Source organism: Methylobacterium bullatum, assembly GCF_014845095.1.
In the GTDB taxonomy this organism is placed as follows: domain Bacteria; phylum Pseudomonadota; class Alphaproteobacteria; order Rhizobiales; family Beijerinckiaceae; genus Methylobacterium; species Methylobacterium bullatum.
The window spans coordinates 1-57671 of record NZ_NKUG01000051.1; the positions used below are offsets into that span (position 1 = coordinate 1).

The 57671-nt window shown below is 66.5% G+C and carries 48 protein-coding genes, 1 tRNA gene, 2 pseudogenes and 1 riboswitch; of the genes and pseudogenes, 23 read left to right on the forward strand and 28 right to left on the reverse strand.

The genetic code is table 11. The annotated features are described in order from the left end of the window. Positions 1-129, forward strand: a pseudogene (locus MBTS_RS07540) (ATP-binding cassette domain-containing protein); the annotation flags it as partial. Here the strand turns inward: MBTS_RS07540 and MBTS_RS07545 are convergent. The 13 genes and pseudogenes from MBTS_RS07545 to MBTS_RS07605 all read right to left on the reverse strand — a co-directional run. Then, a pseudogene (locus MBTS_RS07545) lies at positions 122-617 on the reverse strand (amino acid ABC transporter ATP-binding protein); the annotation flags it as partial. The pseudogenes MBTS_RS07540 and MBTS_RS07545 overlap by 8 nt on opposite strands. A 53-nt stretch (positions 618-670) precedes the next feature. Continuing rightward, positions 671-1363 carry an amino acid ABC transporter permease gene (locus tag MBTS_RS07550; protein ID WP_018044823.1) on the reverse strand — a complete coding sequence of 231 codons (693 nt, stop codon included), beginning with the start codon at positions 1361-1363 and terminating at the stop codon, positions 671-673. Between the two features lie 57 nt (positions 1364-1420). Continuing rightward, on the reverse strand, positions 1421-2143 hold the full coding sequence (locus MBTS_RS07555; protein ID WP_056148160.1) for an amino acid ABC transporter permease: 723 nt from the start codon (positions 2141-2143) through the stop codon (positions 1421-1423). 28 nt (positions 2144-2171) lie between these two features. Continuing rightward, complete coding sequence (locus tag MBTS_RS07560) at positions 2172-3050, reverse strand: amino acid ABC transporter substrate-binding protein (RefSeq protein ID WP_056148817.1); 879 nt, start codon at positions 3048-3050, stop codon at positions 2172-2174. A 402-nt stretch (positions 3051-3452) separates the two neighbouring features. Further along, a complete protein-coding gene (locus MBTS_RS07565) occupies positions 3453-5054 on the reverse strand; it encodes a porin (protein WP_056148157.1) in 1602 nt (533 codons plus the stop codon). A 467-nt stretch (positions 5055-5521) separates the two neighbouring features. Next, positions 5522-7027: an aspartate ammonia-lyase gene (locus MBTS_RS07570; RefSeq protein WP_192215342.1), complete on the reverse strand. Its 1506-nt coding sequence runs from the start codon at positions 7025-7027 to the stop codon at positions 5522-5524. A 98-nt stretch (positions 7028-7125) separates the two neighbouring features. After that, positions 7126-8013, reverse strand: a complete 888-nt coding sequence (locus tag MBTS_RS07575) for an amino acid ABC transporter substrate-binding protein (RefSeq protein ID WP_238253994.1) — start codon at positions 8011-8013, stop codon at positions 7126-7128. Between the two features lie 75 nt (positions 8014-8088). Then, complete coding sequence (locus tag MBTS_RS07580; RefSeq protein ID WP_018044829.1) at positions 8089-9363, reverse strand: dicarboxylate/amino acid:cation symporter; 1275 nt, start codon at positions 9361-9363, stop codon at positions 8089-8091. A 318-nt stretch (positions 9364-9681) separates the two neighbouring features. Then, positions 9682-10299, reverse strand: coding sequence for a bifunctional 4-hydroxy-2-oxoglutarate aldolase/2-dehydro-3-deoxy-phosphogluconate aldolase (gene eda, locus MBTS_RS07585; RefSeq protein ID WP_147829467.1), 618 nt, complete (start codon positions 10297-10299; stop codon positions 9682-9684). A gap of 171 nt (positions 10300-10470) precedes the next feature. After that, a complete protein-coding gene (edd, locus tag MBTS_RS07590; RefSeq protein ID WP_192215343.1) occupies positions 10471-12294 on the reverse strand; it encodes a phosphogluconate dehydratase in 1824 nt (607 codons plus the stop codon). 149 nt (positions 12295-12443) lie between these two features. Then, positions 12444-12530, reverse strand: a tRNA-Leu gene (locus tag MBTS_RS07595). A gap of 37 nt (positions 12531-12567) precedes the next feature. Continuing rightward, positions 12568-13785, reverse strand: coding sequence for an FAD-dependent monooxygenase (locus tag MBTS_RS07600; protein ID WP_056148145.1), 1218 nt, complete (start codon positions 13783-13785; stop codon positions 12568-12570). Positions 13786-13817: 32 nt separating this feature from the next. Beyond that, complete coding sequence (locus MBTS_RS07605; protein ID WP_018044833.1) at positions 13818-14072, reverse strand: zinc-finger domain-containing protein; 255 nt, start codon at positions 14070-14072, stop codon at positions 13818-13820. Positions 14073-14284: 212 nt separating this feature from the next. Here MBTS_RS07605 and map point away from each other — a divergent pair, with 212 nt between their 5' ends. The 6 genes from map to MBTS_RS07635 all read left to right on the forward strand — a co-directional run bounded on the left by map (position 14285) and on the right by MBTS_RS07635 (position 20123). Further along, positions 14285-15115, forward strand: coding sequence for a type I methionyl aminopeptidase (gene map, locus MBTS_RS07610; protein WP_018044834.1), 831 nt, complete (start codon positions 14285-14287; stop codon positions 15113-15115). A 26-nt stretch (positions 15116-15141) separates the two neighbouring features. Next, complete coding sequence (gene radC / locus MBTS_RS07615; protein WP_238253992.1) at positions 15142-15861, forward strand: RadC family protein; 720 nt, start codon at positions 15142-15144, stop codon at positions 15859-15861. Positions 15862-15999: 138 nt separating this feature from the next. After that, on the forward strand, positions 16000-17439 hold the full coding sequence (locus tag MBTS_RS07620) for a circularly permuted type 2 ATP-grasp protein (protein ID WP_192215345.1): 1440 nt from the start codon (positions 16000-16002) through the stop codon (positions 17437-17439). Between the two features lie 68 nt (positions 17440-17507). Continuing rightward, positions 17508-18452 (forward strand): alpha-E domain-containing protein, encoded by a 945-nt coding sequence (locus tag MBTS_RS07625; RefSeq protein WP_018044837.1) that lies wholly within the window; start codon positions 17508-17510, stop codon positions 18450-18452. 36 nt (positions 18453-18488) lie between these two features. Further along, positions 18489-19316, forward strand: a complete 828-nt coding sequence (locus MBTS_RS07630; RefSeq protein ID WP_192215346.1) for a transglutaminase family protein — start codon at positions 18489-18491, stop codon at positions 19314-19316. A gap of 57 nt (positions 19317-19373) precedes the next feature. After that, a complete protein-coding gene (locus MBTS_RS07635; protein ID WP_018044839.1) occupies positions 19374-20123 on the forward strand; it encodes a proteasome-type protease in 750 nt (249 codons plus the stop codon). 78 nt (positions 20124-20201) lie between these two features. On the opposite strand, the gene MBTS_RS07640 is transcribed toward MBTS_RS07635, so the two are convergent. The 5 genes from MBTS_RS07640 to MBTS_RS07660 all read right to left on the reverse strand — a co-directional run bounded on the left by MBTS_RS07640 (position 20202) and on the right by MBTS_RS07660 (position 24593). Then, complete coding sequence (locus tag MBTS_RS07640) at positions 20202-20831, reverse strand: thiamine phosphate synthase (RefSeq protein ID WP_192215347.1); 630 nt, start codon at positions 20829-20831, stop codon at positions 20202-20204. Further along, a complete protein-coding gene (gene thiG / locus MBTS_RS07645) occupies positions 20831-21625 on the reverse strand; it encodes a thiazole synthase (protein ID WP_018044841.1) in 795 nt (264 codons plus the stop codon). Before thiG ends, MBTS_RS07640 begins: the two co-directional genes overlap by 1 nt. Positions 21626-21641: 16 nt before the next feature. Further along, complete coding sequence (thiS, locus tag MBTS_RS07650) at positions 21642-21854, reverse strand: sulfur carrier protein ThiS (protein WP_056148134.1); 213 nt, start codon at positions 21852-21854, stop codon at positions 21642-21644. Beyond that, positions 21851-23077, reverse strand: coding sequence for a glycine oxidase ThiO (thiO, locus tag MBTS_RS07655; RefSeq protein ID WP_373321297.1), 1227 nt, complete (start codon positions 23075-23077; stop codon positions 21851-21853). The genes thiS and thiO overlap by 4 nt, the downstream gene beginning before the upstream one ends. Before the next feature lie 69 nt (positions 23078-23146). Further along, positions 23147-23277, reverse strand: a riboswitch (TPP riboswitch). Between the two features lie 65 nt (positions 23278-23342). Further along, the gene (locus MBTS_RS07660) at positions 23343-24593 is read right to left on the reverse strand and encodes an adenylate/guanylate cyclase domain-containing protein (protein WP_056148131.1); all 1251 of its coding nucleotides are present in this window, start codon (positions 24591-24593) and stop codon (positions 23343-23345) included. Positions 24594-24756: 163 nt separating this feature from the next. Between MBTS_RS07660 and MBTS_RS07665 the strand changes: the two genes are divergently transcribed. Then, positions 24757-25146: a hypothetical protein gene (locus tag MBTS_RS07665; RefSeq protein ID WP_192215349.1), complete on the forward strand. Its 390-nt coding sequence runs from the start codon at positions 24757-24759 to the stop codon at positions 25144-25146. Positions 25147-25278: 132 nt separating this feature from the next. On the opposite strand, the gene rpoD is transcribed toward MBTS_RS07665, so the two are convergent. The 3 genes from rpoD to MBTS_RS07680 form a co-directional block, all read right to left on the reverse strand. Further along, a complete protein-coding gene (gene rpoD / locus MBTS_RS07670) occupies positions 25279-27279 on the reverse strand; it encodes an RNA polymerase sigma factor RpoD (RefSeq protein WP_056148125.1) in 2001 nt (666 codons plus the stop codon). Positions 27280-27478: 199 nt separating this feature from the next. Further along, positions 27479-29410 carry a DNA primase gene (gene dnaG / locus MBTS_RS07675; protein WP_147829453.1) on the reverse strand — a complete coding sequence of 644 codons (1932 nt, stop codon included), beginning with the start codon at positions 29408-29410 and terminating at the stop codon, positions 27479-27481. 143 nt (positions 29411-29553) lie between these two features. Continuing rightward, complete coding sequence (locus tag MBTS_RS07680; protein ID WP_027174501.1) at positions 29554-30015, reverse strand: GatB/YqeY domain-containing protein; 462 nt, start codon at positions 30013-30015, stop codon at positions 29554-29556. Between the two features lie 227 nt (positions 30016-30242). On the opposite strand from MBTS_RS07680, the gene carA reads away from it, so the two are divergent. Then, entirely contained in the window at positions 30243-31481 is a 1239-nt protein-coding gene (carA, locus tag MBTS_RS07685) for a glutamine-hydrolyzing carbamoyl-phosphate synthase small subunit (RefSeq protein ID WP_056148118.1), read from the forward strand. A gap of 202 nt (positions 31482-31683) precedes the next feature. Next, on the forward strand, positions 31684-32061 hold the full coding sequence (locus tag MBTS_RS07690) for a hypothetical protein (RefSeq protein WP_056161915.1): 378 nt from the start codon (positions 31684-31686) through the stop codon (positions 32059-32061). Positions 32062-32112: 51 nt separating this feature from the next. Here MBTS_RS07690 and MBTS_RS07695 read toward each other — a convergent pair whose 3' ends face one another. Next, positions 32113-32553, reverse strand: a complete 441-nt coding sequence (locus tag MBTS_RS07695; protein WP_026176119.1) for a pseudoazurin — start codon at positions 32551-32553, stop codon at positions 32113-32115. A 317-nt stretch (positions 32554-32870) separates the two neighbouring features. Here MBTS_RS07695 and carB point away from each other — a divergent pair, with 317 nt between their 5' ends. The 6 genes from carB (at position 32871) to MBTS_RS07725 (ending at position 40687) form a co-directional block, all read left to right on the forward strand. Further along, a complete protein-coding gene (gene carB, locus MBTS_RS07700) occupies positions 32871-36356 on the forward strand; it encodes a carbamoyl-phosphate synthase large subunit (RefSeq protein WP_147829445.1) in 3486 nt (1161 codons plus the stop codon). A gap of 125 nt (positions 36357-36481) precedes the next feature. After that, the gene (gene greA, locus MBTS_RS07705) at positions 36482-36958 is read left to right on the forward strand and encodes a transcription elongation factor GreA (protein ID WP_187273304.1); all 477 of its coding nucleotides are present in this window, start codon (positions 36482-36484) and stop codon (positions 36956-36958) included. Positions 36959-36975: 17 nt separating this feature from the next. After that, on the forward strand, positions 36976-37512 hold the full coding sequence (locus MBTS_RS07710; RefSeq protein ID WP_147829443.1) for a hypothetical protein: 537 nt from the start codon (positions 36976-36978) through the stop codon (positions 37510-37512). A 34-nt stretch (positions 37513-37546) separates the two neighbouring features. Then, positions 37547-38575 carry a mitochondrial fission ELM1 family protein gene (locus MBTS_RS07715; RefSeq protein WP_018044855.1) on the forward strand — a complete coding sequence of 343 codons (1029 nt, stop codon included), beginning with the start codon at positions 37547-37549 and terminating at the stop codon, positions 38573-38575. 14 nt (positions 38576-38589) lie between these two features. Continuing rightward, entirely contained in the window at positions 38590-39564 is a 975-nt protein-coding gene (gene trxB / locus MBTS_RS07720) for a thioredoxin-disulfide reductase (RefSeq protein WP_147829439.1), read from the forward strand. Positions 39565-39796: 232 nt separating this feature from the next. Then, positions 39797-40687, forward strand: coding sequence for a LysR family transcriptional regulator (locus tag MBTS_RS07725; RefSeq protein WP_026176123.1), 891 nt, complete (start codon positions 39797-39799; stop codon positions 40685-40687). Positions 40688-40699: 12 nt separating this feature from the next. Here the strand turns inward: MBTS_RS07725 and msrP are convergent, their stop codons facing one another. The 4 genes from msrP to MBTS_RS07745 all read right to left on the reverse strand — a co-directional run bounded on the left by msrP (position 40700) and on the right by MBTS_RS07745 (position 45878). Further along, on the reverse strand, positions 40700-41656 hold the full coding sequence (msrP, locus tag MBTS_RS07730) for a protein-methionine-sulfoxide reductase catalytic subunit MsrP (RefSeq protein ID WP_192215350.1): 957 nt from the start codon (positions 41654-41656) through the stop codon (positions 40700-40702). Between the two features lie 141 nt (positions 41657-41797). Further along, on the reverse strand, positions 41798-43501 hold the full coding sequence (locus tag MBTS_RS07735) for an AMP-binding protein (protein ID WP_192215351.1): 1704 nt from the start codon (positions 43499-43501) through the stop codon (positions 41798-41800). A 104-nt stretch (positions 43502-43605) separates the two neighbouring features. After that, positions 43606-44307 carry a hypothetical protein gene (locus MBTS_RS07740; protein WP_238253990.1) on the reverse strand — a complete coding sequence of 234 codons (702 nt, stop codon included), beginning with the start codon at positions 44305-44307 and terminating at the stop codon, positions 43606-43608. Between the two features lie 74 nt (positions 44308-44381). Next, positions 44382-45878 carry a leucyl aminopeptidase gene (locus MBTS_RS07745; protein WP_018044861.1) on the reverse strand — a complete coding sequence of 499 codons (1497 nt, stop codon included), beginning with the start codon at positions 45876-45878 and terminating at the stop codon, positions 44382-44384. Between the two features lie 238 nt (positions 45879-46116). Between MBTS_RS07745 and lptF the strand changes: the two genes are divergently transcribed. The 5 genes from lptF to rsmA are packed head-to-tail and all read left to right on the forward strand — an operon-like array spanning position 46117 to position 53001. Then, positions 46117-47286 carry an LPS export ABC transporter permease LptF gene (lptF, locus tag MBTS_RS07750; RefSeq protein WP_056148089.1) on the forward strand — a complete coding sequence of 390 codons (1170 nt, stop codon included), beginning with the start codon at positions 46117-46119 and terminating at the stop codon, positions 47284-47286. 10 nt (positions 47287-47296) lie between these two features. Further along, on the forward strand, positions 47297-48385 hold the full coding sequence (lptG, locus tag MBTS_RS07755) for an LPS export ABC transporter permease LptG (RefSeq protein ID WP_018044863.1): 1089 nt from the start codon (positions 47297-47299) through the stop codon (positions 48383-48385). A 56-nt stretch (positions 48386-48441) separates the two neighbouring features. Then, on the forward strand, positions 48442-51099 hold the full coding sequence (locus MBTS_RS07760; RefSeq protein ID WP_192215353.1) for an LPS-assembly protein LptD: 2658 nt from the start codon (positions 48442-48444) through the stop codon (positions 51097-51099). A gap of 49 nt (positions 51100-51148) precedes the next feature. Then, positions 51149-52168, forward strand: coding sequence for a 4-hydroxythreonine-4-phosphate dehydrogenase PdxA (gene pdxA, locus MBTS_RS07765; protein ID WP_147829428.1), 1020 nt, complete (start codon positions 51149-51151; stop codon positions 52166-52168). Next, complete coding sequence (rsmA, locus tag MBTS_RS07770) at positions 52165-53001, forward strand: 16S rRNA (adenine(1518)-N(6)/adenine(1519)-N(6))-dimethyltransferase RsmA (RefSeq protein WP_056148080.1); 837 nt, start codon at positions 52165-52167, stop codon at positions 52999-53001. The genes pdxA and rsmA overlap by 4 nt, the downstream gene beginning before the upstream one ends. 70 nt (positions 53002-53071) lie before the next feature. On the opposite strand, the gene MBTS_RS07775 is transcribed toward rsmA, so the two are convergent. Together MBTS_RS07775 and MBTS_RS07780 are read right to left on the reverse strand one after the other, a co-directional pair. Then, positions 53072-53524 (reverse strand): response regulator, encoded by a 453-nt coding sequence (locus MBTS_RS07775; protein ID WP_056148076.1) that lies wholly within the window; start codon positions 53522-53524, stop codon positions 53072-53074. Positions 53525-53579: 55 nt separating this feature from the next. Then, positions 53580-54047, reverse strand: coding sequence for a BLUF domain-containing protein (locus MBTS_RS07780; protein ID WP_018044868.1), 468 nt, complete (start codon positions 54045-54047; stop codon positions 53580-53582). A gap of 245 nt (positions 54048-54292) precedes the next feature. Between MBTS_RS07780 and MBTS_RS07785 the strand changes: the two genes are divergently transcribed. After that, entirely contained in the window at positions 54293-55687 is a 1395-nt protein-coding gene (locus MBTS_RS07785) for a flagellar hook protein FlgE (RefSeq protein WP_147829426.1), read from the forward strand. A gap of 37 nt (positions 55688-55724) precedes the next feature. After that, on the forward strand, positions 55725-57602 hold the full coding sequence (flgK, locus tag MBTS_RS07790; RefSeq protein WP_192215354.1) for a flagellar hook-associated protein FlgK: 1878 nt from the start codon (positions 55725-55727) through the stop codon (positions 57600-57602). Positions 57603-57671 lie beyond the last annotated feature (69 nt).

The following is a 57671-nucleotide window of genomic DNA, read 5'->3' on the forward strand; positions in this document are numbered from 1 at the left end:
TCCCCACAATATCCGGGCCAGCTCTCGGGCGGTCAGCAGCAGCGCGTCGCCATCGCCCGCGCATTGTCGATGAACCCCATCGTCATGCTGTTCGACGAGCCGACCTCGGCCCTCGACCCGGAGATGGTCGGCTCGTCGAACAGCATGACGATGGGGTTCATCGACAATGCGCGGGCGATGGCGACGCGCTGCTGCTGACCGCCCGAGAGCTGGCCCGGATATTTGTGCGAATGCGCCGAGAGGCCGACCCGCCCGAGGAGCTTCAGGCCGCGGTCATGGGCATCGTCCTTGGCCCGTCCCAGCACCTTGCACTGGCCGAGCATCAGGTTGTCGATGATCGACAGGTGGGGGAACAGCTCGAAATGCTGGAACACCATGCCGACACGGGCGCGCAGCTTGGGCAGGTTGGTGCCCTTGGCCTGGACGCCGATGCCGTCGACGGTGATCGCCCCCTTCTGGATCGGCTCCAGGGCGTTGACCGTCTTGATGAGGGTGGACTTGCCCGACCCGGAAGGGCCGCACACGACGACCACCTCGCCCTTGGTGACCTGCGTCGTACAGCCGTTGAGGACCTGGACCGGGCCATACCACTTGCTGATGTTGTCGATGGCGATCATCGGCTTCGTCGAAGCCTGGGGATCGATGGCGGACATGACGGATCCTCGAGAGCTTAGCGGATGATGGCGACGCGGCGCTGAAGACGCCGGACGAGGGTCGAGGCGGTGATGCAGATCACCAGGTAGACGGCCGCGGCGAACAGATACATCTCCACGAGACGACCATCGCGCTGGGCCACCTTCGAGGCGGCGCCGAGGAAGTCGGTGAGGGAGATGACGTAGACCAGGGACGTGTCCTGGAAGAGCACGATGGTCTGGGTCAGCAACAGCGGCAGCATGTTGCGGAAGGCCTGCGGCAGGATTACCGTCCGCATGGTCTGGCCGTAGGTCAGGCCGATGGCCTGCGCCGCCGCCGTCTGCCCCTTCGGGATTGCCTGGATGCCCGCGCGCATGATCTCGGAGAAGAACGCCGCCTCGAACAGGGTGAAGGTGACGAGGGCCGAGGTGAAGGCACCCACCGAGATCGGCCGCGACGCGCCCGTCATCCATTGGCCGATATAGGGAACGAGGAAGTAGAACCAGAAGATCACCAGCACGAGCGGCAGCGACCTCATGAAGTTCACGTAGATCTTGGCCGGGAGCGCCAGGGCGGTGATCCCGGAGAGGCGCATCATCGCGATGATGGTGCCGAGGATGATGCCGCCCGAGGCGGCGAGCGCGGTGAGCGTCAGCGTGAACACCATTCCCGTCCCGAACAGGTACGGCAAGGATGAGAGGACGACCCCGAAGTCGAAATCCGTGAACATCGGTCCTCTAGTCCCGTCTGACGGTCGCGAAGGATGGGGAGAGGGAACGCGCCGTCATCAGCGCGAGCCCGGGACGGCGATGCGGGTCTCGAGCTTGCTCGACACCGTCACGACAATCAGGCTGATGCCGAGATAGATGACCGTCGCCGCCGTGAAGGATTCGAAGACCTGCGAGGAGAATTCCTGCATCGAGCGTGCCCGCGCGGTGAGTTCGAGCAGGCCGATGGTGAGCGCCACCGAAGTGTTCTTGAGGTTGTTCAGGAACTCGGAGGTCAGCGGCGGCAGGATCACCCGGTAGGCGTTGGGCAGCAGCACGTAACGATAGGTCTGCCACGTGGTGAGGCCCAGAGCCGTCCCGGCCATGCGCTGGCCGCGCGGCAAGGTCTCGATGCCGGTGCGGACCTGCTCGGCGACGCGGGAGGCCGTGAAGAAGCCGAGGCAGAGGACCGCCGTGTAGAACGACGAATTCGGCAGCTGCTTCAGCCAGGTCCCCCAGGAGCCGGGCAGGATTTCCGGCACCACGTAGAACCAGAGGAACATCTGCACGAGGAGCGGGATGTTGCGGAACAGCTCCACATAGGTGGTGCCGACCCGTTGGGCCCCCCGGCTCGGAAGGGTGCGCAGCACCCCGATGAGCGAGCCGAGGGAGAAGGCGATGATCCAGGAACAGAGCGCCGTGGCGATCGTCCAAGAGAGGCCGGAGAGAAGCATGTCGGCATAGGTGCCGGTGCCTTCCGGCGACGGTTCGAAGAAGATCCGCCAGTTCCAATTGTAATTCATCGCCTGTCGTCTGCTCCGATGCGGCGGCTTAGTAGGCGGCCGGGTCGGCGCTGTCGCTCGGCGACTCGAAGGCCTTCTTCATGGGATCGCTCATGGGAAGGCTGAGGTTGATGCCGCGCGGCGGGATCGGCTTGGTGAACCAGGTCTCGTACAGGGCCTTGCCCTCGGGGCTCTTGTAGAGCTTGGCCGTCGCCTCATCGACCACGGCCTTGAACGGCGCGTCGTCCTTGCGGAGCATGATGCCGTAGGGCTCGGGCTTCGACAGGGCCTCGCTGGAGATCGCGTAGGCACCGGGCTCCTTGGAGCTGGCGGCCAGGGAGGCGAGGAGCACGTCGTCCATCACGAAGGCGGCGGCGCGGCCGGTCTCAACCATGAGGAAGGCTTCGGCGTGATCCTTGGCGGGCAGGATCGTCAGGCCGAGGCCGCGGGCGGTGTTGGCCTCGTTGATCTGGCGGATGTTGGTGGTGCCCGAGGTGGACACGACGGTCTTGCCCTTGAGATCCTCGATCGTGTCGAGCTTGGCCGACTTCTTCGCCACGTAGCGGGTGGCGGTGAGGAAGTGGGTGTTGGTGAAGGCGACCTGCTTCTGGCGGTCGACGTTGTTGGTGGTCGAGCCGCATTCGAGATCGACGGTGCCGTTGGCGATCAGCGGGATGCGGGTGGCGGAGGTGACCGGATTGAGCTTCACCTCGAGCTTCGTCAGCTTCAGGTTGGTCTTCACCGCCTCGGCGATCTTCTTACAGATCTCGAAGGCGTAGCCGACCGGCTTCTGGTCGCCGTCGAGGTAGGAGAACGGGACCGAGGCGTCGCGATAGCCGATGGTGATTTCGCCGGTCTCTTTGATCTTCTTGAGGGTGCCGGTCAGTTCCTGGGCGCCGGCACCGGATGCGCCGAGCGTAATGCCCATTGCCGATGCGAGGACGACCGCCGCCGACAGAGCGGCGGACCTGTGATGACCAAAATGCATGTGAAGGCTGGCTCCCGGAGGGGTTCTCGCCGATCGGACGACCGGCACGTGAGGCTCAACGTAGCAGCGGTCTCGCCCATCGCAATCGGTGAATGAGGCCTCACCGGAGATGTCAACCGCTCGACGAGGTTATAGCAATCGGCGTGCCGCGCGCGCGGCCAACATCCATTTCGGCGAAACAATGCCCCGCATTTGAAATCGTAACGGGTAGGAGAAGATGAGGGGGCACGGACCGAAACAGCACATGAAAAAGGCCCGGCTTTGCAGCCGGGCCTTTTTCAGAACATCTTGAATGATCTTGCGGGATCGGAGCATGGCTCCGATCCCGCCGGCCATCGATGCTTAGAAGTCGCGCTGGACGCGCATACGCACCTGGTAGGTGTCGTCGGCGGTCACGGTACGAACGGCGCCGGAGGCGATGTTCGCGGCGTTGACGGTGCCGCTCGACTGGGTGCGGTCCACGACGCGGCCGTTCTGGACGCCGACCTTGGTGTAGAAGCCCTCGACACCGATATCGAGGTCCTTCACCGGCGACCAGATCAGGCTCGCGCCGGCGACGATCTGGTAGGTGTCACGGAGAACCGGGCTGACGTCGAAAGAGGTCTGGCCGGGAACGCCGGTGAACTGACCAGTCGCACCGGTGGTCTGGAACGCCGCCGCATTGGCGGCGCGAGCGCCACGGGCGAAGGAGAGTTCGCCGTAGCTGCCGAACACGGCCGAACGCCACTCAGGCGACCAGTAGTGCAGGAACGAACCGACCACGGTGAAGCTGGTGGAGGTTTCGATCTTGCCGGTCAGAGGGTTCAGAGTGGCGTCGGACATGAAGGGATCGAAGGCAGCGCCGTTGATGGTGCTGGCAATCGAGGTGTAGCTGCCGTTGTAGGACGAGTAGCCCGTGTAGAGGGTCGCGCCCTCACCGTAGGCTCCCTGCAGGTACAGCGTATCGCCAGGAGCGATGAACGGGGTGTTGATCTTCACGCCACCCTGGACAGCCCAGCCGTACTCGCTGGCGGGAGCCCCAGTCACAGCAGCCCCACCAAGACCGGGAACCGAAGCTATACCGAAGGTCGATCCAACGGGATTCTGGACGTTGATTTCCTTGACTGCAGCCGAGATCTGAGCCGAACCCCAGGCAGCATCGTAGCGCAGCACGCCAACGAAGTCGGGCATGCGGTTACGCTGCGAAACGTCGTAGTTCGAGAACGTATTCGTCGCGCCGACTCCGATGAGGACCGGGGACGGAGCGCCAGTGACGCCAGCCGCACCGAAGGTCTGCGAGTAAACCGTGTTGCGACGGAAGGTCGGGTCTTCGAGCGAGACCGTAGCCGAGAAGCCTTCGCCGAACTTGGCCGAGTAGGCCAGCAGGTTGGTCGACTGGACGTCCGAGTTCAGGGTCGCGCCGGCGAATTCGAAGTCGTGGGCGTAGAAGTCGAAGAACGAGGAGGCGCGACCGGCGGTGAGGCCGGCGAACTGGATGAACGCCTTGTCGGTGTTCACGAACTGCTGGTCGCGACCGACCTGGTCCTGGCCGGTTGCACCGAAGGCGGAGCCGATGCGCTCCTGGGTGCCGGAGCGGAGACCGCCGGTGGCGCCGGTGCGCGAGGCGAACTGGATACGGGTGAAGGCGCGCAGGGTGCCGTAGGCCGTCTGGGTGCGGGCATCGACGTTGATGCGGGCGAGACCGATATAGCCGGTCGTGTCGCCGTTGCCTGAGCCGGAGCGGCTGTCCGTCGGCTGGTAGCCGATGTCGAGGCGGGCGCGGCCCGAGAGACGGATGCAGGTATCCGTTCCGGGGATGTAGAAGAAGCCGGCGCCGTAGGCGGAGCAGACGCGGACGTATTCGATCGGCACGGCCTTCTTCACGGGAAGGTCGGCGGCATGCGCTCCAGCGACCGACGCAAAGGCTGCGGCAGTACCGAGGAGTGAGCTCTTCAAGAGCTTCATTGATATCTCCAAAAGCTTCGAGACCCGAGGGACAGGCAACTTCAACCCGGCATGGACCGGCGTTCGTTTGCCTTTATTTGTTAGCCGGCAGGACTTGAGTGCCCCGTTCCGGCCGTGCCCCGGGGTTTCCCCAGTGCGTATTCACTCTGTGCGAGCGGGTTCCTGCGAGCAACTCGGAATCGCGAATGCCACATCGGTTCTGAACTGCTGTGGCGGCGCTGCAACGTTCGTCAGGCGGCAAACCATGTCATCGCCGGGACCGATTGATGTGCAGAGCGGGGGCTGGGAGAAGAAAACCAATGCATCCTGCGGCGCTATTGAGATCAGTTGTTCCCGCCAGCGCACCCTTTGCTTAGTTTTTGTGCTTCGCACCGTCACCGGACCGTCATGAATCGGACATTGGCCCGGTCCGGCGCCGGCCCACGCACCGGCGCCGGAGGGATGGGTCATTTTCTCGGCGATGGCCGTCAGGCCCCCGGATTGTTGCGCCTCACACGAGACGGAAGGGTCATCGCCTCGAGTTCGAGCAGGTGATCGAGCTGGGTCTCCGTCAGAAGCCCTTCCTCCAGCACGATGTCGGCCACCGGGCGATTCTCCGCCAGGGCGCGCTGGGCCACCCTCGAACACGCCTCGTATCCCAGAGCCGGCACCAGGGCGGTCACGAGGCCGATGGAACCATGGACGAGGGAGCGGCAGCGTTCGCGATCGGCCTCGATCCCTTCGATGCAGCGTTTCGTGAGGGTATCCACCGCCGCGGTGAGCATGCGCAGGGAACTGAGAACGCAGTATCCGATGGTCGGCTCGAAGGCATTGAGCTGGAGTTGCCCTCCCTCGGCGCAGAGGGTCACGGTGAGGTCGTGGCCGATCACCAGGAAAGCGACCTGGTTGACCACTTCCGGGATCACCGGGTTGACCTTGCCCGGCATGATCGAGGAACCGGCCTGGACGGCCGGGAGCCGGATCTCGCCGAAGCCGGTGCGCGGCCCGCTCGAGAGCAGGCGCAAATCGTTGCAGATCTTGGAGAGCTTCACCGCCACGCGCTTCAGCACGCCCGAGAACAGCACGAACGCGCCGAGATCGGACGTCGCCTCGATGAGGTTCGAGGCGAGCACCATCGGGTGCCCGGAGATGCGCGACAGCTCCTCCACCGCCAGGGATGCATAGCGCGGGTCCGCGTTGATGCCGGTGCCGATGGCGGTGGCACCGAGATTGACCTCGCGGAACAGCCCGACGATCTCGTTCAGCCGGGCCACATCCTCCTTCATGGTGGCGTGGAACCCGTCGAATTCCTGGCCGAGGGTCATCGGCACCGCATCCATCAGCTGAGTGCGGCCCATCTTGAGGACATCGGCGAATTCCACGGCCTTGCCCTTGAAGGCGTAGGCGAGGTCGTCGAGAGCCTTGATGAGGGGCTGGGTCGCGAACATCACGGCCAGGCGCAGGGCGGTCGGATAGGCGTCGTTGGTGGATTGGGCCATGTTGACGTCGTCGTTGGGGTGGAGCGCCGCGTAATGCCCCAGCGGGTGCCCCATCAGTTCCAGGGCGACGTTGGCGATGACCTCGTTGGCGTTCATGTTGGTCGACGTGCCGGCCCCGCCCTGGATCGCGTCCACCACGAACGATTCGGCAAAGCGGGGCTCGGTGGCGACGAGGGTGCAGGCGCGGTCGATGGCATCGGCCTTGTCGGCGGAAAGGTAGCCCAGCCGCCGGTTGGCGCGGGCGGCCGCCTGCTTCACCAGGGCGAGGCTTTTGACGAATTCGGGAAAGTGCCCCACCGGCACGCCGGTGATGGGGAAGTTCGCCACGGCGCGCTTGGTGTGGATCCCCCAATAGGCGCCCACCGGCACTTCGCCATAGCCGAGGAGATCGTGCTCGGTCCGCGTCCGCGCGCCCTCCATCTCGACGGTTCGCACGGTGGCGACGGCGATGTTCTCGGCCGGCGCATCGGTGGGCTTCTGCGTGTCCGTCGCCATCGGTCGTCTCCCTCGCGCCACGCTCGCGGCGGCACCGCCGAAGCCACATGCGGCGGCGGAGCCGTCAAGCGCCGTGGGCCGGCAATCCTGACATCGGCTCAGTCCTGAAGCCCGATGACCTGGAAATTCGTTCTCAGCTCATCGGACATGGGGACGTTCAGGCGCTCGCCGTTCGGCAGCCGTTTGAGGAACCAGCGCTCGTAGATCCAGCGCAGCTCGCGCGACTCGGCCAGACGTTCGAAGGCGGCGTTCACGACGCCGGCGAATTGCAGGTCGTCCTTGCGGAACATCAGGCCGTAGGGCTCGAAGGACAGCTTGTCCGCCAGCACGGTGTAGGACGCCCCGTCCGGGCCGGCCGCGGTGATGAGGCCATAGAGCAGGACATCGTCGAGCCCCAGCGCGTCGGCCCGGCCGTCCCTGACCATGGCGAAGGATTCGGCGTGGTCGCGGCCCGTGACGACGGTGGCCGACAGGTTGAGTCGCGCTATCAAAGCTCGCAGGGCCGCCTCGTTGGTGGTGCCGGCGGTGACCGCGACGGTCTTGCCGGAGAGGTCGCGATAGGAGCCGATGGGCGCGCCGCGCTTCACCAGGAGCTTGGTGGCGCTGAAATAGGTGATGGGCGAGAACGCCACGAGCTTGCGGCGCTCCGCATTCGCCGTGGTCGACCCGCATTCGAGGTCGATCTTGCCCGAGGTGACCGCCGCGATCCGGGTCTCCGGGGTGACGGGCTCGTAGCGCACGGTGAGATCGGTGCGGCCGATCTCCTTGCCGATGGCATCGACCACCTCCAGGCAGAGATCGATCGCGTATCCCACCGGATGCCCGGCCGCGTCCTTGAACGAGAAGGGCAGCGAGTTTTCGCGATAGCCGAGGGTGACGGCCCGCGATTCGCCGATCTTCTTCAGCGTGCCGGTGAGAACATCGATGGCGGAAGCGGGCGCGGCGCTCAAGGCGAGCACCAGGGCCCCGGCGGCCACTGCCCTCATGCCTTTCGCGTGCATTGTCCGTGTCCCGTCATGCCATAGGGGTTGCGGTCGGCGGCAAGCGATGCCGCCGGCGGTTCAGGCCGGCTCGGCCAAGGGCGACACGTCCCGGTCGAGGCTCTGGTCGGTCAGTTCCAGCTGCCCCTCCCATTTCGCCACGGCGACGGTTGCGACGCTGTTGCCCAGGACGTTGGTGGCCGAGCGGCCCATGTCGAGGAACTGGTCGATGCCGATGATGAGGAGGAGGCCAGCCTCCGGGATGTGGAAGGTCGAGAGCGTGGCGGAGATCACCACCAGCGAGGCGCGGGGCACGCCGGCCATGCCCTTCGACGTCACCATCAGCAGCAACAGCATGGTCATCTGCTGCCCGAGGGTCAGCGGGATGTTGTAGGCCTGCGCGATGAACATCACCGCGAAGGTGCAGTACATCATCGAGCCGTCGAGATTGAACGAATACCCCATCGGCAGGACGAACGAGGTGATCTTGTTGGGCACGCCGAAGCGCTCGAGGTTCTGCAGGGTCTTCGGATAGGCCGCCTCGCTCGATGCGGTGGAAAAGGCGAGGAGGAACGGCTCCTTGATCAGGTTGAGGAGCCGCCGCATCTGCTTTCCGACCAGCAGGAAGCCGGCGAAGGCCAGCAGGCACCACAGCATGGCGAGGCTGAAGTAGAACTCCACCATGAACTTGCCGTAGGTCACGAGGACGCCGATGCCCTGCGTGGTGATCGTCGCCGCGATGGCCGCGAACACCGCGACGGGGGCGAAACCCATGACGTAGCCGGTGATCTTCAGCATCACGTCGGCGAGGCCCTCGATGCCCTCGGCCAGGAGCTTGCCCTTCTCCCCCAAAGCCGCGAGGGCCACGCCGAAGAAGATGGAGAACACGACGATCTGCAGGATTTCGTTGTTGGCCATCGCCTCCACGGGGCTTTTCGGCACCAGATGGGTGACGAATTCCTTGAGCGAGAGCGACGCGGCCTTGAGGTTGGTGGTGGCGCCGGCATCCGGCAGCGGCAGGTTCAGGGCGTCGCCGGGCCGCAGGATGTTGACCATCACCAGGCCGAGCAGCAGCGAGCACAGGGACGCGCCGACGAACCACAGCATCGCCTTGCCGCCGACGCGGCCGACGGAGGCGGTGTCGCCCATATGCGCGATGCCGACGACGAGGGTCGAGAAGACCAGCGGCGCGATGATCATCTTGATCAGGCGCAGGAACACGTCACTGACGAGGGCGATGTAGCCGGAGATTTCCTTGGACGTCTGAGGGTCCGGCCATGTGATGTTACAGAGATACCCGACCGCGATGCCCAGAAGCATACCGATGAAGATGTAAGTCGTCAGCCTGGACTGCATCGCACTTCCTCACCGGCAGAAACGTTGTCTAGGTCTTGCATGACACATGCCACACTCGACATGCCTCATGCCTTGCACCGTCGCATCGCGAAGTCGTGACGCCCGGTGATCCGATCGACCGGCCCATCACCTCAAATACGGGGTGAGCGCGAACTTTCGGCGGTGCTTCGACCTCGAAGATCAAGTCCTTCGTGATGTCGATCCGAGAGGAGGTTATTCCCTTTTCTTAGCCGCGCAAGCACCCTTCGACGGGACGGGTCCGCAAATCGGCGGGCGCCGCCATGCGGAGCCGAGGCTCCGTCGGATCGATACGGCGGTTCAATGCGGGCGCAGGCCCGACGCGACCCTCGCCGCCCGGCGGATGGCTTCCGGCTGCGGCTCGCCGGCCGGGACGACCCAGCTGCCGCCGACGCAGAGAACCTGCGCGATCTTCAGCCAATCCGGTGCGGTCGCCTCGGTGATCCCGCCGGTGGGGCAGAAGCGGACCTGCCCGAACGGGCCGGTGAGGGCCTTCAGGGCCTTGACGCCCCCGGCCGCTTCGGCGGGAAAGAACTTGAACCGGTCGAGCCCGTGGTCGAGGCCGCGCATGATGTCGGCGGCATTGGCGACCCCCGGCAGGAACGGGATGCCGCGAGCGATGGCGGCCTTCGTTAGCGGGTCGGTGAGACCGGGGCTGACGATGAACTGCGCGCCCGCCTCCATCGCCGCGTCGAGATCCCGCTCGTTGAGCACGGTGCCCGCGCCGACGACGGCCCCCTCCACTTGCGCCATGATGCGGATCACCTCCAGGGCGGCGGGGGTCCGCAGGGTGACCTCCAGGGCCGTCAGGCCGCCATCCACCAGCGCCCTGGCGATCGGCTCGGCATGGGCGGCGTCCTCGATCACGAGGACGGGGATCACGGGAACGGAGCGCATCAGCGCGTCGATGGTGGTCATGAAATCGTCCTCTGGGTCGTGAAAGGGAGACGGTGTCCGTTCGATTGTCCCGGATCGAGGTGTCTCGACAGGCCCCCTCTCCTTCCAGGAGAGGGAACCCGCGCCCTGCTTCCCGTCTCGGAGACACGCGCGAGCCGAGGGGCCGGAAGACCGCCCTGCAATAAGACCGTCCTACAATCCGGCGGCGCTGAGCATCGCGGACGCGCCCTGCTCGGCCCCGTCGGCCCCGTGGCGCATGAAGGCGAAGAGCTCGCGGCCGGTCCCGAAAGCCGGCGGCGGCGGGGTGGCGCCCTCCCGCGCCTCCCATTCCGCCGGGTCGACGAGGGCCTGGAGCGTTCCGTCCTCGGCGCTGAGGCGGACGATGTCCCCGTCGCGCAGCTTGCCCAGCGGACCGCCGCCGAGGGCCTCGGGGCTCAGATGGATCGCCGCCGGTACCTTTCCGGAAGCGCCGGACATGCGCCCGTCGGTGACGAGGGCGACGCGGAAGCCGCGATCCTGCAGGACGCCGAGCTGAGGCGTCAGTTTGTGCAGTTCGGGCATTCCGTTGGCTTTCGGCCCCTGGAAACGCACGACGACGACGACGTCCCGCTCCAGTTCGCCCGCCTTGAAGGCAGCCATGACATCGTCCTGATCGTCGAACACCCGTGCCGGTGCCTCCACCGTCCAGCGCGAGGGATCGACGGCGCTGGTCTTGAAGGTGGCCCGGCCGAGATTGCCCTTCACCAGCCGCATCCCGCCATCCGGCTGGAAGGCGTTGGCGGGGCCGCGCAGGATGCTCTCGTCATGGGAGGAAGCGGGCGCGTCCTCGAACACCAGTGCGTCCTCGATGAGCTTCGGGTCGCGGGCGTGGTCGCGCAGGCGCCCGCCGGCCACGGTGAGGATGTCGTCGTGCAGCAGGCCCGCATCGATCAGGCTGGCGATGACGTAGGACATGCCGCCGGCGGCGTGGAAGTGGTTCACATCCCCGGAGCCATTGGGATAGACCTTGGCCACCTGCGGGATGACCGCCGAGAGCCTGTCGAAATCCTCCCAGTCGACGATGATCCCGGCGGCCCTGGCGATGGCCGGCAGGTGGATGGCGTGGTTGGTTGAGCCGCCGGTGGCCAAGAGGCCGATGATCGCGTTGACGATGGCCTTCTCGTCGACACAGCGCCCGAGGGGCCGGTAATCGTTGCCGGAGGCACCGATCTCCGTGAGCCGGTGGACGGCCGCGCGGGTCACCGCCTGGCGCAGCTTCGTGCCGGGATTGATGAAGGACGCGCCGGGCATGTGCAGGCCCATCACGTCCATCATCATCTGGTTGGAATTGGCGGTGCCGTAGAAGGTGCAGGTTCCCGCCCCGTGATAGGACGCGGATTCCGATTCCAGCAGCTCGTCGCGGCCGACCTTGCCCTCGGCATAGAGCTGGCGGATGCGCTGCTTCTCCTTGTTGGCGAGGCCCGAGGGCATCGGCCCGGCAGGGATCAGGATCTGCGGCAGGTGCCCGAAGCGCAGCGCCCCGATGAGCAGGCCCGGCACGATCTTGTCGCAGATGCCGAGGAGGGCCGCCCCGTCGAACATGCCGTGGCTGAGCCCCACCGCCGTGGAGAGCGCGATGGTGTCGCGCGAGAACAGCGACAGTTCCATGCCGCGCTGGCCTTGGGTGACGCCGTCGCACATGGCCGGCACGCCGCCCGCCACCTGGGCCGTGGCACCGACCTCGCGGGCGAACAGCTTCATCTGCTCCGGGTAGCGGCCATAGGGCTGATGCGCCGACAGCATGTCGTTATAGGCGGTGACGATGCCGATATTCATGCCCCGGCCGGCCTTGATCGCCGGCTTGTCCTCCCCGGAGGCCGCGAAGCCATGGGCGAGGTTGCCGCAATTGAGCATCGGCCGGTGCACGCCGCCGTCGCGTTCGCGGGCGATCAGGTCGAGATAGGCGCGCCGGCTCGCCTTGGAGCGCGTCACCACGCGCTCGGTGACGGCTGCGACTTCCGGGTGAAGCTCGGTCATGGCAGATCCTTCCCTCGCTGATGCGAAGCCACCTGCTGTCAGGAACGTAGAGGGCTCGTCTCGCAGGCGATAGATCGGTCGCCGCGCGGTACGATCAATGACCGGATCGGCTCAGCACGTTTCAGGCCATCGCGGTTCGGTGCGGGCGATGGTGCGGACGGCGGGACTCGAACCCGCACAGCCTTTCAGCCGCAAGATTTTAAGTCTCGTGCGTCTACCGGTTTCGCCACGTCCGCATTGCGGGATCAGCGGTAACGAGGCGAGGCTCCGAGATCAAGGCGCCCAGCCATAGAGCCAGTCGTAGCGGCGGCCCATCCCGGCGGGGCCGAGGCGGCGCATGACGAGGTTGCGGGCAAAACCGACGAGCCCGCCCGCATGGTAGGTCCGGCCGTTGCCGCGCGCGGCCGATTGCACGCGCCGGGTGCGGGGCGCGCGCAGGCCGGCATAGGCCGCCAGCGAGGCCGCCACGTCGTCGGCCCGCAGGGTCAGGGCGAAGACGGCCGCGTCCTCGATGGCCAGCGCCGCCCCCTGCGCGAGGAACGGCAGGACCGGATGGGCCGCGTCGCCGATGAGGGCCACCCGGCCCCGCGCCATGGGCCGCGCGGTCGGCCGGTCGACCAGCGACCAGACCAGCCAGGAATCCGGCGCGGTCAGGAGCTCGGCCAGAACCGGGGTCGCGTCCGGGAACTGCGCGCGCAGGACGGCGGGTTCGCCGAGCTGGCCCCAATCCTCGCTGCCGAGGCGCTCGGGCACCACGGCCACGATGTTGATGCTCCGCCCGCCCTGGATCGGGTAATGCACCACGTGCCGGCGGCGCCCGAGCCACAGGCCGGTCTCGTCGCCCTGCAATTCCGGTGGCGCGGCATCGCGTGGGATCGTGGCGCGCCAGGCGGCCTCGCCGCAGGATCGCAACCGCCGGCCGTCGAAATGACCGCGCAGGGTCGAGCGCACGCCATCGGCCCCCACCACGAGGTCGACGGCCAGCGTCTCGGATCGCGAGCCCTGGCCGCTTTCCAGGGTCAACTCGACGGAGGTGTCCGATTCAGCGAGCCCCCTGACGTCCCGCCCCATCATCAGGCGGATTCCCGGCCGGCTGCGCACGGCATCGAGCAGGAGCGTCTGCAGGTCGGCCCGGTGGATGACGTAATAGGGCGCGCCGTGGCGGCCGCGCAGTTCGGCCCCGAGTTCGACGCCGCCGATCTCGCGCCCCGACCCGAGGGCACGCACCACCACCCGTGGCGGCTCGCTCGCCGCCCGGCGCAGGGCGGCGCCGAGGCCGAGGGAGATCAGCACGCGGCTGGCATTCGGGGAGAGCTGCAGGCCGGCGCCGACCTCGCTGAACCCGGTCCGGCGCTCGACGAGCGTCACCTCATGCCCGGCGGCATCGAGGGCAAGGGCGGCCGTCAGGCCCCCTATGCCCGCGCCGACGATGGCGACGGCGAGGCTGGGGGCGGCGTGAGGGGCTCGGGACCCATGGGAACCGTCGGACACCTGCGGATCTCGCCCTCGCGAATCGTGTGCGATCAGGCGGCCTTCGCGCCGTTGTCGTCCCAGACGGCGGCGGCCGGATCGGCCGTGCCGGCCTTCAGGCCGGGGCGATAGCGGTAGAGCGTCGAGCAATACTGGCAGATGATCTCGTCGTCGGTCCCCATGTCGAGGAAGACGTGCGGATGATCGAAGGGCGGCTTGGCGCCGATGCACATGAACTCCTTGGAGCCCACTTCGATCAGGGCAACTCCGAGGTCGTTATGGAAATGCGGCACCGCCTTGTCAGCCATCGCCCGATCCTGCCTCCGTCCCGCCGGGGCCGAGCCCCGCCCGGGCACCATTGCTCCGTCCGGGCCATTCTCTACCCGCTCGTCGCCCTCAAGCCTAGCGCCGAGGATTCCCCAAGCCCAGCAAAAAGCCCGCCTCGTCGAGGCTTGGCCTCCCGCGCATGCCGCCTTAGAGAGGGATGTCTCTCAGCCGCTCTTACGAAACCACGTTCCCCATGACCCAGAACGAACAGGCCGTCGTCGAAGGCGGTCGCCGCGCGCCTCGGCCGCCGATTCACGGTCCCGAAGGGTTCGAGGGCATGCGCAAGGCCGGCCGCCTCACGGCGGAGGCCCTCGACGTGCTGATGGAGGCCACCGCCCCCGGCGTGACCACGGAGGCGCTGGACCGCCTCGCCTACGAATTCGCCATGGACAACGGCGCCTACCCGGCCTCGCTGCTCTATCGCGGCTACCCGAAGTCGATCTGCACCTCGATCAACCACGTGGTCTGCCACGGCATCCCCAACGACAAGCCCCTGCGCGACGGCGACATCGTCAATCTCGACATCTGCCTCATCGTCGACGGCTGGCACGGCGACAGCAGCCGCATGGCCTATGTCGGCGAAGTGCCGCGCAAGGCGGCACGCCTGTGCGAGATCACCCACGAATGCCTCATGCGGGGCATCGCCGCGATCAAGCCGGGCGGCTCCACCACGGATATCGGCCGTGCGATCCAGGCCTATGCCGAAGCCGAGCGCTGCTCCGTGGTGCGCGATTTCTGCGGGCACGGCCTCGGGCGCATCTATCACGATGCGCCGACCATCCTGCACTATGTCGAGCCGAGCTACGACGTGGCCTTCGAGCCGGGGCAGTTCTTCACGGTCGAGCCCATGATCAATCTCGGCCGCCCGGCGGTGAAGGTGCTCTCCGACGGCTGGACCGCCGTGACGCGGGATCGCTCGCTCTCGGCGCAGTTCGAGCACACGGTGGCGGTGACGGAGACGGGGGTCGAGGTCTTCACCTTCTCGCCCAAGGGCCTGCATCAGCCGATCGCCCCCTCCGCCTGACGATGCCGGGATCCGGAGGCAAGACGATGCCGCGCCTCCCCCTCGAAGCGCCCGCCGGCGAGGCGGCCTCGGACGCTCCCCATTATCTCGGGCACCGCGACCGGCTGCGGGCGCGCTTCGCCCAGGCCGGGGCGGATGCCCTGCCGGATTACGAACTCCTCGAACTCGTCCTCTTCCGCGCCATCCCGCGACGGGACGTGAAGCCCCTGGCCAAGGCCCTGATCCGCCGCTTCGGCAGTTTCGCCGAAGTGGTGAGCGCGGAGCCGAACCGCCTCGCGGAGGTGGAGGGCGTGAGCCAGGGCGTCGTCGCCGATCTCAAGCTCATCGAGGCGGCGGGCCATCGCCTGGCGCGGGGCGCCATCGCCGCGCGGCCCCTGCTCTCCTCCTGGGCGGCGCTCCTCGAATATTGCCGCGCCACCATGGCGTTCTCGCCGCGCGAGCAGTTCCGCGTGCTGTTCCTGGACAAGCGCAACCACCTCATCGCCGACGAGGTCCAGGGCCGCGGCACCGTCGATCACACCCCGGTCTATCCGAGGGAGGTGGCCCGCCGCGCCCTCGAACTCTCGGCCACCGCCATCATCCTCGCGCACAACCACCCGTCCGGCGATCCGACGCCCTCCGCGGCCGACATCAGGATGACGCGGGAGATCGTGGCGATCCTCGACCCGCTGGGGATCGTCGTCCACGACCACGTCATCCTCGGCCGGGATGGACACGCGAGCCTGAAGGGGTTGAAGCTGATGTGAACGTGCTACTCTGACGATCGATCGTGGCGGATCGTGCGCTCCGCGTCGATCGGACGACACCATCGGTCTGCTGCGAAGCGCACATCGTCCCGGTGGCGCGCCTCTTGCGAAGATGCCGGGATAAAAGGGGAGGCGCGAATGGCGCTCGCTGCGTTCGACGAAATGAATGGGATACCGGGAGCCGCCCTGGGCGATGCCTCGGTTCGCGAAGCCTATGACAGCCTGAGATCGTGGCTCGAGACGACGCCGCCCGAGCACTTCAACACGCGGCGCAGCCAGGCCGAGATGCTCTTCCGGCGCATCGGCATCACCTTCGCCGTCTACGGCGCCAACGAATCCACCGAACGGCTGATCCCCTTCGACATCATCCCACGGGTGATCACGAAGCCGGAATGGAGCTTCCTCGAGCGGGGGCTGAAGCAGCGCGTCACCGCGATCAATGCCTTCCTCAACGACATCTATGGCGCCCAGGAATGCATCAAGGCCGGAATCATTCCAGCCGATCTGGTCTATCGCAACCCGCATTACCGGATGGAGATGCGGGCCTTCAAAGTCCCGCACGACCTCTACGTCCACATCGCGGGCATCGACATCGTCCGCACCGGCGAGAACGACTTCTTCGTGCTGGAGGACAATGCCCGCACGCCGTCCGGCGTCTCCTACATGCTGGAGAACCGGGAAGTGATGCTGCGGCTCTTCCCCGAACTGTTCTCGCGCCATCGCGTGGCGCCGGTGGAGAACTATCCCGACGCGCTCCTGGCCACCCTGCGCAGCCTCGCCCCGCAGACGGCGACGCGCGACCCCTCCGTCGTGCTGCTCACTCCGGGACGCTACAATTCCGCGTTCTACGAACACTCGTTCCTGGCCGACAAGCTCGGCGTCGATCTGGTGGAGGCCTCCGATCTCTTCACCAAGGACGACGTGGTCTACATGCGCACCACGGAAGGCCCGCGCCGGGTCGACGTGATCTATCGCCGCCTCGACGACGACTTCCTCGATCCCCTGGTGTTCCGGCCCGATTCGGTGCTCGGCGTGCCCGGCCTGATGAACGCCTACGAGCGCGGGACGGTGACCCTCGCCAACGCGGTCGGCACCGGCATCGCGGACGACAAGGCCGTCTACAGCTACATGCCGGAGATCGTGAAGTTCTTCACCGGCGAGGAGCCGATCCTGCACAACGTGCCGACCTATCGCTGCCGCGAGAAGGAGGCCTTCTCCTACGTGATGGACAACCTCGCCGACCTCGTCGTGAAGGAAGTCAACGGATCGGGCGGCTACGGCATGCTGGTGGGCCCGCACGCCACCAAGCGGGAGATCGAGGATTTCAGCCGCAAGCTGCGCCACGCGCCGGACGGGTTCATCGCCCAACCGACCCTGGCGCTGTCCACCTGCCCGACCTTCGTCGCGTCCGGCGTCGCGCCGCGCCACGTCGATCTGCGGCCCTTCGTGCTATGCGGCTCCGACGAGATCCGGATCGTTCCGGGCGGCCTGACCCGCGTCGCCCTCAAGGAAGGGTCGCTCGTCGTCAATTCCAGCCAGGGCGGGGGCACCAAGGATACCTGGGTGCTGGACGCCTGACGCTACGCCAAAGCCCACCCCGGAAGCGGGGTGGATCGTTTTCTCGCCCATCGCCTTAACGGAAGCCCATGCTGTCCCGGACCGCCGACAATCTGTACTGGCTCTCGCGCTACGCCGAGCGGGCCGAGTTCGTCGCCCGCATCCTCGATGCGGCCCATCGGCTCGCCGCCCTCCCCTCGAGCTATGGTGGCGGCGAGACCAACGAGTGGGCGTCGGCCCTGGCCTCCGCGGGCGACCCGGAGGTGTTCAAGCCGCTCTATGACAGCGTCAACGAAGCGACGGTGTGCAACTTCCTGGCCTTCTCGCCCCACAACCCGTCCTCGATCCGCTCCTGCATCGAGACCGCGCGCGAGAATGCCCGCTCCGTCCGCACCGCCCTGACCACGGAGATGTGGGACGCGATCAACGGTGCCTGGCTCGAACTGCGCAACTACGAAGGCCGCGATCTCAATCGCGACGAGTTCAGCCGCTTCCTCGAATGGGTCAAGGGCGTGTCCCTCGCCTTCGACGGCTCGGCCTACCGCACCATGCTGCGCAACGACGCCTACTGGTTCACGCGGCTCGGCACCGCCATCGAGCGGGCCGACAACACCGCCCGCATCCTCGACGTGAAGTATCGCATCCTTCTGCCGGCCACGGAGAAGGTCGGCGGCAGCCTCGATTATTTCCAGTGGACCACGATCCTGCGCGAGGTCTCGGCCTTCAACGCCTATCACTGGGTCTATCGCGAGAGCGTGAAGCCGCTGCTGGTCGCCGACCTGCTGATCCTCAACCGGCAGATGCCGCGCTCCCTGACCAATTGTTACGGCATGCTGGTGGAGCATCTCGATCTCATCGCCGACGCCTATGGCCGCCGCGGCGCGAGCCAGCGCCTGGCGAGCAACACCCTCGCACGCCTGGAAGGCGAGAACATCGACCGGGTGTTCCGATCGGGTCTGCACGAGTTCGTGACGGCCTTCATCGTCGAGAACAATCGTCTCGGCGCGGCGGTCATCGAGCAATATCTGGTGTAGGGTTCCGTCGAATCCCGAGTTCTACAAGAGACGTCCATGCGCATCCGCGTCTTCCATGAGACCAACTACACCTACGAGCAGCCGGCACGGGGTCTCATCCAGCTCCTCCGCCTTCGACCGCGCGACCATGACGGGCAATATGTCCGCCGCTGGCGGATCGAGCCCTCGGTGGATGGGCGGATCAGCGAGCGCGAGGACGGGTTCGGCAACGTCACCCACTGGTTCACGGCCGACGAGCCGGCCGACGCCCTGACGATCCGGGTGACCGGCGAAGTCGACACCAACGAGATGCACGGCATCGTCCGCGGCACCGTGGAACGCCTGCCCGACGTGTTCTATCTGCGCGATTCCGATCTCGCGACGGCCAATGGCGAGCTTCAGACTTTCGCCAAGAGCGTGGTCGACGAGGGTGATTCCTCGGTTCTCCCCTGCCTTCACCGTCTCCTCGCCGCCGTCTTCGACACGGTCGCCTTCGAGCCGGGTCCGGCCAGCGCCAGCACCACCGCCGCGCAATCCTTCGCCGCCGGAAAGGGCGTCTGCCAGGATCTTGCCCATATTTTCATCGCCGCAGCGCGGCATCTGGAGATTCCCGCCCGCTACGTCTCCGGTTATTTCTTCCACGCCGACAGCGAGGAGGACCAGGGATCGGGGCATGCTTGGGCGGAAGCTCTGGTGCCCGGTCTGGGATGGGTCGGTTTCGACCCGGCCAATGGTATCGCTACGACGGAGGCGCATATCCGCGTCGCCATCGGGCTGGATTATTTAGGTGCGGCCCCGATCAGAGGCAGCCGGATGGGTGGCGGGACTGAAACACTCGAAGTAAAGCTTCGCGTCGAACAGGCTCAGGCCGCCGTCCAGGTCTAGCCCGTCACAGCATCAAGAATGGCCTGAGAGTCTCGGGCCATCAGGGGTATCGGTATCATGACCTATTGCGTCGGGCTCCTTGTCGAGGAAGGGCTCGTGATGGTTGCCGATACCCGCACCAATGCGGGCCTCGACGACATCTCGACCTACCGCAAGCTGCATCACTTCAACGTCCCCGGCGAGCGCGTGATGATGCTGGCATCGGCCGGCAACCTCTCCGTGACCCAATCGGTGCTCAGCATGCTCGCCGAGGGCGTTGCCGGCGACGACGGCGAGCCGACGCTGAAGCTCACTGAAACCACGACGATGTTCCAGGCCGCGCAGCTCATCGGCAAGGCGATCCGTCGTGTCCGCGCCATCGAGAAGGCCGGGTTCGAGGCGGCCAATCTCCGGTTCTCGATCTCGCTGCTGTTCGGCGGTCAGATCGGCAACGAGCCCATGCGCCTGTTCCTGATCTATTCGGCGGGCAATTTCATCGAGTGCAGCACCGATGCGCCGTTCCTGCAGATCGGTGAGCACAAATACGGCAAACCCATCCTCGATCGGGCCGTGAAGTTCGAGACCGACCTCTACGATGCCCTGAAAGTGAGCCTCGTCTCCATGGATTCCACCATGCGGTCGAATCTCGGCGTGGGTTTGCCCATCGACATCGCCGTGGCCCGTCGCAATGCGCTCGACCTCGAAGTGAGCCATCGGATCGAGGCGGGAGAATCCTACTTCCACGATCTGCGCGAGCGCTGGTCCGCGGCCCTGCGCGCAGCGCACCGGGCCATCCCACGCCCCCCTTACGGCCCCGCTGGGCACTGAGCCGATTCCATTCGTTCAGCCCCTGGGAATCAGCCGGTTCCAAGACGCGGAACCGGCGAATTCCTGTGCGAGGCCCGCTCAGTTCCGGGTCTCCCAGGCATCGAGATAGGCGCCCACCACCGCTCGTGAATCCACCGCCCCCATGACCCCGCCCATGACGGCGATCCCGGAAAACCCGGCGTCGCGGCAGGCTCCCGCATTCGCCGGAGTGACGCCTCCGAGGGCGAAGACCGGAATTGTGGGTCTGGGACCGCGCTTGAGGACGTCCGGGCCGAGCGCCGGCCCATATCCCGGCTTGCTCAGGGTCGCGAAGATGGGGCTGAGGGTGGCGTAATCCACGCCCGCTTGGGCGGCCCGGATCACCTCCACGGGTGAATGGGCCGAGATTCCGAGAAGGCATCCGGGCGGAAGATCCCGCCGTGCCGCCGCGATGTCCGGGGGCATCGCCCCTCCGCCGAGATGGACTCCATCGGCACCGATGGCGCGGGCGAGGGCCACATCTCCCCCGACGATGAGCCTTGCCCCCACCTCCCGCACCGGCCCCATCAGCTCTTCGGCGAGGACACGGCGCGAGACTGCGTCGAGGTCGCGGTCCCTGAACCAGATCCAGCGGGCGCCGCCCGCCAGCGCCGCCTCGATCCTCTCGACCAAGCCCATCGGGCTTCCGGCCCGGTCGGTGACCAGAAGCAGCCCCGATGGGTTACGCATCACGAACCGACGAGTCCGAGCTGCGGGCTCGACGGTTCGGCGCGTCCCCGTTTAGGGATGCGTCCGGCGAGATGGGCGAGCCGGCCGGCTTCGACGGCGTGGCGCATGGCGCGGGCCATGCGGACGGGGTCGTCGGCCTTGGCGACGGCAGTGTTGAGGAGGCAGCCGGCGGCGCCGAGTTCCATGGCCACGACGGCATCGGAGGCGGTGCCGATCCCCGCATCCACGATGACCGGCACGCTGGCGCGGCGGCAGATCAATTCGAGATTGGCGGGGTTGGCGACCCCCATCCCCGACCCGATGAGCGACCCCATCGGCATCACCGCGGCGCAACCGATATCGGCGAGCCGCTGGCACACGACGGGATCGTCGTTGCAATAGGGCAGCACGACGAACCCGTCATCGACGAGGTGGCGACAGGCTTCCAGCAACTCGGCCACGTCCGGATAGAGCGTTTCGCGGTCGCCGATGACCTCGACCTTGATCCAGTTGGTGTCGAGCGCCTCGCGGGCCAGTTCGGCCGTCATGATCGCGTCGCGGGCGGTCTCGCAGCCGGCGGTGTTGGGCAGGAAGCGATACCCCTTCAGGCGCCGCACCGTATCCGAGCCATGGCCCTGGAGGGAGACCCGGCGGATCGAGGCGGTGACGACCTCCGCCCCGGAGGCTTCCACCGCATCGACCATGATGCTCTGCGTGGGATATCCCGCCGTGCCGATGAAGAGGCGGGAGCCCAAGCTCACGCCGGCGATGACCAGCGCGTCGTCGGCAGCGGCTTCGATCGTGTGTCCGTTCATGATCCCGATCCCTCGACTATCCGCCCTGCATGGCGCGCACGATCTCGACCTTGTCGCCCTCGGCGACAGGGGTCGTCTCCCAGTCGCGACGGCGGATGACGGTGCCGTTCAGCGCGATGGCGATGCCCTGCGGGCTCTCGATCCCCGTCTCCTCTGCCTCGACTTGGAAGAGGGTCGACAGGTCCGCCGCCTCGACCTCGCGCGGGTGCCCATTGATGGTGAGCCTCATGCGAAAGCCCTCCTCTCGGCTCGCGCAGGCCGCCGAAACCGGGCGAGGCCGAAGCCGCGCGCGAAATCGGGCAGCGCGCCGGTGGTGAGAAGGGCGCAGACGGCGTCGGCCGTGGCCGGAGCCAGGAGGTATCCGTTGCGGTGATGGCCGGTGGCCGCCACGAGGCCGGGTGCCAGCGTGTCGATGATCGGCGCATCGTCGTCGGACGTCGGCCGGAACCCGCTCCAGACCGCCTCGACTTCCATCTCCTCGATGCCGGGCAAGACACGTCGCGCCCCTTCGAGGAGCGCGTAGAGACCGCCGGCGGTGACGCCGGGAACGAAGCCGCAATCCTCCACCGTGGCCCCCACGATGAGATGGCCATCGGCCTTCGGGGCCATGTGGACCTGCTCGGTCCACACCATGTGCGAGAGGTTGCCCGTCCGGGCCGTGGTCTTCAGCGCCAGCGACTGGCCGCGGATCGGCCGAACCGGCAGGGCGAGGTCCTCCGGCAGGAGTCCGGCCTCCCCGCTCCATGCGCCCGCCGCGAGAATCACGGTCCCGGCCGATGCGGTTCCGCGCGGCGTCGCGACGCCACGGACGCGGCCCCCCTCCCAATCCAGCGCTTCCGCCGGACATCGCTCGACGATGGTCACTCCGGCCGCCTGGGCCGCGCGGGTGAGCGCCGCCATGACGAGGGGCGGGTCGACCTGATGATCCTCCGCGCAGAACAAGCCGGCGGTGACCGAAGGACGAAGGGCCGGCTCGCGGGCACGGACTTCCGTCCCCGACAGCCAGCGCGCCGTGAGGCCGGAGCGGATCTGAAGATCGTGCCGAAAGCGCAGGCGGTCCACCTCGTCTCGGCCGATGGCGAGGACGAGGGTCCCCTCCTCCCGGTAATCGATGCCGATACCGGAGGCGGCCTGGAGTTCGTCGCGAAAGCCCGGCCAGCGCGCCAAGCTCTCGAGGGCCAGGGGAAGCAGCGGATCGGAGCCCGGCTCGTGTTCCGCCGCGGGCGCGAGCATCCCCGTGGCCGCGAGACTCGCCCCGGCGCCCACGGTGTCGCGTTCGATCACCGTGACGGTGAGACCCGCCCGAGCCAGGCGCCAGGCCGCGGAAAGGCCGATCAGACCGGCGCCGACGATCACGACGTCGCTTCGCGCGGGCAGAGCGTTACCGTCGATGACGAGACCGGTGGACCGGCGCGACAGGATGGTCGGGGTGGCTGAGACGTCCAAAGGCAACCTCCGCGATGATCCGCAGAGATTGGTGTCCTTCAGCTTCCGATCCGAAGCATGCCGGGTTTCTTGACAGAAGAACCCGCGGTCCAATCCCTACGCCGGTATGAGCCGGTTCAGGTTCGAAGGATTTCCGCGCCGCGCGACCTCGAGGTCCACGCTCATCGGTTTCTCAGCCCCTTGACGGGGATCTCCCTGGAACACCCCTGATGTGGGCAAGGAGCACGCTCCGGTCAATCCCCGCCGACGCCGTTTGATATGCCAGCCGGTGTCAGAGTGCCGCCGGTGTCCGCCCCGGCCGGTAGACGCCCATCGATTCGGCGAACCCGTCGAGCGCGTGCTCGCCGAGGGATTCCGATTCGTCCCAGAGGAAATCGACGAAGGGCTTCGACATGAGGAGCGGTTCGCCGAGGATCTTGTTCAGGCGCGCGAGGCGGCTCGCCAGATTCACGTCGCGGCCGATGACGGTGAAGTCGAGGCGCGCGCCGGACCCGACATTGCCGTAGGCCGCCTCCCCGTGGTGGAGCGCGATGCCGGCAACGACCGGCTGCGCGAAACGCCCGATGGCATTCGCCTCGTCGAGGGCGGAGAGGGCGGAACGGGCGGCGATGAGCGCGCCCTTGGCGGCCCCGCCGAGATCGTCGCCGCGCTCGCGGAAGATCGCCAGCAGCCCGTCGCCGAGATATTTCAGAACCTCGCCGCCTTCCCGCTCCACCGCCGGCACCAGGCAATCGAAGAAGATGTTGAGGAGGTCGACGGCCTCCTCGGGCGTCATGTCGGCGGAGATCTGGGTGTAGTCTCGCATATCGGCGAACAGGATGGCCGAGCGGATGCGCTTGACCTGCCCGCGACGGATGTCGCCGGACAGGATCGCCCGGTGCGGCTCGTCGCCCACATAGATGCGCAGGACCTGATCCAGCGTCTTGTTGACGATCCGCATCTCCATCACCGCAGCCAGGGTCGGCATGACGAACCGGAGTATGGCGATGTCCTCGTCCCGGAATCCGTCCGGGGCGCGGGTCGCGAAGGTGATGCCGTTGCGCGAGCCGTTGGTGAAGAACAGCGGCGCCACGATGTAATGCGTGTAGCCCCCGGCCTTGAGATCGCCGATGATCGAGTATCGCAGATCATCCGCGTCGTTCAGGTCGACCATCAGCCATTCGCCGGTCTCGTGGACGGTGAAGAACGGACTGTCGTGATAGGCCTTGTCGGACGCTTCCCCGTGCGGAAACAGGCGCACGGTCGATCCGCTCTCGGGGGTCCAGAATCGACCGACCCCGGAATACTCGGAATGAAGCGTGTCGATGGCGGTGGATGCCCGGTCGACGGGAACGCCGAGGGCGATCAGCCGCTCGGACATCCCCGCCAGGAGGTCGTCCGCCTGCGGCAGGCGCGCCCCTTCGATCAGGAGCCAGTCCCTCAGGGCAACGCATTCCTGCAGGGACCCGAACGGCACGTCGTTCGCCTCCGACCCATCCGCTTCGGCAGTCGGCGAGGGATGAGGCGGGCCAAGATCGAGCATGTTGCCAAAGTGGGTCGGAGGGGGCGGGGCGGCAACGGGTGCCGCCACGTTCGTCACCAGGTCCGACAGTCAATATCGTCCCATTGGTGCCATGATAAGGTGAAAATGACCAATACCGGCTCATCATGACGCCGAGATTCTACTCCCGTCATCGGAACCACCCATGCCTATCGCACCCCGTGCCGTCGCCCTCGTGATCGCCATGGCGCTTGCCGGGGCCGCGCAGGCCGGCCCCCTCCTGCTTCCCGCCGCCAACACACCCGTGCAGGCTCCCCCCGCATCGCGGGACGAAGCCGGCATTCCGACGACGTCGAGCTTTTCGGAGTCCAACGAAGCCAGCAGCCGGCGTCAGACGGTCTTCAATGAGCGGATCGCCCGTCGCGGGGAACGGGCCATCGCCTCTCTCTGCACGGGTTGCAGGACGGATGGGTCTCGACAGAAGCAGCGCGTCGCCGGGCGCGTGACCCCCGTGGCGGGCGCCGTCATGCCCGACGCCGAAAGCATCTATTCGCGCAAGAGCGGCTTCGATCCGGCCCGGGCAGGGAACCATTGAGGGATCGGGGGCGACGTGTAGCCTCCCCTGGCGTGAAGACGTGACCTGAAACGACAATGGCGCACCCTTCGGTGCGCCATTGTCGTTTCCGATAGACAGTCCCTCGTCGCGAAGGAGAGGGCCGGTCCGCCCTCAATTGTCGAGGAAGCTCCGCAGCTTGCGCGAACGGCTCGGGTGCTTGAGCTTGCGCAGCGCCTTCGCCTCGATCTGGCGGATACGCTCGCGCGTCACCGAGAACTGCTGACCGACCTCTTCGAGGGTGTGGTCGGTGTTCATGCCGATACCGAAGCGCATGCGCAGCACGCGCTCCTCGCGCGGCGTCAGCGAGGCCAGCACGCGAGTGGTGGTCTCGCGCAGGTTCGACTGGATCGCCGCATCGATCGGCAGAACGACGTTCTTGTCCTCAATGAAATCGCCGAGATGCGAATCCTCCTCGTCGCCGATGGGCGTTTCGAGGGAGATCGGCTCCTTGGCGATCTTCAGGACCTTTCGGACCTTCTCCAAGGGCATGGCCAATTTCTCGGCCAGCTCCTCGGGAGTCGGCTCGCGGCCGATCTCGTGCAGCATCTGGCGCGAGGTGCGGACGATCTTGTTGATCGTCTCGATCATGTGCACAGGAATGCGGATGGTGCGCGCCTGGTCGGCGATGGAGCGGGTGATCGCCTGCCGGATCCACCAGGTCGCGTAGGTCGAGAACTTGTAGCCGCGGCGATACTCGAACTTATCGACGGCCTTCATCAGGCCGATATTGCCCTCTTGGATCAGGTCCAGGAACTGCAGGCCGCGGTTGGTGTATTTCTTGGCGATGGAGATCACGAGGCGGAGATTGGCCTCGATCATCTCCTTCTTGGCCTGACGGGCTTCGCGCTCGCCCTTCTGGACCATGTTGACGATCTTGCGGTACTCGCCGATCTCGAGACCGGTCTCGGAGGCGAGCGTCAGGATCTGCTCGCGCAGGTCGGCGACCTGCTTGGCGCCCTTCTCGACGAGGTTCTTCCAGCCCTTGCCGCCGAGCTTGCCGACACGCTCCATCCAGTTCGGATCGAGCTCCCAGCCCTGGTAGTGGCGCAGGAACTCGTCGCGGGCGACGCCGTGGCTCTCGGCATAGCGCATGAGGCGGCCCTCATGGCTGATGAGGCGCTTGTTGATGTCGTAGAGTTGCTCGACCAGCGCCTCGATGCGGTTCGAGTTCAGGGACAGTGATTTCACGTCGGCGACGACGGTGTCCTTGAAATCGGACTGCTTCTGGCTCTGGGCGGAGGTCTGCGTGCCACCGCCGGCCTTCAGGTCGGCATGCTCGTTCTGGAGCTTGCGCAGTTTCTTGTAGTTGTTGGCGATGTTGTCGAACGTCTCGAGAACGCGCGGCTTGATCTCGGCTTCCATGGCCGCGAGCGAGACGTTGTTCTCCATGTCGTCTTCGTCGTCGCCGCCCTCGGCGGGGATCGGTGCCTCCGCCTCGGCCTCGTCGCCGTCCTCACCCTCGGTGAGCTGCGGCGCGTTCTTGGCGTCCGGGCCGGCATAGGTGGCTTCGAGATCGATGATGTCGCGCAGGAGCACGCGGCCGTCGACGAGCTCGTCGCGCCAGATGATGATGGCCTGGAACGTCAGCGGGCTCTCGCACAGGCCCGCGATCATGGCTTCGCGGCCGGCCTCGATGCGCTTGGCGATGGCGATTTCGCCCTCGCGGGAGAGAAGCTCCACCGAGCCCATCTCGCGCAGGTACATCCGCACCGGATCGTCGGTCCGGTCGGTGGGCTCCTTGGCCGTCGTCTCGCGCACGGCGAGGGGTTTGGTCGGCGCGATCTCGGCGACTTCCGTCCCCTCGGCGGCGTCGTCGTCGTCGGAGGCCTCGCCGTTGGCCGGCTTCTCGCCACCGGCATCCTCGGTCTCTTCCGCCTCGACGACGTTGATGCCCATCTCGGAGAGTTGCGACAGCACGTCCTCGAGCTGGTCCGGATCGGACTGGCCCTCGGGCAGCACCTCGTTGATCTCCTCGTAGGTGATGTAGCCGCGCTTTTTGGCGAGCTTCACCATCCGCTTGACCGAGGCATCGGTCAGATCGAGGAGCGGTCCGTCCGTCTGTTGCTCAGGAGCAGCATCCGTTTCGTCCCGTTCCGTTGCCTTCGTCGCCATGGTCCGCCTATTGTTGCCCTGGTCGCGTTGAGCGGGAGCGTTCGGCTCACTCCGCGTCGTCCACGCCGCCATTCTCTTTGATGTGCGGCGCGCACGAAGCGACCGCGTCGATATCTCATGTCCCGGTCTACAAGCGCTACGCTTGACCGACTGTTAACCATGTGCCGCAAGCGGCACCCTAAATTCCGGTTCGTCGCAGTTACGCGGCCGCCGTATCGTCCGATTCTGGCACTTCGGCGTCCGCCTCCGCCCCTGCGACCACGGCCATACGTTCCTTGACGTCACATAGCCAAGCGAAGTTGGCCTCGGATCCCTCCTCGGCCAGTGCTCTCTCGGCAGCGCGAAGTTCGCTATTTAGCGCGCCAGACTTCCGGTGCAAGATCACGGCCTGACGCAATGCGTCTTCCAGACGCATCCGGTCCGCGTGCGAATCGAGTGTCCAGCGGTCTCCCGGACGAACATGGGTCGCAAGCCGCGTGGCCGCGCCGTCCAGCCCCGCCCTCCGCAATCGGCTCTCCAGAACCTCCACATCGGGCTGATCGGCGTCCGCCGCCTGGTCCAGCAGGAGGGACCGCAGCGCCTGTGCGTCGGGATCGTCGAGTTCCAGAGCCGCAAGATCCTCGGCTTCTATCCCCAACAATTCCGGGTGGGCGAGCAGACTGGAGACGATCATCGCCTCGCGATCCCTGAACATAGCCGTCCCGCCGGAGTTCGTCGACCCGGCGAAGAGCGGATTGAACTTCGTGGTGATTCGCGGCGAGGGAGGCGGGTCTCCCGGCCTCGGCTTGCGCTGGAACGTCGAGCCTCCTCCGCTCCGGGGCTCGTAGCCGGTCCGGCGCTGGCCACCGCCACCGCCACCGCCTCCGGGAGAAAGGGCGCGCAGGCGTCCCTCGATCTCGTCCTTGTAGAACCGCCGCACCGTCTCGTCGCGGATCGAGGCGACCATCTCGCGCAGGCTCTTGGCGAGGCCGGCCTTGCGTTCGGGCGTATCCGTCGGCGTCGATTCGGTGGCGCGCGACCACAACACCTCCACGAGGGGGCGGGCTCCGTCGAGCACCCGGTCGATGGCCGAGGCGCCGGCCGAGCGGAGCAGGTCGTCGGGGTCCTGCCCCTGGGGCAGGAGGGCGAAACGAAGCGACTTGCCCGGCGTCAGGCCCGGCAGCGCCACGTCGAGGGCCTTGAACGCCGCGCGCTGGCCGGCGCCGTCGCCGTCGAAACACAGGATCGGCTCGTCGGCATGGCGCCAGAGCAGCGCCAGCTGTTCCTCCGTCAAGGCCGTGCCGAGGCCGGCGACGGCGTTCGGGTGTCCGGCCATGGTCATGGCGATGACGTCGACATAGCCTTCCACGGCGATGATCGTCCCACGATCATGGGCCGCCTTGCGGGCGCCATGCAGGTTGTAGAGCACCTGCCCCTTGTGGAAGAGCGGGGTCTCCGGCGAATTCATGTACTTCGCCTTGGCGTCGGCCTGCATCGCGCGCCCGCCGAAGGCGATGACCCGGCCCCGGCTGTCGGTGATGGGAAACATCACCCGGTCGCGAAACTTGTCGAAGGGGACGGCGATGTCGTCGCCGCTGACGAGCAGGCCGAGTTCGGCCATCAGCTCCTTGTCCACGTCCTTGGCGGCCAAGTGGTCGCGCAGTCCGTAGCGCTCCGACGTGGCGTAGCCGAGCCGGAAACGCGAGCGGATCTCGGGGCCGAGTTCGCGCCGGTCGAGATAGGCGCGGGCGCTGGTGCCGAGGCGACCCTTGAGCTGGTCCTCGTAATAGGCGGCCGCCAGTTCCATGACCTCGAAAGCGCCGGTACGCTTGGTTTCCATCTCCCGCGCATCGGCGCTGGGCGCGGGCAGGGTCACCCCCGCCTCCCCGGCCAGGCGCTCCACCGCCTCGGGAAAGCTGAGGCCCTCGGTCTCCATCAGGAAGGTGAAGACGTCACCGTGCTTGCCGGACGAAAAGCAGTGATAGAACTGCTTCTGGTCGTTGACGTAGAAGGACGGGGTCTTCTCCGAATTGAACGGCGACAGGCCGCGCCACTCGCGGCCAGCCTTCTTCAGCCGCACGCGCCGCCCGACCACGTCGGAAGCGGGAAGCCGCGCCCTGATCTCTTCGAGGATGTGGGGTGGGTAGCGCACGGGTGAACCAGACCTTTGCAGGCCGGCAGTCTAGCCTACAGCGTTTAAGGAGTCCCGAACGCTTCGACGCATCCATCGCGCATGCCTCGGACCGGACGGAGACGAGTGGGCCTCGTCACCGTCCGTTCGATGGATGCTGGCCTTCAGGCCTTGGCGTTGAGCACGTCCTTGACCAAACCGCTCGCCTTGCCGAAATCCATCCGGCCGGCGAACTTGCCCTTCAGGGCGGCGATGACCTTGCCCATGTCCTTCGGGCCGGCCGCGCCGGTCTCGGCCACGGCGGCCTCGATAGCGGCGCGGGTCTCGGCCTCGTCCATCTGCTGGGGCAGGTAGCCCGCGATGATCGCGGCCTCGGCCCGCTCGGTCTCGGCGAGCTCGGGGCGACCGCCCTGGTCGTAGACGCCGGCCGATTCGTTGCGCTGCTTGATCATCTTCTGCAGCAGGGCGAGGATTTCCTCCTCGGAGGCCGGCTCCTTGCCGAGGCCACGGGCCTCGATGTCCTTGTCCTTCAAGGCGGCCTGGATCATCCGCACGGTGGCGAGTTTGGCCTTGTCGCCGGCCTTCATGGCCTCCTTCATCTCGGTGGTGAGGCGCGCGCGCAGCATGGTCGTCTCCTGAAAATCGTCTTTGCGGAATGTCATAGCTGGGCTCGGCGCCCGGATGGTCTGCGAATTGCTGTGATCGGCCGACCGAGGTGGTTGAGCCGGTCGGGAACAGGGGCCACATTGACCCCATCACGGCCCGCTCGTTATGAGCGCCGCACAATGCGCCACCCGCACGCGCCGTCGCACCGGCGTCGATGGGTCGGCCGGACATAAGCGAGATCGCGACGATGCTGCAAGACGAAGGCGCCCCGGCGCAATCCTCCTCCACGCCCGCACCCTGGGCCGAGCCCGTCGCGACAGCCCTCCTCGTGCTGGCCGACGGCACCGTCCTCGAAGGATTCGGCATCGGCCAGACCGGGGCCGCCGATGGCGAGGTCTGCTTCAATACGGCGATGACCGGCTACCAGGAGATCCTCACCGACCCCTCCTATGCCGGCCAGATCGTCACCTTCACGTTTCCGCATATCGGCAATACCGGCACCAACGACGAAGACCTGGAGAGCCTCGACGCGGCCCCCGCCTCCGGCGTGCGCGGCGCGGTCATCGCCTCGGCCGTCACCAACCCGTCGAGCTGGCGCTCGTCGAGCCATCTCGACGCCTGGCTGAAGGCACGCGGCATCGTCGGCATCACCGGGATCGACACGCGGGCGCTTACCGCCCTCATCCGCGACCACGGCATGCCCAACGCCGTCATCGCCAACGATCCGGAGGGCCGGTTCGACCGCGAGGCACTGAAGGCACGCGCCGCCGCCCTCGCCCCGATGGAGGGTCTCGACCTCGTCCCGCCGGTCACGAGCCGCGAGACGTCCGACTGGTCGCAGACGACTTGGGCTGTGAAGGGCGGCTACGGCAGCCGCCAGATCGGCGAGGGCCTCAAGGTCGTCGCCATCGATTACGGGGTGAAGCGCAACATCCTGCGCCTGCTCGCCGAGGCCGGCTGCGATGTCACCGTCGTGCCCGCCACCACCTCCGCCGCCGCGATCATGGCGATGAAGCCCGACGGCGTCTTCCTGTCGAACGGTCCCGGCGATCCGGCCGCCACCGGCGAATACGCGGTCCCGGTGATCCGCGAGCTTCTGAACGAGAAGGTGCCGACCTTCGGCATCTGCCTCGGACACCAGCTCATGGGCCTGGCGCTCGGCGGACGCACCGTGAAGATGGCTCAGGGTCATCACGGGGCCAACCACCCGGTGAAGGACAAGACCACGGGGAAGGTCGAGATCGTCTCGATGAACCACGGTTTCGCCGTCGATCCGGCCAGCCTGCCCGAAACGGCGGTGGAGACGCATATCTCGCTGTTCGACGGCTCGAATTGCGGTCTCACCCTCACCGACCGCCCGGCCTTCTCGGTTCAGCACCACCCGGAAGCCTCGCCGGGTCCGCGCGACAGCCACTACCTGTTCGAGCGGTTCGTGGCGCTGATGCGCAGCGGCAAGGCGGAGACGGCCCCCACCACCGCCGCGTAGGGCCGTATCGCTCACCGCGCCGGGCACAATTTTGCGCCTTCCAACGAGCCCTGGCGGATCGCCGCCGGGGCATTCGCGAAATGGTTCCCGCGCCCGTCACAAAAAACCCGGCTTTGACCGGCACTCCCCGAAGCCAACGACGATCGGCACGGTGACGACGCCGCGACGATCGTCCTGCTGCCATGAGCACGGGGTTTTCCACATGACGTTCGACGACGCGCGCGATGATTTCTCACGCCTGCATCGGGTCTTCACGTTCCATCTCGGCGTGGGTGTCGCCCTCGCCTGGATGACCGCCCTGTATTCGGCCTGCTACGCCCCCTGGGTCCGCAACATCCGCGCGCTCATCGACCCGACCGGCGGCGCCCAGACCGTCGAAAGCACCTGGTCCTTCCTGTTCGTCTTGCCCGTCGTCCTCACCATCGCCTGGCTCAGCCTGTTCTTCGGCCGCGAGATCCTGCGCCGCTCGCAGACCCTGCCCAACGTCGCCCTCGAATTCGCCGCCGCCGCCGCCGTGGCCTTCGGCGTGTTCTATCTCTCCATCGATCGCGCGGTGGCCGCCCTCTATATCGGCCTCTGACGGCACAACGCGGGAGGTCGGAGGCGGCTTGGCGCCGCCTCCTCTCTCACGTCACTGAACCTGGGCGAGCAGGGGCTCGAACCGCTTGGCGGCGAGCTTGTTGTGCGTCACCGCCTTCGCCGCCTCCAGGTTCTCCGGCTTGTCGCCGACCACCACCACGGCGATCATGCCCATGAGGTAATGCGGCGAGCACTTGATGCCGTAGACCCCGGGCTTGTCGAACTTGACGACCTCCTCCTTGCCCAGGACGGTCTTGAAGGTCTCCGCTCCCTCGGGCGCCATACCCTTGATCAGCTCGGCATTGTGCCCCTTGTCCTGGGGGACGAACTTGATGCTGTCGCCCGGCGCCAACTTCACGAAGGCAGGGTCGAAGACCATCATACCACCCGGCCCGCTGTTGAGGGTCTTCACGGTGATCTCGGCGGCGAAAGCGGCTGGGCCGGCGGCGATGCACAGGGCCAGCGTGCCCACGAGCGTTCCTAGCTTTATCATTCTTATCCTCGATTTAGTCTTGTTCGAGATCGACAAGGCGCCGATCGTCTCAATTACACGGCTCCATCGAGGGCGCAATATTTCGTGTCTTCTTAGATTTATAGTTATTATAGTTTGATTGTCTTTGGCGGCGGACCGGCGGCCCTCCGGGGCGGGCACAATCGACGCCAAGCCTCTCGGCGCTCTTCCAAAACCCTCCCGCCGCGTGTAGACGCGAGCGCTAACGATCATTCACGCCGCTCGCGTCCATATCCGGCCCGCTCCAGATTGTGGCGCCGCGCTTGACGGACGCGCGCGTCCGCAAGCCAAGGCGCCCGATGCCGAAACGCACCGACCTCTCCACGATCCTCATCATCGGTGCCGGTCCGATCGTGATCGGGCAGGCCTGCGAGTTCGACTATTCCGGGACGCAGGCCTGCAAGGCGCTGCGCGAGGAGGGTTACCGGATCGTCCTGGTCAATTCGAACCCGGCGACCATCATGACCGACCCTGACATGGCGGATGCGACCTATGTCGAGCCGATCACGCCGGAGATCGTCGCCAAGATCATCGAGAAGGAGCGCCACGTCCTTCCCGGCGGCTTCGCCCTGCTGCCGACCATGGGCGGCCAGACGGCCTTGAACTGCGCCCTTTCGCTCAAGAAGCTGGGCATACTCGAAAAATTCGACGTCCAGATGATCGGCGCCACGGCCGAGGCCATCGACAAGGCCGAGGATCGGCAATTGTTTCGCGACGCGATGACGAAGATCGGCCTGGAAACGCCGAAATCGGCCGTCGCCAACGCGTCCGCCGCCAAAAAGGTAGATCGCGAAAAGTACCTCGCCGAGATCGCCCGGATCGAGACCTCCACCGACGAGGCCGCTCGCCCGGCCGCCCTCGCCGCGTTCGAGAAGAAGTGGCACGCGGGCGAGTCCGACCGGCGCAAGCGCTACGGCGAGCATGCCATCGGGCAGGCGCTGATCGCGCTGGCCGAAGTCGGCCTCCCGGCCATCATCCGCCCCTCCTTCACCATGGGCGGCACCGGCGGCGGCATCGCCTACAACCGGGAAGAATTCCTCGACATCGTCGAGCGCGGCATTGACGCTTCGCCGACCAACGAGGTCCTGATCGAGGAGAGCGTCCTCGGTTGGAAGGAATACGAGATGGAGGTCGTTCGCGATAGACACGACAACTGCATCATCGTCTGCTCCATCGAGAACATCGATCCGATGGGCGTCCATACCGGCGATTCCATCACCGTGGCCCCAGCCCTGACGCTCACGGACAAGGAATATCAGGTGATGCGCGACGCGTCGCTCGCGGTTCTGCGCGAGATCGGCGTGGAGACCGGCGGCTCGAACGTGCAGTTCGCCATCGACCCGGCCACCGGCCGGATGATCGTCATCGAGATGAACCCGCGCGTCTCGCGCTCGTCGGCGCTGGCCTCCAAGGCCACGGGCTTCCCCATCGCCAAGGTCGCGGCCAAGCTCGCGGTGGGATACACCCTCGACGAGATCGCCAACGACATCACCGGCGGCGCGACCCCGGCCTCGTTCGAGCCGACCATCGACTACGTCGTCACCAAGATCCCGCGCTTCGCTTTCGAGAAGTTCCCCGGCGCCGAGCCGACGCTGACCACGGCGATGAAATCGGTGGGCGAGGCCATGGCCATCGGCCGCTGCTTTGCCGAATCGCTGCAGAAGGCGCTGCGCTCCCTGGAGACCGGCCTCACCGGCCTCGACGAGATCGAGATCGAGGGGCTCGGCAAGGGCGACGACCACAACGCCATCAAGGCGGCCCTGGGCACGCCGACCCCGGACCGTCTCCTGAAGGTGGGACAGGCGCTCCGCCTCGGCGTCAGCCATGACGAGGTCCACGCCTCGTGCAAGATCGATCCGTGGTTCCTGGAGCAACTGCAGGCGATCATCGACCTGGAGAACCGGGTCAAGGCCCACGGCATCCCCACCACACCCGGCGCCCTGCGCCAGCTCAAGGCGGCGGGCTTCTCGGATGCCCGTCTGGCCGTGCTCGCGAAGACCGACGAGGACAGCGTCCGCGCCGCCCGCCGGGCGCTGGGCGTCCGCCCGGTGTACAAGCGCATCGACACCTGCGCGGCCGAGTTCAAGGCGCCCACCGCCTACATGTACTCCACCTACGTGGCGCCCTTCGCCGGCGCCGTGGTCGACGAGGCGCAGCCCACCGACGCCAAGAAGGTCATCATCCTCGGCGGCGGACCCAACCGCATCGGCCAGGGCATCGAGTTCGACTATTGCTGTTGTCACGCCTGCTTCGCGCTCACCGAGGCCGGCTATGAGACCATCATGGTCAACTGCAACCCGGAGACGGTCTCCACCGACTACGACACCTCCGACCGGCTCTATTTCGAGCCGCTGACGCAGGAGGACGTGCTCGAAATCATCGAGACCGAGCGGCAGGCCGGCACGCTGCACGGCGTCATCGTCCAGTTCGGCGGCCAGACCCCGCTGAAGCTCGCCCGCGCCCTCGAAGCGGCCGGCGTGCCGATCCTCGGCACCTCACCGGACGCCATCGACCTCGCCGAGGACCGCGACCAGTTCAAGCGGCTCCTTGACAAGCTCGGGATGAAGCAGCCGAAGAACGGCATCGCCTATTCCGTCGAGCAGAGCCGCCTCGTGGCCTCCGATCTCGGCCTGCCCTTCGTGGTGCGCCCGAGCTACGTGCTGGGCGGCCGCGCCATGGCGATCATCCGCGACGAGGTCCAGTTCGCCGACTATCTCCTCGACACCCTGCCGAGCCTGATCCCGTCGGACGTGAAATCGCGCTACCCCAACGACAAGACCGGCCAGATCAACACGGTGCTGGGCAAGAACCCGCTCCTGTTCGACCGCTATCTCTCGGATGCCACCGAAATCGACGTGGACGCCATCTGCGACGGCAAGGACGTCTACATCGCCGGCATCATGGAGCACATCGAGGAGGCCGGCATCCATTCGGGCGATTCCGCCTGCTCGCTGCCCTCGCGCTCGCTCTCGCCCGAGACCATCGCCGAACTGGAACGCCAGACCAGGGCGATGGCGCTGGCCCTGCAGGTCGGCGGCCTGATGAACGTGCAATACGCCATCAAGGACGGCGCGATCTACGTGCTGGAGGTGAACCCACGGGCATCCCGCACGGTGCCCTTCGTCGCCAAGGTCATCGGCGAGCCCATCGCCAAGATCGCGGCGCGCGTCATGGCGGGCGAGCCGCTCGCGAGTTTCGGGCTCGAGCCCAAGGTCCTCGACCACATCGCCGTCAAGGAAGCCGTGTTCCCCTTCGCCCGTTTCCCCGGCGTCGATGTCCTGCTCGGACCGGAGATGCGCTCCACCGGCGAGGTCATCGGCCTCGATTCGAGCTTCGGCGTCGCCTTCGCCAAGAGCCAGCTCGGCTCGGGCACCCTCGTGCCGAAGAGTGGCGCGGTATTCGTCTCGGTCCGTGACGCCGACAAGGCCCGCATCCTGCCGGCCATCCGGGAGTTGTCTGAGGCCGGTTTCGTCATCGTCGCCACCAGCGGGACGCAGCGCTATCTCCTGGAGAACGGCGTCCCGACGGAGCGGGTGAACAAGGTGCTGGAGGGTCGGCCGCACGTGGTCGATTCGATCAAGAACGGCGACATCCAGCTCGTGTTCAACACGACGGAAGGCGCAGGCGCCCTGGCGGACTCGCGCTCCCTGCGCCGGGCGGCCCTCTTGCATAAAGTGCCGTACTACACCACTCTAGCCGGAGCGATGGCGGCGGCCGAGGGGATCAAGGCCTATCTCGAGGGTGATCTCCAGGTGCGCGCCTTGCAGGAATACTTCGCGGCTTAACATTTGATGTGGTGTCCGTCTTGACGGACACGGCAGATGCCAAGCTTCAAGACCATCTTACTCTGGCCCGGAGGGAGCGTCCCGCTCCCGACCGGGCCTATTCATTGTGGCGCGAGACGATGACGATAGACAAGGTTCCGATGACGGTGCGCGGGTTCGCTGCGCTGGAAGCCGAGCTGAAGCATCGCCAGCAGGTGGAGCGTCAGCGCATCATCCAGGCCATCTCCGAGGCTCGGGCGCTCGGCGACCTCTCGGAGAATGCCGAGTATCATGCCGCCAAAGAGGCCCAGTCCCACAACGAGGGGCGGGTGATGGAACTCGAGAGCATGATCGCCCGGGCCGAGGTCATCGACGTCACCAAGCTGTCGGGCACCAAGATCAAGTTCGGCGCCACGGTGAAGCTCGTCGACGAGGATACCGAGGAAGAGAAGACCTACCAGCTCGTCGGCGAGCCTGAGGCGGATGTCCGTTCGGGGCTGGTCTCGATCACCTCCCCCATCGCCCGCGCCCTCATCGGCAAGGGCGTCGGGGACACGGTGGAGGTGACGACCCCCGGCGGCGGCAAGTCCTACGAGGTCGTCGCGGTACAGTACGGCGTTTGACGCCCGAGGCTCGGACCATGCGCCAGACCGTATTTCGCCGGTCCGTCACGGGCTGGCGGCGGGCATGGATCGGCCTCGTCGCCGTCCTGGCCATGACGTCCCCTGCCCTGGCCGAGGGTCTGTCGTCCCTCGGGGCCACGCGGCTCTCGGCGATCCGCGTCGATGTGGGGCCGCTCCTGGCGGAAGGTGGCGGCGCCCCGGCGGAAGCCTTGCGTGACGATCTCCTCGGCGCGCTGAACCGCGAATTCGCGGACAGGATCGGGGGCGCCGGGCCGGTTCTCGTGGTGAGGATCAAGAGCCTGTCGCTCCGGCCCTATACCGGGAGCGAAGGAGGCCGCAGCGGCTTCGGCGGCGGCTCGCAATCCGATTATCTCGACGGGGAAGCCCTGATCGTCGGTCGACGCGGCGAGGTGCTGGCCCGGCATCCGCAGCTGTCCGCGCTGCCGTCGAGCTCGGGCGGGGCGTGGTACGATCCGGATTCGGAACGTCGCCGCGTCGCCGCGATCGCACAGCATTATGCCGGCTGGCTGCGCCGGGCATTTCCGTCGAACTGACGCCGCCATGTCGATATCGGGAGCGTCCGGCGTGATGCGATCTGCTGGAGAGAAACTCGGCACCGGCCATGCCCCCGATCTCGCTCATGTGGGAGCGTGGATCGTCACCGATGGCAAAGCCGGTGACGAGAACCAGTGTATCGGCCTCGCGGAAACCCTCGGCCTCGATTTCGAGATCCACCGCGTCACGCCCCGTCCCCCCTTCGGCTGGCTCGCCCCGTGGGGACCGATCGACCCGCGCGACCGACCCGGTCATCGCGGCGGCGCCCTGGCCGGCCCGTTTCCCGAGATCGTGATCGCCTCGGGACGCCGCGCGGTCCCCTATCTCCGCGCGATCCGCAAGGCATCGAAGGGCCGGACCTTCACCGCCTTCCTGAAGGATCCCCGGACGGGGCACGACACCGCGGATTTCATCTGGGTGCCGGATTACGACGACCTTCGCGGGCCGAACGTGTTCACGACCCTGACGGCGCCGCATCAGGTGACGGCGGCGCGGCTGGCGGCGGCGCGCCGTTCCCCCGACCCGCGCCTGATGCAACTGCCGAAGCCTCGCGTCGCGGTGCTGATCGGCGGCGACAGCCGCCATCTCAGCTATCGTTCAGCCGACATGAAGCGGCTGCTCGCCAAATTGACGAAACTCGCCGATGGCGGATCGTCGCTCATGCTCACGGTGTCCCGCCGGACGCCGCCTCCCCTGCGGACGGCGCTTCAGCGCCTCGTCGCGGAGAAGGGCGGCTTCTTCTGGGACGGCTCGGGGGCGAACCCCTACGTCTCCCTGCTCGCCCTCGCCGACGCCATCGTGGTCACGTCGGATTCCGCCAACATGGTGGGAGAAGCGGTGAGCAGCGGTGCGCCGGTGCTTCTCTTCGATCTCCCGAAGACCTACATCCGGCACAGGCGGCTCTTTGCCGGACTGGCGATGGCGGGCGCCCTGAAGCCCTTCACCGGTCGTCTGGAAGAGTTGCATTACACCCCCCTCGACGCGACACCGGCCATCGCGGAAGCTCTGGCCCGTGCCTTTGTCGAGCACCGCGCCGGGCTGGCACCTGCGCCGCGGCCGTAGGAGACGTCCGAACCATGGCCCCCCACCATTCCAAGCTCATCATCATCGGCTCAGGCCCCGCCGGCTACACCGCCGCGATCTATGCCGCCCGCGCCATGGTCGAGCCGCTGCTGATCTCCGGCTTCCAGCCCGGCGGCCAGCTCATGATCACCACCGATGTCGAGAATTATCCGGGCTTCGCCGACCCGATCCAGGGTCCGTGGCTGATGGAGCAGATGCGGCTCCAGGCCGAGCATGTGGGCACCAAGATCGTGTCCGAATACATCACTAAGGTCGATCTGCAGGCGCGACCGTTCCATCTGGAGGCGGATTCCGGCGAGACCTACACCTGCGACGCCCTCATCATCGCCACCGGCGCTCAGGCGAAGTGGCTCGGCCTTCCCTCCGAGGCCAAGTTCCAGGGCTTCGGCGTCTCGGCCTGCGCCACCTGCGACGGGTTCTTCTTTCGCGGCAAGGAGGTGGTGGTCGTCGGCGGCGGCAACACCGCCGTCGAGGAGGCGCTCTATCTCGCCAACCTCGCCGCGAAGGTCACGGTGGTGCATCGCCGGGGCGAGTTCCGTGCCGAGCGCATCCTCCAGGAGCGCCTGTTCAAGCATCCCAACGTCGAAGTGGTCTGGCATCACGCGATCGAGGAGATCTGCGGCACCCAGTCACCGCCTTCGGTCACGCATCTGCGCCTGAAGGACGTGCGCTCGGGCGCGATCACGGAGCTCAAGGCGGACGGCGTCTTCGTCGCAATCGGGCATCAGCCGGCGACGGGGATCTTCGAGGGACAACTCGCCATGCGTCACGGCGGCTACATCGAGACGAAGCCGGGCACGACGGAAACGGCGATCCCCGGCGTCTATGCCGCCGGCGACGTCGCTGACGATGTCTACCGGCAGGCGATCACCGCGGCAGGAATGGGCTGCATGGCGGCTCTGGAGGCCGAAAAGTACATCGCGGCCCTCGAACTCGGCGAAACCCCACAGCAGGCTGCAGCGGAATAGGGAAATCTTTGTTCGGCGCCTTGCGTCGGGCATCAACCTAATCGCAAGATCGTTGTCCTAAAACCAGCACGAGCCGAGTTTCATCGGCTCGGCGTCCCATGTTGCCCGGCCGAACCGAATGAAACGGCGGCCGGGCACGCCGAGACACGGCAAGGGCCGATGCCTGACCGTACAGGGTCCGGCATCTGGCGACCGGCTATCGGCACGGGGCTGCGTGAGGGGGTTGGACGCCGTGGACTGGGACAAGATCCGGATCTTCCTCAACGTCGCCGAAGCCGGCAGCTTCACGCGTGCCGGCGACGATATCGGCCTGAGCCAATCGGCGGTGAGCCGGCAGATCAGCGCCCTCGAACGGGAGTTGAAGGCCCCTCTCTTCCACCGCCATGCGCGGGGCCTCATCCTGACCGAGCAGGGCGACCTGCTGTTCCGGGCGGCGCGGGACATGAAGCTGCGCCTGGAGAACACCCGGGCGCGTCTCGTGGAGACGAGCGAGCGGCCGAGCGGCGACCTCAAGGTGACGACGACGACGGGCCTCGGCACCTCGTGGCTCGCCCAGCGCGTCGCCGAATTCCTCGACCTCTATCCCGACGTGCGCGTCGAACTCATCCTCACCAACGAGGAACTCGATCTCGCCATGCGCGAAGCGGACGTCGCCGTCCGGATGCGGCGCCCGGCCCAGCCCGACCTGATCCAGCGGCGGCTGTTCACGGTCCACTACCATGCCTTCGCCTCGGCCGATTACGTGAAGCGGTTCGGCGAACCCAAGGCGATCGCGGATCTCGACAACCACCGCCTCGTGTCCTTCGGCGGCAACGAGCCGTCCTACCTGCTGGCGACCCACTGGCTCTCGACGGTGGGCCGCGAGGGCCAGGAACGGAGGACGATTCACTTCACGGTGAACAACATCGCGGCCCTGCAGAACGCGATGGAGACCGGTGCCGGCATCGGCATCCTCCCCGACTACGCCGTGGAGGGGCAGACCGGCCTCATGCAGGTCCTGCGCGACGTCGAGATGCCGCATATGGAGTCCTACCTCGTCTATGCCGAGGAGATGCGCTCAGTCGCCCGGGTGCAGGCCTTCCGCGACTTCCTCGTGGCCAAGGCCCAGCGCTGGACCTACTGACCGGCAGCCCGCTCAGACGAACAGGCGCTCGTTCTCGAGACCCTTGTAGAGCCCGGCCACCTGCTCGCCGTAGCCGTTGTAGATCAGTGTGGGCACTCGCTGGTCGGTGCCCAGCACACGCTCCGAGGCCTGGCTCCAGCGCGGATGTGAGACCGCCGGGTTCACGTTGGCCCAGAAGCCGTATTCCGAGGCCTGGAGTCCTTCCCAGAAGGTCTTCGGCCGCTCGGCGACGAAGGACAGCTTCACGATCGACTTCACCGATTTGAAGCCATACTTCCACGGCACCGCGAGGCGGATCGGCGCGCCGAACTGATTGGCCAGCGGCTTGCCGTAGATGCCCGTGGCGATGAAGGCGAGATCGTTGTTGGCCTCCTCCATCGTCAGCCCTTCCACATAGGGCCAGGGATACAGGAACGAGCGCTGGCCCGGCGCCATGGACTTGTCCATGAAGGTTTCCATGCGGAGGTACTTGGCCCCCGATGCCGGCTTTGCCAGGGCCACGAGCTTCGAGAGCGGGAAGCCCGTCCAGGGCACCGACATCGACCAGGCCTCGACGCAGCGGTGGCGGTAGAGGCGCTCCTCAAGGGTCATCTTGCGGACGAGATCGTCGATCCCGATCTCGAACGGCTTCTCGACCAAGCCGTCGATCTTGAGGGTCCAGGGCCGGGTCTTCAGGGCGTTGGCCGCCGGCAGCACGGTCTTGGACGTACCGAACTCGTAGAAGTTGTTGTAATCCGCCGAGAACTTCTCGGCCGTCAGCGGACGGTCCAGCGTATAGGCCTCGTTGCGCGCGGCCGGGTAGAGGCCGCTCGTCGGGTCGGCGGCGGCGAAGGCGCCCTCGACGCCCACGAGGGACGTCGCGGCGAGGCCGGCGACGCCGCCGAGCAAGGCGCGGCGGTTCAGGAACACGCTCTCGGGCGTGGCGAGGCGCTCAGGCATTTCCCAGCCGCTACGGCGCTTGATGTACATGTGGCGTCCTCGAACAAGGATAGGGATGGCCGCGCAGGGCGGCCTCGTCCCACGAAGATCGGCCCCGCCGCCCATCCGTGCAAGCGGGGCCTATCGTCACCGTTCGGCGAGACGCCGTCGCCGGTTACATCGGCGGGCTCGTCAGGGGCGCGGCGACGCGTCGCGCAGGGCCCGGCGCAGCACCTTGCCGACATTGGTCTTCGGGAGCGCGTCGTGGAAGACCACGCGCCTCGGCACCTTGTAGCCGGTGAGCTGCTGGCGCGCGTAGGTCCGCAGCGCCTCGACGCCGACGCTGCTGTCCTTGAGCACCACATGCGCGACGACCATTTCGCCGGTCTCCTCGCATGGCGTGCCGATAACGGCGCATTCGAGCACGCCGGGATGGCCGACGAGGATCTCCTCCACCTCGTTCGGATAGACGTTGAAGCCCGAGACCAGGATCATGTCCTTCATCCGGTCGACGATACGCACCTGCCCGTCCGCCTGGAGGATTGCCACGTCGCCGGTGCGGAAATAGCCGTCACCGGTCGTCGCCCGCGCGGTCTCGTCCGGCCGCTTCCAGTAGCCCGCCATGACCTGCGGGCCGCGCACGCAGAGCTCGCCGGGCTCGCCCGGTAGGACGTCCCTGCCCTCGGCATCGCGGATCGCCACATCGGTGGAGGGAACCGGGAAGCCGATCGTGCCGGTCCAATCCGCCCGAGGGTCGTTCACGCAGACCACGGGCGAGGTTTCGGAAAGCCCGTAGCCCTCGACGATGGACTTGCCCGTGATCGCCTTCCACCTGGCCGCCACGGGAGCCTGCACGGCCATGCCGCCGGCGATGACGAAATGAATCCTGGAGAAATCCACCTCCGCGATCTTCGGATGGTTGTTGAGCAGGTTGAACAGCGTGTTCACCCCGGAGAAATGGGTGAAGCGGTTGCCCTTCAGGGTCTTCACGAACCCGTCCACGTCGCGGGGATTGGGAATGAGCAGGCAGCATCCGCCGATGCTCATGAACAGGAAGAAGCATCCGGTGAGGGCGAAGATGTGATAGAGCGGCAGGGCCGTGACCATCACCCGGTCGACCCCGTCGGTTTCCGACACGCAGAACCAGACCCGGCACTGAGCCACGTTGGCGACGACGTTGGCATGGGTCAGCATGGCGGCCTTGGCGGCGCCCGTCGTCCCCCCCGTATATTGCAGGAACGCGAGGTCCTGCGGCCCGACCGACACCGACGCTTTCGGCAGGCTTCGGCCGCGGCGCAGGACCGTCTCGAAGCGCAGCGTCTTGCCCTCGGGCAGACGATAGGGAGGCACCGCCTTCTTGATGTGGCGCGAGACGAGATCGACGATCCGCCCCTTGAGGCCGAGCCCGTCGCCCGGTCCGGCGACGACGATGCGGCCGAGATCGATATCGGCGCCCGCGCTGGCGACGGTATGGGCGAAATTCTCGAGGACGAAGAGCGCCCGAGCCCCCGAATCGTTGATCTGAACCGTCAGTTCGCGCGGGGTGTAGAGCGGGTTGACGTTGACCACGACGCAGCCGGCCAGGAGGATCCCGTAGATCGCCGCCGGATAGGCCGGCACGTTCGGCATCATCACGGCGATCCGGTCGCCCTTGCCGAACCCTTCGGCCACCAGCCAGGCCGCGATCGCGTCGGCGGAGGCGCCGAGTTCGGCATAGGTGATGGACTTGCCGAAACAGCGGATCGCCGGGCGGGCGGCACATTCCGTCGTGCTGAGGCGCAGGATGTCCACGAGGGTGCGCTGGCTGGCGACGTCGATCTCGGCGGGTATGCCGGGCGGATACATGGAGAGCCATGGGCGCACGGAAACCGGCCCGGGGGCCGTGCCTTGGATCATCTCGATCCTCCCTCTGATGTGCGCGGCAGATTGTTATCCGCGCAGCGGCTTGGTGCCGCGTTCGTTCATATGTAAACTATCTTTTCGGCGACTCTGTCACCGGATCAATCCGCAACGGAGAGTGTATCGGGTTTCTTCCGACGCGATCTGTCACGAAGCGCCAGCCAGACCAGTATGGCATGAGGCAGAAACGCGGCGAGAACCAGAGACATCCCCATCCCTGCCTCGCCGGCCGACATTGCGCGGCGGGGCCATGGCCCGAAACCGGCCGGATGGGCCTGCCCGATCACCGCGAAGGCGAACCACAGGGCGAGAAAGCCCGTTCCGCAGCGGAAGAGACCGATCGCGAGGCGGCGGCCCCATGACGGGGCGGACGCACCACCGCCGATCAGAATCCGGCTCACGGCCAAGGCCGACCCGAAGACGAAAGCCGATGCCGCGGCGCCGATGGCAAAGGCGGCATTCATGGGCTGGTAGGTGAGGAAGGTCATGCCGCCGGTGGCGAAGCCCGCCCGGAGAACGAGACCGCCGAAGGTCGGATAGAGGCCGAGGGCGAGGAGCAGCGCGGCCCCCGCCAAGGCCCCGGCGATGCGCCTGGGCAGGGACGCCGTGCCCGTCGCCGCCATCGCGACGATCCGCGCGAGAGCGTAGATCAGCGCGAAGGTGAAGAGCGGGTATTGCAGCAGGAAGAACCCGTAGAAGCGCGCCGCCAGATCGGGCGGAAGCGCCGAGGCCTGGCTCAGGCCGGCGAGGGCTGAAGCGCAGACCGCGAGCACCGCAGCGATGACCGGAAGTGCCGCAGCCATGACAGACAGTGCCGCGGCTGCGGGAGGAGAGGCGGCGGCCGGGACAAGCACCGCGGACGCGCCGCCGGATGCCATCACGCCTCGTAATTGTCGCGCACGAGCCGGTCGAGGAGACGCACGCCCCAGCCGGCGCCCCAGCTCCGGTTGATCTCGCTGGGGCTCGACGACATCGCGACGCCGGCGATGTCGAGATGCGCCCACGGCACGTCGTTGACGTAGCGCTTGATGAAGGACGCGGCGGTGGCCGCGCCGCCATGGCGCCCGCCGGTGTTCTTCATGTCGGCGAATTTCGAGTCGATGGCCTTGTCGTAGGCCGGGATCAGCGGCATCCGCCACACCGCCTCGCCGGTGGCCTCGCTGGCGGCGGCGATCTTGGCGGCGAGCGCATCGTCGTTGGAGAACATGCCGGCGATGTCCTGGCCGAGGGCGACGATGATCGCCCCGGTGAGGGTCGCCAGATCGATCATGAATTTCGGCTTATAGGCACTCTGCACATGCCAGATCACGTCGGCGAGGACGAGGCGCCCCTCGGCGTCGGTGTTGATGATCTCGATGGTCTGGCCGGACATGGAGGTGACGATGTCGGCCGGGCGCATGGCGTTGCCGTCCGGCATGTTCTCGACGATGCCGATGGCGCCGATGGCGTTGACCTTCGCCTTGCGCGAGGCAAGCGCGAACATCGTGCCCACGACGCAGGCGGCGCCGCCCATATCGCCCTTCATGTCTTCCATGCCGCCGGCGGACTTGATCGAGATGCCGCCGGAATCGAAGCAGACGCCCTTGCCGATGAAGGCGATCGGCGCTTCCGAGGCATCGTCGCCGCCGTTCCAGCGCATGACGACCACGCGGGCCTCACGCGTCGAGCCCTGCGCGACGGCGAGGAGCGCTCCCATGCCGAGGGCCTCGAGCTTGCCGGGACCGAGAACCTCGACCTCGACGCCGAGCTTGGTCAGTTCCTCGGCGCGCCGCGCGAATTCCTCGGGATAGAGAACGTTCGGCGGCTCGTTGATGAGTTCACGCGCCAGGAGGACGCCGCCGGCCACGGCCTCCGAGACCTTGGAAGCCGCCTCCGCCGCCGAGGGATCGGCGACCATGAGGGTGAGCGCGGTGACGCGGGCTTCCTCGCCCTCCGGCTTCTTCTTCGTCTTGTAGCGGTCGAAGCTGTAGACGCGCAGACGCGCGCCGAGGGCGAAATCGGCGGCGTTCGCGGGGCTCACCGAGGAGCCGGGCCAATCGAGGGCGACATGGGCCTGGCGGCCGCTCACCTTGCTGGCCGCATAGCCGCCCAGAGCCGGCCAATCGATCTTGGCGCGGTCCTTCTCCGAACCGAGGCCGATGACGAGGAGCCGGTCGGCATCGATCCCGGCGGGGGCCGGGAGTGCCAGGGACGTCAGCGACTTGCCCTTGAACCGCTCGCTCGCGGCGGCGCGCGCCAGCAGGTCGGCCGCGCCGCGGCCAAGGGCCTGCGCGACCGTGGGCGAAAGGGCCAGATCATCTCCGACGAAGAGAACGATGTCGCCGTGGCCGACCGGGCCGAGCGGCCCGAATGCGATCGTGATACCGTCCGCCATAAGTCACGCTTTCCGAAGGTCTGAATTGGTCCGTGCGGCCCGACACACGGCGCCGCGACGCTCCCTGTGTACCCGTTGATGCGAAGAACGCAACGCGATCCGGCCGCCGCGAAAGCGCCTGATTTGAAGCGCCCCAAGGCGATCGACATCGGTGGACGGGTGCGATGCCGGGGGGCATGAGGAAGGCCCGTGGGACGCGTCCCACGCAAGCCGCGCGTAAGGCCCGCCACGAGATCCGATGACGCAGATCGAGCGCTACATATTCAGGATCGCGGCCGGGGCCTTCCTCGCTTGCCTGATCGGCCTCACGGGCACGATCTGGGTGACGCAGGCCCTGCGCGAACTCGACCTGATCACGGCCAAGGGCCAGACCCTCATCGTCTTCTTCCTGATCACCGGATTATCGGTGCCGACGCTGATCACCGTGATCGCGCCCGTGGCCCTGTTCATCGCCGTGGTCTACGCCCTGAACCGGCTGAACGGCGATTCCGAGCTCATCGTCATGTCGGCGGCCGGCATGCAGCCGCGGCGCATCCTTCGCCCGTTCCTCACCCTGGGGCTCATCGTGAGCGCCGGCGTCGCCTTCCTCACCATCCAGGTGATGCCGTCCTCGTTCCAGGAACTGCGCGACGTGCTGACCCGCGTGCGCGGCGACTTCATCGCGAACGTGGTGAAGGAGGGCCAGTTCACCGAGCTCGACAGCGGCATCACCTTCCATTTCCGCGAGCGCGGCCCGGGCGGAACGCTGCAGGGCATCTTCATCCAGGACAAGCGCGAGGCCGGAAAGACGGTGGTCTATCTCGCCGAGCAGGGTCAGGCTGTGGATTACGAGGGCCAGAGCTACCTCGCCCTCGAGAAGGGCAGCATCCACCGGCAGCAGAAGGATTCTCGGGATTCCTCGATCATTACCTTCGAGCGCTACACGGTGGACCTCGCGGCCTTCACCCCCCCGGACGGCGAGACCGTCTACAAGCCGCGCGAACGGTCGACGGCGCAGCTTCTCTTCCCCGATACGACCGAGACCTATTACCAGTCGCAGAAGGGCCGCTTCCGCGCGGAAGTGCACGACCGGCTCTCGGCCTGGCTCTACCCGCTCGCCCTGACCCTCATCGCTTTCGCGGCACTCGGCGACCCGCGCACCACGCGCCAGGGGCGCGGCCTCGCCATGGCGGGCGCCGTCGTCGCCGTCATCGTCCTGCGCATCGCGGGCTTCGCGGCCAGCAGCGCGGCGGTGCGAAGCCAGGGCGCCGTCGTCGCGATCTACGCCGCCCCCGCCCTGGCGCTGGCGATTTCCTGCCTGATCGTCTTCAACGGTGCCGCGGTGCGGGACTGGAACGCGCGCGTCTCCAGGACCCTCTCGAATCTCGGCCGCGCCGTGATGCGTCGACCGCGCCTCGGCGACGGGTGAGGCTGCCGCCATGATGATCGGCTTCACCCTCGGACGCTACTTCGCCCTGCGCTTCCTGCGCACGGTGCTCGGCGTGTTCATCACCGTCTTCGCCTTGGTCTACACGCTGGATTTCGTCGAATTGCTGCGCCGGGCGGGCGACACGGAGGGCGCGTCCACAAGTTTGATGGCGCAGCTCTCGCTCTATCGCACCCCGGCGGTGGCCGAGGGCGTGCTGCCCTTCGCGATCCTGTTCGGCTCCATGGCGGCGCTGCTCCAGCTGTCGCGCAAGCTCGAACTCGTGGTGGCGCGGGCCGCGGGCATCTCGGCCTGGCAGTTCCTCCAGCCCGGCATCCTGGTGGCGCTGGCCATCGGCGCCTTCACGGTGGGGATCTACAATCCGGTCTCCGCCGCGATGAAGCAGCGATCCACCGAAATCGAGGCGAGGATCTTCGCGAAATCCACGAAGGCGAATTCCGGCAAGGACCTGTGGATTCGCCAGAACAGCCTCGACGGCCAGGCGATCCTGCGTGCCGGGACGGCGATCGAGGGCACGACCACCCTGGCCGGCGTGTCGGTCTATACGTTCGACGAGGCCGGGGTCTTCGTGTCGCAGATCGAGGCCGCGCGCGCGACGCTGCATGACGGATACTGGACCCTCCAGGACGCGCGGCTCCTCACCAAGGGCCAGCCTCCCGAGAGTTACGACACCTACATTCTCGCCTCGAACCTCGACGCCGGACAGGTGAAGCAGCGCTTCACCCCCCCGGAATCTGTGCCTTTCTGGCAACTGAACGAGACCATCGCACGCACGGAGAGGGCGGGGTTGGATGCGACGCGCTACCGACTCCAGTATGATGTCCTCATGGCGAGGCCCGTTCTCTTCGTTGCCATGGTGCTCGTGGCAGCCAGCGTTTCCTTAAGGTTCTTCCGCTTTGGTGGAGTGGGCAAGCTTGTGCTTGGCGGTGTGGCGGCGGGGTTCTTCCTCTACGTCGCGCGGCAGGTCATGGAAGGCCTCGGCGCATCAGGCATCGTGTCGCCCCCGGTGGCGGCATGGTTCCCGGCCGTGGTAGGGAGTCTTCTCGGTACGCTCACGCTTCTCTATCAGGAGGACGGCTGATGCCGTTGTCGGTGACGGGACGCGAAACGAGGCCGAGGCAGAGGTTGGGACACGGGTTGCGTACAGTCTCCGACATCGCGAAGCTCGCCGGGTTGCTGGCGTTCGTCTCCGGCGCCGCGCTCACGCTCGGCTCCGATGGTGCGAGCGCGCAGGCTGCCGGCCAGAGTGACAGGGGCCAGGCCCGCAAGGCTGCGGCGCCCAAATCCGCTGTGGCACCCAAGGCCGCCGCGCAGCCCGCTCCTGCCCCCACGGGCAAGCCGGCCGAGCGGCTCCTCGTCGAGGCCGCCGAGCTGATCTACGACAACGACAACAACACCGTCACGGCGCGCGGCAATGCCGAGCTGCATTACGGCCCGCGCACCCTGCAGGCCGACCGCGTGCGTTATGACAGGGCCAGCAGCCGCGTCTTCGCCGAGGGCAACGTCCGTCTCACCGACGAGACCGGCGCCGTCGTGACCGGCGACACGATGGAACTGACGGACGATTTCCGGAACGGGTTCGTCGACGCCCTGCGCATCCAGCAGACCGTGGAAATGCGGGGCCAGCCGGTCCGCACGCGCTTCTCCGCGCCGCGCGGCGAGCGGGTGGACGGCGAACAGACGACCTTCGAATCCGGCACCTACACCGCCTGCGAGCCGTGCAAGAACAATCCGGAGACGCCGCCCCTGTGGCAGGTGCGCGCCGCCAAGATCATCCACAACAACGAGACCCACATCATCGGGTTCGAGGAATCGACCCTCGAGATCGCCGGTATCCCCGTCGGTTACCTGCCCTATTTCGAGGCGCCGGACCCGACGGTGAAGCGCAAGACCGGCTTCCTCACGCCGCGCTTCATCACCTCCACCGCCCTCGGCAGTGGCATCTCGACGCCGTTCTTCATCAACGTCGCGCCGAATTTCGACATCACCCTGACGCCGTCCTTCCTGAGCGAGCAGGGTATCCTCGGCCAGGGTGAGCTGCGTCACCGGCTCGACACCGGAACTTACACCATCCGCGCCAGCGGCATCTTCCAAACGACGCCCAGCGCCTTCCTTCCCGGGCCGCTCGGCGCGGGAGACCGCGACTTCCGTGGTTCGATCGAGACCACGGGCCAGTTCTACATCAACGACCGGTGGCGCACGGGCTGGGACGTGGTCGGCGTCACCGACAAGTGGTTCCTCGACAATTACCGCGTCCGCAATTCGAGCATCACCACGGATTACTTCCGTGAGGCGGTCTCGACGGCCTACCTGATCGGCCAGGGCGACCGCTCCTGGTTCGAGGCGCGCGCCTACTATTTCAAGGGTCTGTCGAGCTACGATTGGCAGAAGGAGCAGCCGGTCGTCGCGCCGGTGATCGATTACGACAAGCGCATCAACGGTCCGGGCTTCCTCGGCGGCGAAGTGCGTTTCGAGGCCAACATCACCCATCTCGACCGTGAAGCCACGGATTTCCAGGCGATTCCGCGCACGGGCTCCTACTACTTCAATCCCACGGTCAACGGGACGACCTACTCGCTCTACGAGACCTGCACCACCTTCACGCGCAGCACCTGCATCATCCGCGGCCTGTCGGGGAGCAACACCCGCGCATCCGCGCAGCTGTCATGGCGCCGGACCTTCATCGACGATGCCGGCCAGGTCTTCACCCCGTTCGCCTATCTGCGCACGGACGCCTTCTTCGTCGATCCGCGCAATTCCGGCTATCAGAACGCCCTCGCGCAGACGATCAGCACCACGGATTCGGATTTCTCAGGGCGGGTGATGCCGGCGGTGGGTCTCGATTACCGCTATCCCTTCGTGAGCAATTTCGGCCCCCTCGGCGTCCACACCCTCGAACCCATCGCGCAGGTCGTGATCCGTCCGAGCGAAACGCATATCGGCCGCCTGCCCAACGAGGACGCGCAGAGCCTCGTCTTCGACGACACGTCGCTGTTCGAGTGGGACAAGTTCTCCGGCTACGACCGTGTCGAAGGCGGCGTCCGCACCAATCTCGGCGCGCAATACTCGGTGGTGACGCCGTCGGGCTGGTACGCGAACGTGATGTTCGGCGAATCCATCCAGGTCGCCGGGGTCAACTCGTTCCGTCGGGGCGATCTGGCCAATGTCGGCCTCGATTCCGGCCTGGAGCGCCGGGAATCCGATTATGTCGGACGCTTCCAGCTCTCGCCCAACCAGAACATCAGCTTCGTCACCCGTGCGCGGTTCGAGCAGCGGGACTTCACCGTCAACCGCCTGGAGACGGGCGTCATCGCGCGCCTCAACCCCTTCGCGCCCATCGACCTGTCGATGTTCTATTCCTACTACGCCGCCCAGCCCCTGCTCGGTTTCAACAACCGCAGAGAGGGCCTGACCGCCTCGGCGACCTACCACATTACCCCGAACTGGTTCGTCACCGGCTCGGCCCTCGTCGATCTCACGCACTATCTCGACGTGCGCGATAATTTCGCCAACGCCTACACCTCCTATCTCGCCAATCCCGTGGGCGCGGCGCCGGTCTATACCAATCCCGGCCGCGCCAACCTCGCCGGATTGAGCATCGGCGGCGGTTATCAGGACGAGTGCACCACCTTCTCGCTCAACTACATCGTCTCTCCGACGGCCGCGGCCCTGGGCGTCACGGAGCGCAACCGCACCGTGCTGCTGCGCGTCGAGTTGAAGACCCTCGGCGAAGTCGACCTGCGGCAGAACGTCAACATCGCGAGCACGGCCGACGGCATCGCGGCGACCCGGTGAGATCGGGCGAGAACCCGGCCTCGCCTTCTTCCGGCGACGACAGCAGGCCATGACGGTGCACAGACCCATTGCGCTCACGATGGGCGATCCCGCCGGTATCGGGCCGGAGATCGCCCTCATGGCCTGGCTGGCCCGGGACGAAGGGGCCGGGCTTCCGCCGTTCTTCCTCATCGGCGATCCCGATTTCATTGAGGCGCGGGCGAGCAGCCTCGGCTTTCAGGTGCCGGTGGCGGAGGTCGGACCCGATCTCGCGGTCGAGGTCTTTTCGCGCGCGCTCCCGGTCATGCCCCTGCCGAGCGGCACGCGTGTCGGCGCCGTGGCGGGACGGCCGAGCGCGGCCGATGCCGGCGCGACCCTCGAATCGATCATGACGGCGGTCGGTCTGGTCCGGTCCGGCGAAGCGATCGCCCTCGTCACCAATCCGATCGCGAAATACGTCCTGACCAGCGTCGGCTTCGCCTATCCCGGCCATACCGAGTTCCTCGCGGCCCTGGCGGCGGAGCCCGGCAAGGCCGCGCCGCTCCCCGTGATGATGTTGTGGAGCGAGACGCTGGCGGTGGTTCCGGTGACGATCCACGTCGCCCTTCGCCGCGTGCCCGATCTGTTGACGCAGGACCTCGTGGTCCGGACGGCACGCATCGTGGCGCGGGACCTGACGGAACGCTTCGGCATCCCCCATCCCCGCCTCGTCTTGTCGGGGCTGAACCCCCATGCGGGTGAGGCCGGCACGATGGGGACGGAAGACCGCGACGTTCTGGAACCCGCCGTGGCGCAGCTCCAGGACGAAGGGATCGACATCAGAGGCCCGCTTCCGGCGGATACGCTGTTCCATCCCCGCGCCCGGGCGGCCTACGACGTCGCGCTGACGCCGACCCACGACCAGGCCCTGATCCCGATCAAGACCATCGCCTTCGACGATGGCGTCAACGTCACGCTGGGTCTGCCCTTCATCCGGACCTCGCCCGATCACGGCACCGCCTTCGACATCGCGGGCAAGGGCGTGGCGCGGCCGGACAGTCTGACGGGCGCCCTGCGGCTCGCCGCCAGACTCGCGGGGCAACAGGCATGAGCGAGGACGGGCTTCCCCCCCTGCGCGAGGTCGTGCTGAAGCACGATCTCGCTCCGAAGAAGGCGCTGGGGCAGAACTTCCTGTTCGACCTCAACCTCACCGGGCGGATCGCCCGCGCCGCCGGCCCGCTGGAAGGGGTCACGGTGGTGGAGGTGGGGCCGGGCCCCGGCGGCCTGACCCGCGCCCTCCTCTCTGCCGGTGCCGCCCGCGTAGTCGCCATCGAGCGCGACCCCCGCGCCCTGCCGGCGCTGGCCGAGATCGCCGCGCATTATCCGGGCCGCCTCGACGTGGTCGATGCCGACGCGCTGAAATTCGATCCGCGCCCCCTCGTCGGTGAAGGAAAGGTGCGGATCGTCGCCAACCTTCCCTACAATGTCGGAACCCCCCTGCTGACAGGCTGGCTCACCGAAGCGGCCTGGCCGCCATGGTGGGACTCCCTCACGCTGATGTTTCAGCGCGAGGTCGCCGAGCGGATCGTCGCGGACGAATCCGACCGGGCGAATTACGGGCGCTTGGGCGTCCTGTGCGGCTGGCGCACCGAGGCGAACATCCTGTTCGACGTGGCGCCCTCGGCTTTCGTGCCGCCCCCCAAGGTGACATCGAGCGTCGTGCACCTCAGGCCGAGGCTCGCCCCCCTGCCCTGTTCGGTGACGGCACTCGAACGGGTGACACGGGCGGCGTTCGGCCAGCGCCGCAAAATGTTGCGCCAGAGCCTGAAAGCGGCAACGCCCGACCCGGCGCGCCTGCTTGACGCGGCGGGGATCCCCGAGACGGCCAGGGCGGAAGAGGTGCCAGTCTCGGGCTTCGTCGCGATGGCACGGGCGCTGGACTGAAGCCCGCCCGGACGACGACGCCGTGTGGTTGTCCAGGCGGGGCCGCCGCAGGGGCGACGGCCGTAATCGTTCAGAACTTGCCGAGCATCGGGAAATCGACGTTCAAGGCCGATTCGGCGGCCAGCGGCGCCTCGCGCCGGCGCGGCTTGCGGTTGATCACCTGTTTCAGCTTCGATTTCAGCACGGACATGTCGAACGGCTTCAGGATGAAGGCATCGGCGCCGGCCTGGTGCGCGAGGTTGATGTCCTCGAAATCGAACGACGCCTCGGTGAGGATGAAGGGCGTGTTCATGAGCGCGTCGTCGCCGCGGATCTCGCGCAGGAGCGTCAGCCCGTCCATCGGCTCCATCATCAGGTCCGAGATCACAAGGGCGTATTTGCGCTCGCGCAAACGCTCCAGCGCTTCGGGACCGCTGGTCACGCCGTCGACATCGGGGAAACCGATCCGCGTCATCAGCAGGATGACCAGCTTCAGCAGTTTCTCCTGATCGTCGACGATCAGGATCGGTGGGGTCTCACTCATGGGCTTTCGAAGCTCAAAGTCGGATATCCGACATCAGGAAGGCTGGGACGCAGCATCAGACGAAGAGATGGTCGATGCCCTGTTTGGCCAGCGATTCGGCCTGCAGGGCAACGGCGAGAGAATGGATCACCCCGCCTTTCGGAGTGCCGCGCTGAAACATCGGCAGCAGGCCGGCCTTCTGGAAGATCGCGTCGTTCGCCGGGTTGCGGATGACGGTCACGAACGAATTGACGAATTCCCGCTTCACGATCTCGCGCCACTCGACGATCTGCACGTCGCGATGCCGGGTATCGTTGCTGATCCGTCCGAAGGTGTCGTTCACGGAGGTGCGCTCGCCTTCGATGATCTGGGCGGCGAAATTCTGCTCCACCAGCAGGAAGCTCGTGATGACGGAGAATTCGTTCTTCTTCTGCGCCTGCCGCGTGATCTCGCCGAGCTGGCGAGTCCGGCCCGCCGCATCGGCGGCGAGATTGAGGCGCGAGAAATAGATGAGATGGACGAGGGTCGTCCGCTTGCTCTTCATGATCCCTCTCCGTTGCGCCAACGGCCCGACGATAACCGACCTGGGCATAACGCTGGGTAAACGACGCCGGCACTCTATCACGAAACCGGCAAAAGCTGCCGGGGCATTCCAGGCAAATGTCGGTTCTTGCCGGCCATCTAAAGAACTAATCTTGTATTTTCAATGAGTTAGATTTGGCATCCCGCTTGCGGATGATGGCATGAACCGATCTCGGTCCACATTATTTTCAACAAAGGTTGCCGGTCATGGATGTGTTTTCCGCGTTGCAGACGGCGGTCTCGGGCATGAAGGCCCAGGGCTTCTCCCTCGAGAACATCTCCGGCAACATCGCCAACTCGCAGACCACGGGCTTCAAGCGGGTCGATACCAGCTTCGTCGACCTCGTCGCCGAGCAGGCACCCAGCCGTCAGGTCTCTGGCAGCGTCAGGGCGAATTCCGTCCTGACCAACTCGATCCAGGGCAACATCATCGCGACCGAGACACCGACCAACATTGCCTTGAATGGACCGGGCTTCTTCGCCGTGCAGACGAAGACCAGTGACGTCAACGGCCAGACCTCGTTCTCGCCGGAAAATCTTTACACACGCCGAGGCGACTTCAAGCCGGACGACGAAGGCTATCTCCGCAACGGTGGCGGCGCCTACCTCACCGGGACCAATCTGAACCCCATCACGGGCAACGCCACAAGCCAAGGTCCGATCCAGATCTCGAAATTGCCTATCCCCGGTAAGGCAACGAGCGCGATCAACTATGCGGCGGAGCTTCCACAAGCCCCCTCTAAAGATCTGGTTGGAACGGGCCTTGCTGGCAACCCTAATCCGATCGTACTGACGGGAGTGGGAGGCGGAACCGTTGCCTCGGGAGTTGAGGCAAAAAAACTCATGGACGGCAGTATGGCAGGTCCAATGCTGACGACATACTCCGCCATTGGAGCACCTGTAGACCTGAAAACAGTATGGACAAAAATTCAAGACGCAGCTGCAGCCACAACGATTACGAACGATGATGGCACTACAACTGCAGTTCCCGCAAAGAATGCCGTATGGAATTTATTCTACGCCAACGACACTACGGTGAGCGGTGCGGACTCTTCATGGAAGAACGCGGGAACAGCCTTCGAATTCGACGCGGGCGGCACGCTCCTGAAGCCAGATGGGGGATCCATCACGCTCGCCGCGCCGACGATCGACGGTGTGGCTCTCGGACCGATCACCATCAATTATGGCCAGGGATTAACGGCTTTCGGAAAAGGGGAAGTTGTAACATCGAAGCTTAATCAGGACGGATTTACATCAGGCTCATACAAAGACAGCTATATCAGCGAAGATGGAGATGTCGTTGCTAACTACAGCAACGGAAATTCTGTTACTATTGCTAAAGTCAAGGTTGTGCAGTTCACAAACCCCGACGGGTTGAAGGCAGACTCATCAGGAAATTATCGGCAGACGCTCGATTCAGGGAATCCCCTGGTTGGCCTCAATGGCACGACGATCGAAGGCCAGAATATCGAGCAGTCGAATACGGACATTGCGAGCGAATTTTCTAAGATGATCGTAACCCAACAGGCCTATTCTGCGAACACGAAGGTCATTTCGACCGCGCAGGACATGATGTCCTCGTTGATCAATATCATCCGCTGAGTTCCGAGGTTTCCGGTGACGTAAAGGGAGGGCAAGCGTGTCGTTATCAGCCCTGAACACGGCCATGGCCGGCCTGAAGACCACTCAGGCCGCCATCGGCATCGTCTCGCAGAACATCGCGAATGTCGGCACCACCGGCTATGTCAAGCGCTCGCTCGACACTGTCGCCCAGGGGCCCGGCAATTCCGGCGTTGCCCTCGGCACGATCGACCGGGTCTTCGACGAGAATTCGTTGAAGCAGCTGCGGCTGGAGACGTCCGGCGCGTCCTATACGGGCATGATGGCGGACGTCCGGACCCAGCTCGACAAGCTCTACGGCACGCCCGGCACGACGAGCGCCCTCGACGGGGTGATGAACAGCTTTACCCTGGCGCTCCAGACCCTCGGCGCTGCCCCGGACTCCGCGCCCGCCCGCTCCGCCGTGGTCGCGGCGGCATCGAACCTCGCGACGAAGATCGGAAGCATCGCAGAGGGGGTCCAATCCCTGCGCACCGCGACCGAGAGCCAGCTCTCCAACGATACGTCGGCGGCGAGCGGCCTGCTCTCGTCCATCGCCCAACTCAACGTCAAGATCGCGGCCACCAGCGACGATGGGTCCAAGGTCGCCCTGCTCGACCAGCGCGACCAGGCCCTCAATTCCCTCTCCGGCTATCTCGACGTGCAGGCCTCGGTGCAGCGCGACGGGACCGTCACGGTCATGACCAATTCCGGCATGACCCTGGTGGACCGGGCCAGCGCGGCGAGTTTGAGCTTCGACGGCCGCGGCACGCTCGGTCCAGAGGACAGCTACTCCGCGGACCCGGCCCAGCGCGGCGTCGGAACCATCACGGCGACCACGCCGGGCGGCGGAACGATCGATCTGGTGGCCTCGAACGCGATCCGCTCGGGCTCGCTGGCCGCCGGAATCGAGCTGCGCGACACGGTTCTGCCCCAGGCCCAGCGCCAGCTCGACGATCTCGCGGCGGGCCTGTCGCGGTCGCTGTCCGATACGTCGGCGGTGGGCACGCCCGCCTCCACGACGACCGGAGCGGGTTTTGACATCGACCTGACCGGCCTCAGCGCCGGCAACGCCATCACGATCAGCCTCAAGGATGACAAGGGCGCCCAGCGCAACCTGATCCTGGTTCCGTCCAAACTGAATCCGCCGGCCGCCGTGAACCGGACCGATGTCGCCGACCCGCTGGCGACCATCGTGCCGTTCACGCTGGAGAGCGACCCGGCCAAGCTCGGCGCCTCGATCGCCGCTGCCCTCGGCTCGTCATTCACCGTGACGTCCAACGGCACTGTCGGCAAAGAAGGCGCGGTCAGAATCCTGACCCCGGCGAACGGGACCACGACGATCCAAGGGATCAGTGCGAGCGTCACCCAGTCGAAAACGGCCGACGACGTGACGAACGGCAAGCCGCAGATCCCGCTCTTCGTCGATGGCGGCGGCCAGGCCCGTCTCTTCACCGGCTCGTTCGATGGCGGCTCGCAGCTGACGGGCTTTGCTCAACGCATCGCCGTGAACCCGGCGGTGGCGGCGAAGACCGAATCGCTGGTGAAGATGTCGTCATCCACTCCCGCCAACGACGTATCGCGGCCGCAATACCTCCACAACGCCCTCACGACCGCCAACCGGACCTTCTCGGCGGCGAGCGGAATCGGCGGCATCAGCGCCCCCTTCACGACCTCGGTTCAGGACTTCACCCAGAAGATCATCGACGCCCAGGGCGCCGCCACCGCGACCGCACAGTTTCTCGACGAAGGGCAGAGCATCGCTCTGGCGACGGCGCAGAGTCGGTTCGCGGGCACATCCGGCGTCAAGATCGACGAGGAGATGTCGAAGCTCGTCGGGTTGCAGACGGCTTATACCGCCAATGCCCGCGTCCTCACAGCCGCGCGCGACATGCTGGACACGCTTCTCCGGATCTAGAGATTCCTCACGGACTTCCTGTCCGTGAGGTTGCTCCAGGTCTTCTTTCCGCATTTCGTTCTTCCGAAA

What these genes read in the sequence shown, in the direction of transcription:
- MBTS_RS07560 (WP_056148817.1), bottom strand. Translation starts at nt 3,050, where the DNA reads ATGGGCATTACGCTCGGCGCATCCGGTGCCGGCGCCCAGGAACTGACC.
- MBTS_RS07620 (WP_192215345.1), top strand. Translation starts at nt 16,000, where the DNA reads ATGGCGCTCGCTGCGTTCGACGAAATGAATGGGATACCGGGAGCCGCC.
- MBTS_RS07690 (WP_056161915.1), top strand. Translation starts at nt 31,684, where the DNA reads ATGACGTTCGACGACGCGCGCGATGATTTCTCACGCCTGCATCGGGTC.
- MBTS_RS07575 (WP_238253994.1), bottom strand. Translation starts at nt 8,013, where the DNA reads ATGAGGGCAGTGGCCGCCGGGGCCCTGGTGCTCGCCTTGAGCGCCGCG.
- MBTS_RS07570 (WP_192215342.1), bottom strand. Translation starts at nt 7,027, where the DNA reads ATGGCGACGGACACGCAGAAGCCCACCGATGCGCCGGCCGAGAACATC.
- edd (WP_192215343.1), bottom strand. Translation starts at nt 12,294, where the DNA reads ATGACCGAGCTTCACCCGGAAGTCGCAGCCGTCACCGAGCGCGTGGTG.
- MBTS_RS07740 (WP_238253990.1), bottom strand. Translation starts at nt 44,307, where the DNA reads ATGGCTGCGGCACTTCCGGTCATCGCTGCGGTGCTCGCGGTCTGCGCT.
- carB (WP_147829445.1), top strand. Translation starts at nt 32,871, where the DNA reads ATGCCGAAACGCACCGACCTCTCCACGATCCTCATCATCGGTGCCGGT.
- MBTS_RS07775 (WP_056148076.1), bottom strand. Translation starts at nt 53,524, where the DNA reads ATGAGTGAGACCCCACCGATCCTGATCGTCGACGATCAGGAGAAACTG.
- MBTS_RS07680 (WP_027174501.1), bottom strand. Translation starts at nt 30,015, where the DNA reads ATGCTGCGCGCGCGCCTCACCACCGAGATGAAGGAGGCCATGAAGGCC.
- MBTS_RS07635 (WP_018044839.1), top strand. Translation starts at nt 19,374, where the DNA reads ATGACCTATTGCGTCGGGCTCCTTGTCGAGGAAGGGCTCGTGATGGTT.
- MBTS_RS07665 (WP_192215349.1), top strand. Translation starts at nt 24,757, where the DNA reads ATGCCTATCGCACCCCGTGCCGTCGCCCTCGTGATCGCCATGGCGCTT.
- MBTS_RS07745 (WP_018044861.1), bottom strand. Translation starts at nt 45,878, where the DNA reads ATGGCGGACGGTATCACGATCGCATTCGGGCCGCTCGGCCCGGTCGGC.
- MBTS_RS07715 (WP_018044855.1), top strand. Translation starts at nt 37,547, where the DNA reads ATGCGATCTGCTGGAGAGAAACTCGGCACCGGCCATGCCCCCGATCTC.
- pdxA (WP_147829428.1), top strand. Translation starts at nt 51,149, where the DNA reads ATGACGGTGCACAGACCCATTGCGCTCACGATGGGCGATCCCGCCGGT.
- thiS (WP_056148134.1), bottom strand. Translation starts at nt 21,854, where the DNA reads ATGAGGCTCACCATCAATGGGCACCCGCGCGAGGTCGAGGCGGCGGAC.
- MBTS_RS07625 (WP_018044837.1), top strand. Translation starts at nt 17,508, where the DNA reads ATGCTGTCCCGGACCGCCGACAATCTGTACTGGCTCTCGCGCTACGCC.
- MBTS_RS07580 (WP_018044829.1), bottom strand. Translation starts at nt 9,363, where the DNA reads ATGCAGTCCAGGCTGACGACTTACATCTTCATCGGTATGCTTCTGGGC.
- MBTS_RS07780 (WP_018044868.1), bottom strand. Translation starts at nt 54,047, where the DNA reads ATGAAGAGCAAGCGGACGACCCTCGTCCATCTCATCTATTTCTCGCGC.
- thiG (WP_018044841.1), bottom strand. Translation starts at nt 21,625, where the DNA reads ATGAACGGACACACGATCGAAGCCGCTGCCGACGACGCGCTGGTCATC.
- radC (WP_238253992.1), top strand. Translation starts at nt 15,142, where the DNA reads ATGCCGCGCCTCCCCCTCGAAGCGCCCGCCGGCGAGGCGGCCTCGGAC.
- MBTS_RS07785 (WP_147829426.1), top strand. Translation starts at nt 54,293, where the DNA reads ATGGATGTGTTTTCCGCGTTGCAGACGGCGGTCTCGGGCATGAAGGCC.
- MBTS_RS07555 (WP_056148160.1), bottom strand. Translation starts at nt 2,143, where the DNA reads ATGAATTACAATTGGAACTGGCGGATCTTCTTCGAACCGTCGCCGGAA.
- MBTS_RS07605 (WP_018044833.1), bottom strand. Translation starts at nt 14,072, where the DNA reads ATGGCTGACAAGGCGGTGCCGCATTTCCATAACGACCTCGGAGTTGCC.
- MBTS_RS07660 (WP_056148131.1), bottom strand. Translation starts at nt 24,593, where the DNA reads ATGCTCGATCTTGGCCCGCCTCATCCCTCGCCGACTGCCGAAGCGGAT.
- map (WP_018044834.1), top strand. Translation starts at nt 14,285, where the DNA reads ATGACCCAGAACGAACAGGCCGTCGTCGAAGGCGGTCGCCGCGCGCCT.
- lptF (WP_056148089.1), top strand. Translation starts at nt 46,117, where the DNA reads ATGACGCAGATCGAGCGCTACATATTCAGGATCGCGGCCGGGGCCTTC.
- carA (WP_056148118.1), top strand. Translation starts at nt 30,243, where the DNA reads ATGCTGCAAGACGAAGGCGCCCCGGCGCAATCCTCCTCCACGCCCGCA.
- MBTS_RS07550 (WP_018044823.1), bottom strand. Translation starts at nt 1,363, where the DNA reads ATGTTCACGGATTTCGACTTCGGGGTCGTCCTCTCATCCTTGCCGTAC.
- rpoD (WP_056148125.1), bottom strand. Translation starts at nt 27,279, where the DNA reads ATGGCGACGAAGGCAACGGAACGGGACGAAACGGATGCTGCTCCTGAG.
- MBTS_RS07640 (WP_192215347.1), bottom strand. Translation starts at nt 20,831, where the DNA reads ATGCGTAACCCATCGGGGCTGCTTCTGGTCACCGACCGGGCCGGAAGC.
- eda (WP_147829467.1), bottom strand. Translation starts at nt 10,299, where the DNA reads ATGACCACCATCGACGCGCTGATGCGCTCCGTTCCCGTGATCCCCGTC.
- MBTS_RS07710 (WP_147829443.1), top strand. Translation starts at nt 36,976, where the DNA reads ATGCGCCAGACCGTATTTCGCCGGTCCGTCACGGGCTGGCGGCGGGCA.
- MBTS_RS07630 (WP_192215346.1), top strand. Translation starts at nt 18,489, where the DNA reads ATGCGCATCCGCGTCTTCCATGAGACCAACTACACCTACGAGCAGCCG.
- MBTS_RS07735 (WP_192215351.1), bottom strand. Translation starts at nt 43,501, where the DNA reads ATGATCCAAGGCACGGCCCCCGGGCCGGTTTCCGTGCGCCCATGGCTC.
- rsmA (WP_056148080.1), top strand. Translation starts at nt 52,165, where the DNA reads ATGAGCGAGGACGGGCTTCCCCCCCTGCGCGAGGTCGTGCTGAAGCAC.
- MBTS_RS07565 (WP_056148157.1), bottom strand. Translation starts at nt 5,054, where the DNA reads ATGAAGCTCTTGAAGAGCTCACTCCTCGGTACTGCCGCAGCCTTTGCG.
- MBTS_RS07695 (WP_026176119.1), bottom strand. Translation starts at nt 32,553, where the DNA reads ATGATAAAGCTAGGAACGCTCGTGGGCACGCTGGCCCTGTGCATCGCC.
- msrP (WP_192215350.1), bottom strand. Translation starts at nt 41,656, where the DNA reads ATGTACATCAAGCGCCGTAGCGGCTGGGAAATGCCTGAGCGCCTCGCC.
- lptG (WP_018044863.1), top strand. Translation starts at nt 47,297, where the DNA reads ATGATGATCGGCTTCACCCTCGGACGCTACTTCGCCCTGCGCTTCCTG.
- trxB (WP_147829439.1), top strand. Translation starts at nt 38,590, where the DNA reads ATGGCCCCCCACCATTCCAAGCTCATCATCATCGGCTCAGGCCCCGCC.